Source organism: Thalassotalea coralli (assembly GCF_055786205.1).
This window is the reverse complement of the sequence record NZ_JBVVBK010000006.1, coordinates 288,358-344,802: the sequence shown is the minus strand read 5'-3', so window position 1 is coordinate 344,802 and position 56,445 is coordinate 288,358. Positions and strand designations below refer to the sequence as shown.

Here is a 56,445-nt window from a genome sequence, read left to right as displayed (position 1 = left end):
AGGTTTTGAGAAAAAGTTAATTCTTAACGGTGTTGGTTACCGTGCAAAAGCCGCTGGTAAGAGCTTAAACCTTTCTTTAGGTTTCTCTCATCCAGTAGACCACGCAATTCCTGAAGGAATTACGTGTGAAACTCCTAGCCAAACTGAAGTTGTACTTAAAGGTGCAAACAAGCAGTTGGTTGGTCAAGTTGCTGCGAACATTCGCGCTTACCGTAAGCCTGAGCCATACAAAGGTAAAGGTATTCGTTACAGCGATGAATATGTACGCCGTAAAGAAGCTAAGAAGAAGTAGGGTAATACGATGGATAAGAAAACATCTCGTTTACGCCGTGCAAAGCGTGCACGTGCAAAAATCAGCGAGTTGGGTGCGAATCGTTTAGTTGTATTCCGTACTCCTCGTCACATTTACGCGCAACTTATCGCTCCAACTGGTTCTGAAGTTATCGCTACTGCGTCAACTTTAGACAAAGAAGTTAAAGCACAAGTTGAAAAAACAGGTAACATTGCTGCAGCAGAAGCTGTAGGTAAAGCAATCGCTGAGCGCGCTAAAGCTAAAGGCATTGAGTCTGTAGCATTTGACCGTTCAGGTTTCCGTTACCACGGTCGCGTGAAAGCGTTAGCTGAAGCAGCTCGTGAAGCTGGCCTTCAGTTCTAGGAGTTGATGATGGCTAATGTAGAAAACACACAACAAAGTGATTTAGCTGAAAAGTTAATCGCAGTTAACCGCGTATCTAAAGTGGTTAAAGGTGGTCGTATTTTCAGTTTCACAGCACTAACTGTAGTTGGTGATGGTAATGGCCGCGTTGGCTTTGGTTACGGTAAGGCACGTGAAGTTCCTGCTGCTATCCAAAAGGCAATGGAAAAGGCTCGTCGTAACTTAGTAACTGTTGACTTGAAGGGTACTACTCTTCAACACCCTATCAAGGGTCGTCACTCAGGTTCTAAAGTTTACATGCAACCTGCTTCTGAAGGTACAGGTATCATCGCCGGTGGTGCGATGCGTGCAGTACTTGAAGTTGCTGGCGTTCAGAACGTATTGTCAAAGGCATACGGTTCTACTAACCCAATCAACGTTGTACGTGCAACTGTATCAGCTCTAGCGAACATGAAGTCGCCTGCAGCTGTAGCAGCTAAGCGTGGCAAGAGCGTTGAAGAGATCTTGGGGTAATTTACCATGGCTAAAACAGTTAAAGTAACTCAAGTTAAAAGTTCAATCGGTCGTTTACCTAAGCACCGTGCGACATTAAAAGGTCTTGGTTTACGTAAAATCAACCACACTGTAGAGTTAGAAGATACTCCATCAGTACGTGGTATGATTAACCAAGTTCATTACATGATTAAGGTGGAGGATTAATAATGCATTTAAATACTTTATCTCCTGCACCAGGCGCTAAGAAAGCCAAGAAACGCGTAGGTCGTGGTATTGGTTCTGGCTTAGGCAAAACTGCTGGTCGCGGTCACAAAGGTCAGAAGTCACGTTCTGGCGGTGGTGTTCGTCCAGGTTTCGAAGGTGGTCAAATGCCTTTGAAACAGCGTTTACCTAAGTTTGGTTTTACGTCTCGTAAGTCATTAGTACACGCTGAAGTTCGTTTACACGAATTAAACAACGTTGAAGGTGATGTAGTAGACATCCATGCGCTTAAAAACGCTGGCCTTATCACGCGTAACATCGAAACAGTTAAGATCATGCTTTCTGGCGAGATCACTAAGCCTGTTACAGTTCGTGGTATTGGCGTTACTAAAGGTGCTCGTGCAGCTATTGAAGCTGCTGGCGGCAAGATTGAGGAATAATACAGGTTATGGCTACACCAGGAATGGATAACAAAGGCGCAGGCGGTTTGTCTGAGCTAAAACAAAGATTATGGTTCGTTTTCTTAGCACTTATCGTGTTTAGATTAGGTTCATTTGTGCCAATCCCTGGTATTGATGCTGCTGTATTAGCTCAATTGTTTGAACAACAAAAAGGCACCATCGTTGAAATGTTCAACATGTTCTCTGGTGGTGCTCTTGAGCGTGCTTCTGTATTGGCATTAGGAATAATGCCATACATTTCAGCTTCGATTATTATGCAGTTATTGACGGTTATTAACCCGACAATGGCTGAGCTTAAGAAAGAAGGTGAAGCTGGTCGTCGTAAGATTAGCCAGTACACACGCTACGGTACTTTGGTTCTTGCAACCTTACAGTCTATCGCTATTGCTAAAAGCCTACCGGGTATGATGCCTGGTTTGGTAATGAACGCAGGCTTTGGATTTTACTTTACCGCTGTTGTTTCTTTGGTTACTGGTACCATGTTCTTAATGTGGTTAGGTGAGCAAATTACAGAGCGTGGCATTGGTAATGGTATTTCTATCCTTATCTTTGCTGGTATTGTTGCAGGTATGCCTTCAGCCGTTGGTCAAACAGCTGAGATGGCGCGTCAAGGTGAAATTAACGTATTAGTGCTATTGCTTATCGCAGTAGTTGTGTTCGCAGTTACTTACTTCGTAGTTTTCGTAGAGCGTGGTCAACGTCGTATCGTTGTAAACTATGCTAAGCGTCAACAAGGTCGTAAAGTGTTCGCAGCTCAAAGCACTCACTTACCGTTGAAAGTGAATATGGCGGGTGTTATCCCACCAATTTTCGCTTCAAGTATCTTGCTATTCCCTGGTTCTATTGCGAGCTGGTTTGGTCAAGGTGACGGTACAGTAGCTGATGTATTGCAGGAATTGTCTATTGCAATTTCTCCTGGTCAGCCTCTATACGTTATGTTACTAGCGGCGGCGATAATCTTTTTCTGCTTCTTCTACACGGCGTTGGTATTCAACCCGCGTGAAACTGCAGATAACCTTAAAAAATCTGGAGCGTTTATTCCTGGGATTCGTCCTGGTGAGCAAACCTCAAAATACATTGATAAAGTAATGACGCGTTTAACCTTAACGGGTGCGTTATACATTACTTTTATCTGTTTGGTTCCTGAGTTTATGATGATCGCCTGGGACGTTCAGTTCTATTTCGGTGGTACTTCACTACTGATTATTGTGGTAGTTATCATGGACTTTATGGCTCAAGTACAAACTCATTTGATGTCTCATCAATATGACAGCGTGCTTAAGAAAGCAAACTTGAAAGGCTACGGCCGCTAGTTTGCATCAACTCTCTAATTAGAGAAGCGGAGTATAAAATGAAAGTTCGTGCATCCGTAAAGAAGATTTGCCGTAACTGCAAAGTAGTTAAACGCGCAGGTGTGGTTCGTGTGATTTGTAAAACCGATCCAAAGCACAAGCAACGTCAAGGTTAATTTTTAATCTTACAACGCTAATCTTTTAGAAGTGGCATTATGTAGATATTTCTGTATAATGCCGCTTCGCTTTGCAAAAAAGAGTCAGGTTGAGTATCCTAACGGGCTTTTCAACCTGTGGTTTTTAATTTTAATATAGGAGATGTGTTAGTGGCCCGTATCGCTGGCATTAACATCCCTGATCGTAAGCATGCAGTAATTGCCCTTACTGCGATTTACGGTATCGGTTTAACTCGCTCAAAAGCAATTTTGGCGGCAACTGGTATCGCTGAATCTACTAAGATCAGTGAATTAGACGAAGCTCAAATCGATTTGCTTCGTGCAGAAGTGGATAAGTACACTGTTGAAGGTGACTTACGCCGTGAAGTATCAATGAACATCAAGCGTTTGATGGACCTAGGCTGTTTCCGTGGTATTCGCCACCGTCGTAGTCTTCCTCTACGTGGTCAGCGCACTAAGACTAATGCGCGTACCCGTAAAGGTCCTCGTAAACCTATTAAGAAGTAACGAGGGGATTATACTATGGCTAAAACTCCAGTTCGTTCACGCAAACGTGTGAAAAAACAAGTTGCTGATGGCATGGCTCATATCCATGCTTCTTTCAACAACACAATCGTAACTCTTACTGACCGTCAAGGTAATGCATTATCTTGGGCGACTGCTGGTGGTTCTGGTTTCCGTGGTTCACGTAAATCTACACCATTTGCTGCTCAGGTAGCTGCAGATCGCGCTGGTAAAGCTGCGCAAGAGTTTGGTTTGAAGAATATTGAAGTGTTCGTTAAAGGTCCAGGTCCAGGTCGTGAATCTGCAATCCGTGCCTTAAATGCTGCTGGTTTTAAAATCACCAACATTACTGACGTTACACCTATTCCTCATAATGGTTGTCGTCCTCCTAAGAAACGTCGCGTTTAATAGGATAGTTGGAGAAAGAAAATGGCAAGATATTTAGGTCCTAAGCTAAAACTTAGCCGTCGTGAAGGTACCGACTTATTCCTTAAGTCTGGTGTTCGCGCGATCGATACTAAATGTAAATTCGAAATGATCCCAGGTCAGCACGGCGCGCGTCGCGGTCGTTTATCTGACTATGGTGTTCAGCTTCGTGAGAAGCAAAAAGTACGTCGTATCTACGGTGTATTAGAGAAGCAATTCCGTAACTACTACAAAGAAGCTGCGCGTCTAAAAGGCAACACAGGTGAAAACTTGTTACAACTTTTAGAAAAACGTTTAGACAACGTTGTATACCGCATGGGCTTTGCTAGCACACGTGCTGAAGCACGTCAGTTAGTTAGCCACAAAGCTATTTTAGTTAACGGTAAAGTTGTAAATATTCCATCTTTCACTGTTAAGGCTGAAGACGTTGTGTCTATTCGCGAGAAGTCTAAGACTCAAGCACGTATTATCGCTGCTTTAGAATTAGCTGAACAACGCGAAAAGCCAGTATGGATTGAAGTAGATAACAAGAAAATGGAAGGCGTATTTAAGCGTATTCCTGATCGTTCAGACTTATCTGCTGAAATTAATGAACAGTTGATAGTAGAACTTTACTCTAAGTAAAGCTGAACTTTAAGAGAGGACATAATGCAGGGTTCTGTAACCGAATTTCTAAGACCACGAATGGTAGACATTGATACTGTGAGCGCTACCCGTTCTAAAGTTACTTTAGAACCACTTGAGCGTGGTTTTGGTCACACTTTAGGTAATGCCTTACGCCGAATTTTATTATCTTCAATGCCAGGTAGTGCTGTAACTGAAGTTGAAATTGACGGTGTATTACATGAGTACAGTAGTAAAGAAGGTGTTCAAGAAGACATCATCGAAATACTGTTAAACCTTAAAGGACTAGCGATAGGTTTAGAAGGCAAAACTGAAGCAGTTCTTACCTTGACTAAATCAGGTGAAGGCCCTGTTACGGCAGCTGATATTCAACATGACGGTGATGTGCAAATTGCAAATCCAGAGCATGTGATCTGTCACTTAACCGGTGACGGTTCAATCAGCATGCGCATCAAAGTTGAATCAGGACGTGGTTATGTTCCTGCATCAGCTCGTCGCGAAGCCGAAGATGAAGATCGTGCAATTGGGCGTTTATTAGTAGACGCTTCTTTCAGCCCGGTAGTTCGTATTGCTTATGATGTTGACTCTGCGCGTGTTGAACAACGCACAGACTTAGACAAGTTAATCATCGACATGGAAACTAACGGTACGTTAGATCCAGAAGAAGCAATCCGCCGCGCTTCTACTATTTTAGCGGAGCAGTTAGATGCTTTCGTTGAGTTACGTGATGTAACAGAAGTAGAACCGAAAGAAGAGAAGCCTCTATTCGATCCAATTTTACTTCGTCCAGTTGATGACCTCGAGCTTACTGTTCGTTCTGCGAACTGCTTAAAAGCAGAAGCGATTCAATACATTGGTGATTTAGTACAGCGTGCAGAAGTAGAACTTCTTAAAACCCCTAATTTGGGTAAGAAGTCTCTTACTGAAATCAAAGACGTGTTAGCGTCTCGTGGCTTATCTCTAGGTATGCGCCTAGAAAACTGGCCACCTGAAAGCATCGCTGATAACGACTAAGTCGGTCATCATTTTTAATAGTTGAGAATAAGGATTAACTTATGCGTCATCGTAAAAGCGGTCGCCAGTTAAACCGTAATAGCAGTCATCGCCAGGCGATGTTCCGCAATATGGCAAGTTCTTTAGTTAAGCACGGTGTTATTAAGACTACTGTTGCTAAAGCAAAAGAATTACGTCGCGTTGTTGAGCCACTAATTACATTGGCCAAAACCGACAGTGTAGCAAATCGTCGTTTAGCGTTTGCTCGTACACGCAACCAAGAAGTTGTAGGTTTATTATTTAACGAACTTGGTCCTCGTTACCAAGAACGTCCAGGTGGTTACACTCGCATTCTTAAATGCGGTTACCGTACTGGTGATAAAGCGCCTATGGCTTACGTTGAGCTTGTAGATCGTCCAGCAGTTGAAGAAATTGTTGAAGAGACAGAAGAAGCAAGTGCTGAAGCGTAATCACTTTCTTTAGAAAGTATAAAAAAGCGGAACTTATGTTCCGCTTTTTTTTTGACTAATTTCATACTTAGTTTTTTAATGCTTCACTTAATGCTGACTTCATTTGGTCTTGGACATAAGGTTTTGACAAGTGACAGTTCATGCCTATTTCACTATATAGTGCTGTCTCATCTTCAGTTACATTCGCCGTCAGGGCGATAATTGGTAATTCATCTTTAGTAAAGTGCTCTCTCAATATTTTGGTTGCTTGAACGCCATCTAAGACTGGCATTTGAATATCCATTAGAACAACATCAAATTTAGTCTTTTTAATTTTATCTATTGCTATCTGGCCGTTCTCAGCTACCTCTACGTCGTAGCCAAAGTTATGTACAATGTTTGTTGCAATGGTTTGATTGATGCGATTGTCCTCAACAAGTAGGACTTTTTTCTTTTTGCCTATATTCTTATCATTACCTGATACGGTTTTATCATCGCTTGTCTCTTCTATGTGTTTTTCGCCTTTTTCATTATTTAGGTCGTTAACTTTGTTTGCTTCTTCCTCTTCACTTAATTCCTCGAGAAAAATAGCGTTTTGCAGCCGTTTCCGTGTTAAAGGCTTGGATAGAAATTGCAAAGGCATAGCGATAGTATTTAGTTGTTGTTGTAAAAAAACAGTATCGTAGGCACTAAAAACGATAACACTCTTAATGAGCTGTTTGCTGTCTATTAGCTCTAGTAGAGGAATACAGGTAGTTTTCTCAAGCTTATAGTCAATTAGCGCAACATCAAAAGATTGTGTTTTTAGCAGTAGTGACGATTCTATAATGTTACTTGCATGAGTGACGGATAAATTCATTTCAGAAAGCAAACGACATACAATAGTTGCGGTAATGTCATTATCTTCAACAAATAATATATTCTTGCGGGTAGGTGCCTTACTACTTAGACTACTCTTAATCGAGCTATCAATTGCGTAGGGGAGCAATACGGTAAATTCACTACCCTCGCCGATAGTACTTGTTACAGAAAGTGTGCCTCCCATCATTTCTGTTAAATGTTTAGAGATACTTAAACCTAAACCCGTACCACCGAATTTTCGAGTGATTGAATCATCTGCTTGGCTAAATCGGCTAAATAGCTTTTCAATATGTTCTGGTGAAATGCCAATGCCAGTATCTTTAACGGAATACTTTACAAACGAACTCTCGCTTTGTTGTTCAACGTCAACAGAAAGTATTACATATCCACCTTCTGTAAATTTTACGGCATTGGAGAGTAGGTTCATCAGGATTTGGCTGACTCTGACAGGATCACCAACTAAAAACTGTGGAAGGTTTGGCGATATATCAAAAATCAACTCTAATTGTTTATCCCTAGCCAACTGGCTTACTAAAGCATCTAGGTTCTCAACTAGATTCTCATGATCAAAAGAAATTTTCTCGATGTTTAATTTTCCGGACTCAATTTTAGAAAAGTCCAGTATGTCATTTATGATTGTTAGTAGAGAGTTTGCTGAGAAATAGAGTTTATCCAGGTAGTCTCTTTGGCTTCGAGTAAGCTTAGTCGCTAAACAAAGTTCAGCTAGTCCAATTATGCCTGTCATTGGGGTCCTAATCTCATGGGACATATTGGCCAAAAAAGTAGTCTTTATATCTGCGGCCTTTCTATATCTTTTTGATTCAAGTTCGATTTGATTTTTCTGTCTCACGAGAATAATGATCAGCAACACCAATAGAGCGCCTACTGAGCATGCTGTATATAGAACAAATTTCTGTTGACTGGTAACAAGCTCTAATGCTTTATCATGATATGAATGCGCAAGTGTGTCTAATAAGGTCGAATTTTGAATTTGTCGATTAAGCGTTTGTATATTTGGACTGGCTTCTCTAAGAAAATTAATATGCTGTTCGACTATAGACCAATCGTAGCTATTTTCCTTCGCTAAAGTTTCTTTGGAAAAAGGTGAAACTACTTTTGAATTGCTGTGTACGCCCGGGTCCGCGATTAAACGGACAATAAATGAGAGAAACTCGACACTTTGGCTATCTAATGCTCCTTCGTTTAATAACTTACTGCTTGATATCAGCTTTCGCGACGTATTTGCCATAGTTACTAACTGCATATAGTGTCCAGTTAGTTGTAAGTATGTTGCTATCTCAGAATATAGCGCTAAGTTATGCTCCAAATGACTGGAGGTTTCTTCTATTTGTTGATGAAGTTGCGCATAAGAGTCGTAATGTAAAAGGCTGATTGTGTTACTGCGCATTATTTCATTACTGTATCTGGGTAAAAGTTTTTCTAATGTTTGTAAATGATGCAAGTCTTCAGAAACAACTTCTTTATGTCTTTGTTCGTTAATCGCTTGAATCCCTAGCATAACGAAAAAGACAATTGCCGTTAATTCCGGTAATAATTTATACCTCATTGCGCCGCCACCTCATTTAACGGTGCTGAAAAACTTTTAAACAATGCAACAAGTTCGGCAATATCCTGATCACTAACTTCTCTACCTAATTGTTTTTCTGCCATTAGTGTTATTGCTTCTTCAATTGTTTCGATAGAACCGTCATGAAAGTACGGCGCGGTTTTTAAAATATTTCTTAAACTAGGAACTTTGAAAACATTTTTATCGAGAGGGTTTTTAGTTACTTCAAACCGACCTAGATCCTGCTTTAAACTTGCTGGTAGTTCCTGCAATCTACCTAGCTTTTGATACAGGTTGCCTCCAATATTTACACCTTGATGACAAGTAATGCAGCCAAAACTCTCAAACTTTTTGAGACCCCTAATTTGTTTCGGACTAAGTGCGGCTTTATTACCTAATAAGTATTGGTCGATTGGGCTATTCGGGGTGATCAAAGACTCTTCATAAGTAGTAATAGCTTTAACAATTTGGTTAGCCTCAATGACATCAATGCCTAAGCCGGAAAAAGCTTGCTTAAATAGTTTGTCGTTTGTGAGTTTTTCGATGACTTGAGGCCAATTCGTTGCCATTTCTACTGGGTTGTGAATAGGTCCTTCAATCTGTTCTTCTAGCGTCGCGGAGCGACCATCCCAAAACTGTCGAAAGTTAAATACAGCATTTAATACGGTAGGCGAATTTCTTGTACCTAGATTGTTAGCCACACCAGTAGACAGCGAAAACCCGTCATCGCCACCGAAATCTACCATGTGACATGATGCGCAAGAGACACTATTATCTTTTGATAGTAATGGGCTATGAAAAAGTGCTTTGCCTAATCGGACCCACCTTAGGTCAATATGTTGCAGTTTTGGAATGGGTTGTATGGGGTGTTCAACGTGTTCAAATTGATAACGGGTTTCTTCCGGAATAGTGCTTTGAAGTACTTGATTATCGGTAAGTATAAAGTACAGCCACAGAATCAAAACTCCAGACCCAAGTAACAAACTAACTGTTAAATAATAGTGCTTGCTCACGTTAGCCTCCATGCGCACTTTTATACAGTATAGCCCATTATATTGTATTAGGTTTACCCTTGACCTAGGACTTCTTTACTCGTATAAAATAAAGCCCCTATCGCTATAGTGAATTAAAAATGTCATCAAGAAATCCGATTATTGCTGTAACTGGCTCTTCGGGCGCCGGTACCTCTACTACGTCGGCGGCTTTTGAGCATATATTTAGAAGCCTAGGTATTTCTTCGGCAAAAGTAGAGGGAGACAGCTTTCATCGCTTTTCTAGACAAGAGATGGATTTAGAAAAGAGAAAAGCGAAAGAAGATGGGAGAAGCATTAGTTATTTTGGCGATCAAGCGAATGACTTTGATGCCCTAGAAAAGCTTTTTAAAGATTATGCCGAAACAGGACGCGGTAAAATGCGTCGTTATCTTCACACATTCGATGAGGCAGTTCCCTATAATCAAATGCCGGGTACATTCACGCCATGGGAAGAATTAGGTGAGGGAACAGATCTGCTGTTTTACGAAGGGCTTCATGGTGGTGTTGTCACTGAAAAAAATGACGTGGCTCAGCATGTAGACTTGTTAATTGGCATGGTACCGATTGTAAATTTGGAGTGGATCCAAAAAATTATTAGAGATACAAACCAGCGAGGGCACAGCAGAGAAGCTGTTACCGCTAGTATCGTTCGTAGTATGGAAGATTATATTTCCTTCATTACTCCTCAGTTTTCTCGCACACACGTTAACTTCCAACGGGTACCAACGGTAGATACATCTAACCCTTTTAGTGCGAAAGCGATTCCATCTTTAGATGAAAGCTTCGTTGTTATTCGATTTAGAGAAGCGTCACAAGTCGATTTTCCTTATTACTTGTCGATGATTGATGGCGCGTTCATGTCTCGTGTTAATACATTAGTTGTTCCTGGTGGAAAAATGGGATTAGCAATGGAGTTAATCTTAACGCCTTTGATTCAAGAGTTGATGAATAAAAAGAATGAAGCGAATAAACAGCTAGATTGGATGAGTGATCTATAAAGGATTAAAACTACGCGCACTTTAAGCTCCATACAAAAAGTGCGCTGTTAAACTAAGCTATCTCTTCTATAACAAAGTCGTGGGTGATGTTGACTGCTTTGTTTAACATTAACGCCACTGAACAATATTTATCTGCAGATAAGGCAACAGCTCTTTCAACATGTTTCTCTTTTACGTCCGTCCCTTTGATCACAAAGCGTAGATGTATGTCTGAAAACAGTTTAGGTACAGAGTCAACTCGAGTCCCCGATAATTCGACATGACAAGATGCTATATTCTGTTTGGCTTTTTGTAGAATACTTACAACGTCTACAGACGAACAGCCTCCTAAAGATAAAAGAACGTTTTCAAGAGGGCTAGGAGCTAAGGCTCCACCATTTGCGTCCATTACAATAGTGTGGCCGCTTTCAGAAATGCCAGCGAACATTTCTTCGCCGATCCATTTTACGGTTGCTTTCATAAATCACCTGTATTTTTATATTTTTGGATAGCTTAGAGCTATATAAGATTTAGCTCAATACGCCAGAATGAATTTCGGTATCAAATAAGTTTTTTATAAGAAGTGCGAACTCTTTAAGAAATGTTTCCTGCTGGCTATCCACGGGGTTATTTATTACACCAGACAAGATTTCTTCTAAATCAGATACGATAGCGTCTACCTCTCTGATAATAGTATTTCTTTGATTGAAGCTAAGTTGGTCGTTCTGACTGCAAACTAATATAATTTGTTCACTTAATTCTTGCTCAATAAGTTCCATCACCGTCAAGCTGTCAGTAGCTGGCGTGCCAGATTGTTCAAATAGCGATAAGTGCTCTGTCAGATATTCAATTATATGAACATAACCTTCAGTATCAGTAACCATTTTAGCCGTTTCAATGTGGTTGGTGGATTTATCTTACTCTTGATGTATTTCTCCAATCAAGTGAAAACTTGTGCTAATTTTCCTTATAGTTGCCGTTAACGTAAACATTCAAATTTAAGTGCGGAAACGCAGGTGTATGATGAAATATTATTCACTTTATTTACAAATACACATAATTATATACGGAAGTGTAAATGGGGCGGATCGTACAAAAAACGATACAAAAGTATCAGAAAATTTTATCGTTTAGCAAAATTTTATTTTAAGTGCATGATTTTAAAGGTGTATATTTTGAGGTGTGAATTTGGTCACGTGGTAGGTTTTGATCAAAAAAACAGGTTGAAATAAATTTTAGTTCAGGCAGAATTAAAGTTAGTGTTACTATTTGTAACATTAATTAAAAGAAATGTATAAAAATAATAAAACTGTTATTTTTAGTCCAGAGAGATACACAATATGAGAAATATTAAAAAGTCACTTATTGCAGGTGCTGTTACTGCTGCTTTAGCATTAACTAGCGGTTCAGCTCTTGCAAGTAATAACGAAGGTGCATTAACAGGTACAGTTGTTAATGCTGCAAACCAACAAGTAATTGCTGGTGCAACTATCGTAATTAAAAACGCCAAAACTGGTTTCAAGAAAACGTTAACAACTGATGCAGAAGGTAACTACCGTCTAGGTAAACTTCCTGTAGGTGTTTACAGCATTACTGCTAGCTACGCTGGTTTTGATGAAGTAGATATCGCAACTGTTAATGTAGGTATCGGTGGTTCTCAAAACGTTAACATCGGTATGGTTTCAGAAGATAACACTGAAGTTATCGAAGTTCGTGGTTCTGCAATTGCAACAGTAGATGTTACTTCTTCTGAGTCTGCTCTTAACATCAGCGCTGTTGAACTTGAGCGTATTCCTGTTCCTCGTAGCGTAACATCTGTTGCTTTATTAGCACCAGGTACAACTCGTGGTGATAACCGTTTCGGTGAAGCTGCTTCATTTGGTGGTGCATCAGTAGCTGAGAACCAAATGTACATTAACGGTTTGAACGTAACTAACTTCCGTAACGGTCTTGGTTTCTCAAACGTTCCTTACGAGTTCTACGACCAATTCCAAGTTAAAACTGGTGGTTACTCTGCAGAATTCGGTCGTTCAACTGGTGGTGTTATCAATGCGGTAACTAAATCAGGTACTAACGATTTCGAATTTGGTGCAAGCGTTTTCTGGCAACCAGAAGATCTTCGTGAAAACTCTCCATCAACTCGTGACAACACGGGTAACTGGTTAACATACCGCGATAACGACTCAAGAAGTTCACTAGAAGCTAACTTATGGGCTTCAGGTGCTATCATCGAAGATACATTATTCTACTATGTAATCTACAACCCGAAAGATATCCAAACTGACAGCGACAGAACTAAGTCTGACGGTGATTTAACAGAACAATCACGTGATGACGCTTTCTGGGGTGCTAAAATCGACTGGAATATCACAGAAGATCACCGTTTAGAATTCTTAGCGTTCTCTGATGACAACACGCGTACAACTGACGTATACCGTGGTAACGGCGATGGCAACAACACTTACTGGGCAACAGCTTGGGATGAAGAAGGTGGTGATAACTGGTCTGTTAAGTACACTGGTTACATTACAGACGATCTATCAATCTCAATGTTATACGGTGAGAACAAGTACAACCGTTCTTCAGACTCTACAAGTTCACAAGACTGTCAGTTAGTTCTTGATATTCGTGATTCTTACCCTGGCGACGCTGTTGGTGATGTTCCAATCAACGGTTACAGCATTGGTTGTTCAACAACTTCTGATTACTTCGTTGATAAAGGCGACGACACTCGTGAAGCGTTCCGTGTTGACGTAGAGTGGACTATCCATGACGACCACGTTTTACGTTTTGGTATGGATAACGAGACAAACACTTCTATCAGTGAGCAACGTTACACTGGTCCTAACGGTGCATACTGGTTAATTTACCCAGGTTCATGGTACGGCTTTGATGATCAAGACGTAATTCGTGACCGTGTAAGAACTGTATCAGGTGCATTCGAAACTGAAGCAGGTGCTTTCTACATTGAAGATACTTGGACAATTTCTGATAACCTAACAGCTACTATCGGTTTACGTAACGAAACGTTTGATAACAAAAACGGTGAAGGCGTAACATTCGCTAAAATCGATGACATGTGGGCACCTCGTTTAGGCCTATCATGGGATGTTAACGGCGACGGTGAATCTAAAGTATTCGCTAACTACGGTCGTTACTTCTTACCTGTAGCAAGTAACACTAATATCCGTTTAGCGGGTAACGAATCAGATAACCGTGAGTGGTACATCTTAGAAGACCTAGTAGCTACTGACTACAATGGTTCTACAGTTTACACTCCTGTACTTGGCGAAAACTGGCGTTCACAACCAATTGCTGACGGTTCTGTTCCAGATACTCGTTCAGTAGTTGATTCTGACTTAGACGCGATGTTCCAAGACGAATTCATCGTTGGTTACCAAGCTATGTTAAACGACGACTGGTCTTGGGGTGTTAAATATACACACCGTAAGATGGATGGTGCTATCGATGATATGATTATCGACCACGCTATCGCAGACAAGTTCGGTTGTGACAAGTCTTCTTACCACCCACACCAATATGTACTAGGTAACCCTGGTGAGAGCATGCGTGTATGGACTGATACAGACTGTGACGAAGAGCTAGACGGTTGGGCAGAATTCACAGCTGACCAGTTAGTTTACGACAAAGCGACTCGTAAGTACCACGCTGTTGACTTAAACATTGCTAAGCAATGGGACGGTGTATGGTCAATCGACGCTACTTACACTTGGTCACACAGTTACGGTAACGCAGAAGGTATGGTTAAGTCTGACAACGGTCAAACTGATGCTGGTTTAACAACTGACTGGGATTTCCCTGAGTTAATGGACGGTGCTTACGGTAACCTTCCTAACGATCGTCGCCACATGTTCAAAGTATTCGGTACTTACGCGATTACTGAAGACTTAACAGCTGGTTTCAACTTCAACCTTGAGTCAGGTCGTCCTGTAAACGCTCTAGGTTTAGGTCACCCTAACACTGGTGAAGTTGACTACGGTAACACTTACTACCTAGCAACTTGTACAGACACTTCAAATCTTGAAACTTGTACTTACCAGAAGACTTCTCGTGGCTCTATGGGTCGTTTACCATGGCAAGCACGTTTAGACTTGAACTTAATGTACCGCACAGAAATGTTTGGTGCTGATGCAATGTTCAAAGTAGACGTATTTAACGTATTAGATGCTGATACTTACACTCGTGTTGATGAAACTGCAGAAGTTCAATTTGCTACAACTGACAGCGTAGATTACGGTCGTCCGTTAGCATACCAAACTCCTCGTTACGTGCAGTTTAGTGCTCGTTTCACTTTCTAAGATCTCTTAGAACTGACGTAATAGATAAAAAGCCTCTTTTATAGAGGCTTTTTTTTGTCTGCGATTTCTGTCCCGAAATAAGTTTATTTAATTTAAAAGCTATTTCATTCCTCCTCTAAAGCCGATCTAGAAAAAGAACGGCAATAGAAACTAGCTAAAAAAATCTGTTAATACTTGAAGACTAAGAGGGTGATGGAAAAGCTTTAACTTGGTTTACTACGCGTTAACTTAGGTGTTAGAACTGCTATGACAGTGAAACGAAAAAGCCCAGCGATATATCGCTGGGCTTTTATTGTGAAAATCTTATTTACTTAAGACTATTGAATTTAGTTAGGTTAACTAAAACTTCAAGGTAAACTTGTGACAACATATGTTGAGTCGGTAACATACCTAGTGTTTTTGTATAAGGCTTTGCAATGAACTTTCGTCAAATGCGTAGGTTGTTAGGCAATAGTCACAAGTAATACTAATTTGACCTTGTTCTTCTAAGATTTCTTGAATCTCCTTACTGCCTAACTGACTAATAGCAGTTAAACACTTTTCTTCTGAACAAGAACATTTATAGCTTACTTTTTGAGGTTCAAACAAACGTACCGTTTCTTCATGGTACAGGCGATATAAAATTGTCTGCACGTCTAACGTAAATACTTCTTCAGCTTTTAATGTATTGGTTAATTGACACAAGTGTTCATAATCTTCCAACTGCTGCTCTTTCTCACCGCTATCCGGTAATAACTGAATTAAAGCTCCACCAGCCTTATGATTATCAGTATCTGTGTATAGCCATATTCTCGTAGGAATCTGTTCTGATGTCTCAAAGTAGTGAGCAATACATTCCGCTAGTGTATCATGCTCGAGTTTTACTATGCCTTGATACGGCTCTCCTTTAGAAGGCCTAATGGTAATGATCATATTACCTTCACCTACAATTCCTTTAAGGCCCGTCTCTAAGCACCCGTCTTCAACCTTAGCAACACCTTTTAGGACTTGATCTTGGTTTGCATTAACGGCTAAATATTTAGCTGGGCCATCACCTTGTAATTGAACAGCTATTTCCCCTTCAATTTTTAATGTGGCAGTCAAAAGACTAGTGACAATGACTAGCTCACTTAATAGTTGTTCAACACCTGCTGGGTATTGGTGAGGTTCTACGATGCTAGCTATGGTGTCTGATAGCTGCACTAACTCGCCACGAGCATGTAAATCTTCGAATAAAAAGCGGTGAAGTTGATCTTCTAAAGGTTGCACCTTCTTATATCCTTTCTTTAAATTGACGTATTTGTCGACGTTGTTTTTTATCAGGTTTAGTATCGCTAGCAGGATTTAATAAAAAGCCTTGCTTACGCGCTAACGTATTTTTCTCGCGCCGTTCAATACTTTCTTGAGTTTCTTCGTACAAGGTTTGCGCAAAAGTCGCATCTCTTCGCTTATCGGCTAGTGCGATAACAATAACGTCTTTTTCGTCGAACCCTTGTCTTACTGAGATAGTATCTCCAATTGACACGGACTTTCCTGACTTGGTTCGTTGGTTATTATAAAATACTTTGCCACCATCGATCATCTGTTTTGCGATGGCTCGCGTTTTGTAAAATCTAGCCGCCCAAAGCCATTTATCTAACCTTGTTACATTTGATTGATTATCACTTTTACTTTGTTTCATCATTTTGTCACAATGGGTCTAGAGAATGCGCTAGAAGGTAGCATATTAATATATTTTAGGCTATCGTAGAGTGCTTTGTACGCAAAATGCGGACATTAGATATGTTAAATACTTGTTGCAAAGAGTATGCTCAAGTATAGTCCCCTAGAATTAATCGAAAATAAGTTGTTAATAAATGCCCATGTCTTCCTTTTTATCTGGCTTACAGGACAAAATTTATCAGATACCACAACCTAAGGTGGCTAAGGTTATTTGTTTTATCTGTGTGGTGTTTATAGCCTATCAGTTAGCTGTGCTAACTTGGTTGTTAGTACCGAACAGTAACCCTGTGAGTGCAGGGCCTGCTCAACAAAGAAATGCAACTAATACAGCTAATTCGAACTCATCCTCTGTTGATCTTAGCGAAATTCGTAAGTTAAATTTGTTTGGTGTTTTTACTCAAGCGCTTCCAGTCGAAGTAGTTGAGGTTAAAGATGCACCGGAAACCAAATTAAATCTTGTGCTAGTAGGTACTGTAGCTACTACTGATGAAACCGCTGCGGCAATTATCGCCTATAACGGTAAGCAAGAGACATACGGGGTAGGTGACAAAATAACTGGAACACGAGCCGTGTTAGAGTCAGTATCGACAGACAGAGTACTGATTAAGCAATCAGGCAGGCTAGAGACGTTAATGCTTGATGGCTTTAAATATACCAAAGCATCGAACGCTAGTAATAAGCGAGCTACACCATCTCCGCGTAAGGACATTCGTCAAATCGCAAAGAGTGAGCGAATTGATCAGCGCAATAATCAACGGTTAAGTGAATCTGCGCAAAGATTAAAACAAGAAATCAGCGAAAACCCTGGCAAAATTACCGACTATTTAAGTATTAGACCCGAACGAAGTAACGGCAATATTGTTGGTTATAAATTATCGCCTGGACGGAACCCTGAGTTTTTTAAATTGTCTGGATTAAAAGTAGGAGATGTTGCTGTTCAAATGAATGGGTTGGATTTGACTATTCCAACAGAAGCAGCACAAGCGATGCAGGCTCTAAAACAAGAACAAGAAATCTCACTGTTGGTAAACCGACAGGGAGCGTTAACAGAAATACTATTTAGTATTCGCTAAGAATAATAAGGAATTATCGATGCGCATTTTCTCATCCGCGCCATGGTTAAAGCAACTCGCAGTAGTAAGTGCTACAGTTTGTGCACTAAGTGGTGCTGTAATTGCTGCTGAGCCAACAAGAAATAATACTCAGTATTCCCCTAACTTTAAGGGTACAGAGTTGACTGAATTTATTAATATCGTTGGTAAGAACTTAAAAAAGACGATGATTGTCGACCCTAATGTTCGCGGCAAAATTAATATTCGAAGTTACGATGTTCTTGACGAGCAGCAGTATTATCAATTTTTCTTAAATGTGTTGGAAGTTTACGGCTTCGCTGCTGTTGAGATGGACAACAATATTGTAAAAATTATTAGAGATAAAGATGCTAAATCAGCGTCAATACCTTTGGTTGATAGTAATAGCCCAGGTATTGGCGATGAAATGGTTACTCGCGTTGTTGAAGTTAAAAATGTGACCGTTCGAGAGCTTACTCCACTGTTACGTCAGTTAGTGAAACAAGGTGGTGCAGGTACGGTCGTTCACTATGAACCAGCAAATGTCTTTATCATGACAGGTAGCGCGGCAACCGTTAACCGACTTGCAGAGATTATTAAACGCGTTGATAAAGCAGGTGACCAGTTTGAACAAATTATTCGTTTAAAACATGCCTCTGCAGCAGAGATGGTGAGAATTGTCGAAGCCCTTAACAAAACGTCTCAAGGTAAGGCCACCGCACCTAGCTTTTTAATTCCTAAAATCGTTGCTGATGAAAGAACAAACAGCGTGATTGTTAGTGGAGAATCTAAAGCACGTGAGCGTGTTGCTAAACTGATTTCTCGATTAGACAGTGAACTTGAGTCGAATGGTAATACACGCGTATTCTACCTTAAGTATTCTAAAGCTGAAGATTTAGTAGATGTATTAAAAGGTGTTAGTGAGTCCATCAAAGCTGAAGAAAGTGCTAGTAAAACGACTAATAGAAACAGCAAGTCACAACGAAACATCAGCATTGAAGCACATGAAGATACTAACACACTAGTAATCACAGCTCAGCCAGATATGCTGCGCTCGCTTGAAGCGGTTATTCGTCAGTTAGACGTGCGAAGAGCGCAAGTTCTGGTGGAAGCTATTATTGTTGAAGTTTTTGAATCTGATGGCGTTAATTTAGGTGTTCAGTGGTACCACGAAGAGGCAGGCTTTACCCAGTTTACTAATGGACCTGTGCCTATTAGCTCTGCGGCAGCTGCTGCAGAAGCGGCTCAGGGAGAAAAAGGTACCACTATTATCAAAGAGAATGGCGATACTATCGAAAACCCTGACACCAATGGTGACTACACTTTATTGGCGCAGTTATTAGGCACAGTAAACGGTATGATGACGGGTGTGATCCGTGACGATTGGGGCGCTATTGTTCAAGCGGTTTCTGCTGATACTAATTCTAATATTCTTTCAACGCCAAGTATTACCACGCTAGATAACGAAGAAGCGACATTCCTAGTGGGTCAGGAAGTACCTATTCTAACGGGGTCTACTACGGGAAATAATAACAGTAACCCATTCCAAACGGTTGAGCGTCAAGAAGTCGGTATTAAACTAAAAGTTACGCCACAAGTTAACGAAGGTAGTGGTGTCCAGTTAACGATTGAACAAGAAGTTTCATCGGTAAGTGGTGCTACGGGCGTTGATATTGCGATTAATAAAAGAGAAATTAAAACCTCCATCATGGCAGATAATGGCGCGACGGTTATCCTTGGTGGCTTAATGGATGAAGATGTTCAAGAAAGCATTCAAAAGGTTCCTCTGCTAGGCGATATTCCAATTCTAGGTCATTTGTTTAAGTCTACCAGCAATACCAAACGTAAGCGCAACCTGATGGTATTTTTAAAGCCTACGATCATTCGTGAAGGTCAATTAATGAATGAAATTAGTAAAGAAAAATACAATTTTATTCGTGCTGAAGAGCTGAAAAAGCGTGAAGAAGGCATTGAGCTAATGCGTGATGAAAAATTACCGCTTTTACCAACGTGGGACGATCAATTGACACTGCCGCCTTCTTTCGAAGAGTACATTGAAGAAGGTGCAAAGAAAGAAGAATCAAAAGATGGAAGTCAGTAGGTTATGGAAGATATAACGCCTAAAGAGTCTTCTGATGTAGAAAACTTACAAGCCATGGCAATAGCTGAAGATGAGCAAGTGCTAATTCAGCGTTTGCCGTTTGGCTTTGCCAAACGATTTGGCGTATTGCTGCAAGACGCAAATGATGAACTAATCTTATTCGGTAACCAAACCTTTTCACCTGATGTCGTGCAAGAGGTTAGACGGGTGATTGCCAAACCTTTTTCTTTGGAAAAAGTGTCTGAAGAAAAATTTGAGCTCATGCTCGCCGATGCCTATCAACGTGACTCTTCCGAAGCGAAGCAGATGATGGAAGACATCGGCAACGAAGTCGATTTGTACTCAATCGCTGATGAGATGGTTGAGACAGAAGACTTGCTTGAAAACGAAGACGATGCGCCAATTATCAAAATGATAAACGCAATGTTAAGTGAAGCAATCAAGGAAAATGCCTCAGATATTCATATTGAAACCTTTGAGCAATCGTTACAGATACGTTTTCGTGTTGATGGCGTATTAAGAGAAGTTCTGAAGCCAAACCGAAAACTAGCCTCTTTGCTCGTTTCACGTATCAAGGTTATGGCAAAGTTAGATATAGCGGAAAAACGCATACCGCAAGATGGGCGTATTTCATTGCGTATTGCTGGAAGAGCAGTAGATGTACGTGTATCTACTATGCCTACTGGTCATGGCGAGCGAGTGGTATTACGTTTACTTGATAAAAATGCTGCTCGATTAGACTTACAAGATCTTGGAATGACAGACGCTAATCGCGTTAAATTCTCACAGCTAATTGATAAGCCACATGGCATCATATTAGTGACTGGTCCTACAGGCTCCGGTAAATCTACCACCCTTTATGCTGGTTTAAGTCAAATCGACAATAAACAGCGTAACGTGTTAACAGTTGAAGACCCAATTGAATATGCGATAGAAGGGATTGGTCAAACGCAAGTGAATACTAAAGTTGATATGACTTTTGCGCGTGGTTTAAGAGCTATTCTTCGTCAAGATCCTGATGTGGTCATGGTAGGTGAGATTCGAGATCTAGAAACTGCGCAAATTGGTGTTCAAGCCAGTTTAACAGGTCACCTAGTATTATCGACATTACATACCAATACTGCCGCTGGCGCGATAACGCGTATGGAAGATATGGGCGTAGAGCCGTTTCTTTTGTCTTCAAGCCTTTTAGGCGTATTAGCCCAAAGACTAGTTCGCACTTTATGTGACGACTGTAAAGAACCACACAAAGCGGATGAGGAAGAGTTAAGTATTCTTGGCTTAGACAAGAGTTCAGACGTTGTTATTTACCGTGCCGTTGGTTGTGAAAGCTGTAATAACAAAGGGTATCGTGGCCGAACCGGTATTCATGAATTACTACTTGTCGACGAAAAAACGCGTGAACTTATTCACAATGGTAAAGGTGAGCAAGCGATAGAAAAACATATCCGTACATCTACACCAAGTATTCGAAAAGACGGTTTTGATAAAGTATTAGCAGGCTTAACAACACTTGAAGAAGTACTTCGTGTTACTAGAGAAGATTAACGGTAATGGCTGCATTTGATTATCAAGCGGTTGACGCAAAAGGAAAGACGGTTAAAGGGGTTATCGAAGGCGATACTCCTAGACATGCTCGCGGTTTACTTAAAGAACAAGGGTTGATACCAACCAACATCACACCTAGTCTGCTAAAAAGTAAACAGCAAAATTCTGGTAGCTTTTTAACAAGAAGACAAAGCATTTCTGCCTCTGAGCTCGCGCTTTTTACCCGACAATTGGCCACATTGGTTGAATCGGGACTTCCTCTAGAGGAGTCGTTGCTAGCGGTAGCTGAACAATGTGAGAAAGACTCTCTTAAAAGCATGATCATGGCGGTAAGAACCAAAGTAACCGAAGGTTATGGTTTAGCTGAAAGTATGGCGGAATTTCCTGGCGTGTTTGATCATCTTTATCGTGCGATGGTGGCTGCGGGGGAGAAATCTGGTCATTTAGATAATGTACTTGATCGCTTATCTGATTATACTGAAAAACGTCAACAGCTCAGATCTCAAATGATCCAAGCGTTAGTGTATCCTGCCATTATGACGGTAGTCGCCGTTGGCGTAATCGTCGTTTTGTTAACGTCGGTTGTCCCTCAAATTGTCAGTCAATTTGAACATATGGGAGCGAATTTACCTGGATCGACAAAATTTCTCATCGCAGCTAGTGACTTTCTGCAGGCCTATGGTATGCACCTCGCGCTAGCAGTTTTGTTGTCAATTTTACTGGCTTGGCAGATGATGAAAAAGCCAAATATCAAGCGAAAAGTACATCAGCGACTAATTCGTGTACCGGGTATTGGTAAGGTCGAAAGAGGTATTAACACCGCACGATTTGCGAGAACCCTTAGTATTTTGACTGCCAGTGCTGTTCCTTTGCTAGAAAGTATGCGGATTTCTGGTGAAGTTCTTAATAATGTTTACATTAAAGAAAAAATCGCGGAAGCCGGTGACAAGGTTCGTGAAGGTGCAAGTCTAAGGCGCTCTTTAGAACAGACTAAATTGTTTCCACCAATGATGCTACATATGATCTCTAGTGGTGAAAAAAGTGGTCAGCTAGAACACATGCTTGGTCGCGCCGCTGACAACCAAGATAGAGAGTTTGAAGCATTAGTCAATATTTCGTTAAAGGCTCTTGAGCCTACCATAATGGTGACAATGGCAGGCATAGTGCTATTTATCGTTATGGCCATTTTACAACCAATTTTGAAGTTAAATACGTTAATAGGAATTTAAATTATGAATAGAGCCAAACTAAAAAAAGCTTCCGGTGGCTTTTCATTATTAGAAGTAATGGTAGTTCTGGTGATTATCGGTATTATCGCTAGCATGGTAGTACCTAATATTATGGGTAGCCAAGATACTGCTCGCATGCAGAAAGCGGCGATTGACATCGGCAGTTTAGAGTCTGCTTTAGCGCTTTATCGTTCTCAAAACTATGATTACCCAACAACTGAACAAGGCTTAGAGGCACTTGTTGAGAAAACAGATATCGAGCCAATCCCACCTCGATTCCAAGAAGGCGGTTATTTAAAGCGCTTACCTAAAGATCCATGGGGCAACGATTACCAGCTATTAAATCCAGGTGAGAATGGCAAAATGGATATCTTTTCGATGGGCCCTGATGGTGAGCCATTAACGGATGATGATATCGGCAACTGGAATCTATCAGATTTCCAATAAATAAAGAATATAGCGTAGAGTTACGACAATGAGACTGAAACAAGAACAAGGGTTTACCTTAATTGAGATCTTACTTGTTCTTGTCGTTGTCGGTTTGATGGTCGCGGCAGTATCGCTAAATATTGGCACAGGAAGGCCCGATCAAAAGTTATCGGATGAAGCTCAGCGCTTTGCTGGCGTGATTAATTTGGCCGCTGATTACGGCCTATTAAATAACATAGAACTAGGTGTGTATGTCAAAGATAATACCTACCAAATAGTGGGCTTTGACGGAACGCAATGGTCGCCAATTCCAAACAATTCTCTTTTAGAATCTTACGAGTTACCTTCAGAATTTTCTCTTTCTCTAGTATTTGATGATCTCGCCATTGAAGAACCCGATCTGGTTGATAGGGAATTATTTATGCCCGAAGAAGAAGACTTAGAGGGCATGCGAGAAAATTTAAGTGATGAAGAAGAGCCTATTATTCCACAAATATACCTCTTGTCAGGAGGCGACCTTACACCTTTTAGGGCTGAATTTACCTTCCAAGAAAGGCAGGATGAAGATTATCGATTTGATGTTGTTGGGCATTACACAACACCCGTTACCGTTCAGAACTATAGCGAACAGCAACAGTAACTCGAGATGAATAGTGTGAATAGACAAAGTTTGAGAAAAGCGGTAACGGGCTTTACCTTGATTGAAGTTCTGTTAGCTATGGCCGTGTTTGCGCTTGCGGGGCTTGCTTTATTAAACACTTCCGATAGCCACTTCTCGGCCTTAGATCATGTAGAAAAGCGCATGGTTGCAAACTGGGTAGTTTCCAATCAATTAGTTGAAGTGCACTTAGAAAAACAGTGGCCACCTAGAAATAATCACAAAGGTGAACAAGAGCTGGCAGGAAAAACATGGTTCTGGCAAAGAAAGGTTCTTAAAACTACTGATGCACAAATGCGTGCGGTAGTTATCGAGGTAAGAGCTTCTAAAAAAGACGAAGAGCCAACGGCTAGCATGATGACTTATGTCTCCAAAGGAGGCAGAAAATGAAACAGTTAGCTAAAGGTTTTACCCTTATTGAAGTGCTACTAGCAATCGCAATTTTTGCCATTATTAGCCTAGCAAGCTTTTCATTGCTTGATGGCGTTATCAGAACCAAAGAAGGAATAGAAGATAAACAAAAAGGGTTAGAACAACTGCAGCGTGTGTGGTTGTTAATGGAACGTGATTTTTTACAGTTATCGCGCCGTTCTGTTCGAATAGATGGCGAAAGGCCGCAAGTTCAGTTTTTGTATGATGATATCAGCCCATTTGTCGGTCGAGAAACGCAAATTTCATTCGTTCGCCAAGGGTGGACAAACCCAGGAATGGCATTACCAAGGAGCGAGCTGCAATCTGTTGCTTACCTAGTTGAAGAGGAAACCCTTAAACGGCTCCATTTTAACTTTGTCGACAGTGTAGTTGACCAGGAAGCAAAAGAAAGAGAGTTGCTTGCTGGCGTTGAAGAAATGACATTGCGTTATTACTACGGCGATGATTGGAAAGAGCAATTGCCTAAGGGACAATGGCCTCAAGCCATCGAAGTTACCATTAAAACCAAAATGTTCGGTGATCTAGTGCGCAAATTTTTATTGCCGGGGATACCTAGTGAATAATATTAAGCACCAACTAGGAGTTGCACTAATTACTGTCATGCTGATTGTTGCTTTAGGAGCGATTATCGCTGCACAAATGTTAAAAAGCATTCAATTAGAGTTGCAAAAGGCTGACAATATTGCTTATAACCAACAAGCATTTTGGTATGCAATGGGAGCGGAGTCGCTTGCTAAACGTGTATTAGAAGAAGACTTTAAAGATTCACCTAATGTCGCCCATTTACAACAACTTTGGGCGAATGGCGAAAATACTTATCCAGTTGATTTTGGAGAGATTACCGGTGAAATTGTCGATTTGCACGCATGCTTTAACCTTAATGCACTCAAGCAAGCGAATACTAGTGAAAGTGGTACTACCGAGAAGTCATTTCCGAGAAAGGCGTTTGAAGAATTAGTGATGTCGTTAAATATAGACAACGTAGGTAACTTTGAAGCTGAGTACATGTCTGATGCCTTGGTTGATTGGTTAGATGACGATACAACGTTGATCAGTGCCGGTGGGGCGGAAGATAATGACTATGCGGCAAAAGAGTTTCCTTATTACGCAGCCAATAGTTTTATTGCCGATGTGTCTGAATTAAGGGTCGTAGAACATTTTGAACGCCGTATAATCGAAAAGTTAAAATCATATGTTTGTGTGATACCGCAATCAGATATTCTCAACATTAATATCAATACGCTGTCTGCAGATAAACCAGAATTACTGCAAGCGATGCTATCGATATCTAAAGATGAAGCACAAGATGCCTTATCTGCGAGGGAACAAAAAGGGTTCGAAAATGTTGATGAATTTTTCAATTTACCAGAAGTCAATAAGCATCAAATTACTGATGAACAGAAGAAGCATTTTGTTGTTGATAGTCAGTATTTTAAATTGAAAGCTTCTGCTAAGTTTAACGACAGTTATTTTAATTTGCTGTCGACTTTGTTTGTCGACCAAAGCAATAAAGTGACGGTAATAAGCCGTAAAATAGGACGAGAATAATGTCTGAACAATTATTTATTAGGCTCGGTAGCCAAGTAGCTGACACCATACATTGGTTAGTCTGGTCTACTAGCGACAAAGAAGTGATCGCTAGTGGTGAGATAGATGACGCTACGCAGCTTAGTCTATTAAAGGAAAAGTCGCAGCAAAGAGACACTGTGGTTCTAGTGCCTGGTTATGACGTCTCATTAAAAGGGATTAATATACCTGCGAAATCTAAGAAGGCGATACAGGCAGCAGCGCCCTATGCTTTAGAAGATGAACTAGCCCAAGATGTCGAGCAGCTTTTCTTTGCATATGCTGAAGCCGCGGGAACAGAAGAAAACTGTTTAGTCGCTATAGTTGATAAAGCAAAAATGACAATGTGGTCGCAATGGCTCAATGAAGCAGAAATCCAATGCTTTGTCATGCAACCAGATGTTTTGTCTTTACCTGACGCCTCTGAAAGTTGGCAAGCAATCGCTATAGGCACGGACGTATTATTAAAACAAGGCTATTGGCGAGCAAGTATCATCAATGATGTAATGTGGCAGGAGTTGTCTCATTGTTGGCAGGCATGTGACAGCGAGAGTGGTGAAGATGAGCAACCAGTGGTTATTTCTCACTATAGTGAATTGCCGGAAACAGAAGCAAATATTCAATTAAAGGCTGAGCCAGAAGAGCTGCCATTAGCGTTATTGGCGCAAAACTTTCGCAAGCAATATTGTAATCTCTTTCAAGGAGAATTTGCGGTAAAACGAGAATCATCTCCTTTAGTTAAAACCTGGGGATGGGCGGCTGGATTTGCAGTACTTGCTTTAATAACTAGCTTGCTGACTAAAACGGCAGAATTAATTGAGCTTCAAGATCAGCAACAACAAGTCGAACAGCAAATTATAGAGACATATAAAAAAGCATTCCCTAATGTAAAGAGGGTACGAATTACCACGCTAAAATCTCAGCTAAAACGTAAAATGCAGGAAATTGGTGAATCTTCGAGTGAACAGCACTTCTTAGTCATGTTAAACGAGATGCAAAGTGCCTTTAAACAAGTACCTAAATTAAAGCCTGATTCATTAAAGTATGAAAGTAAACGAAACGAGTTTCGCATACAGGCGCAAGCCAGCGACTATCAAGATTTTGAGTCGTTTAAACAGATATTAGAGAAACAAAATATGACAGTATCTCAAGGCGCTTTGAACAATCAGGGTGAAACAGTGTCTGGTGCATTGAGTATCAGTAAAGCTGGCGGAGGTCGTTCATGAAAGAGTGGTGGCAAGGCTTAAATAATCAGGAACGAAAATTAGTAACGATTGGCGGTATTTTTGTTGCTATTTTTATTTTCTACAAGGCTATCTGGCAACCGTTAAATAACAGTATAGATCAGACGCAAAGTAAGTTAGACAAGCAACAAGAATTATTGGTTTGGGTGACTAACGAAACAGCTCGTTACGCAGCGGCAAGTAGAACATCGGGTGCTAAACGACCAGGCGGCAGTTTGTCGAGCATCATCAACTCAACAGCGCGCCGCAATAATATTAGTATTGCGAGATTGCAGCCGCAAAATCAAGATGTACAAATTTGGATTGATGACGTCGCTTTTAATCAACTATTGTCATGGTTGGAGCAGCTCTCAGCTAACCAGCAGTTAGTGGTAAAGTCTATCGATTTGTCCAAAGGTGATGCTGCAGGTCAAGTTCAAGTTAAAAGATTACAGTTAGGAAGATAACGCGTGAAAAAATTACCTCTAGCCGTATTGGGGTTTGTCGGCCTGTATATATTCTTTACGCTAGCATTAGTTCCGGCTTCTTATATTGTTAGCTTAGCCAAGTTACCCGCAGGGTTAAGCTATCGCTCTGTTGAGGGCAGTGTTTGGCACATTCAACTTAAGCAGGTGGCTTTTCAAGACTTTCAATTTAGCCAAGTAGATATTACTCCAAGCATACTCGGCTCTTTATTTAGTCTAGCACCTTCTGCATCTTTTACTTTGGGTGGAAGAACAGACGCCATTCAAGCAAGCGGCAAGGCATCTCTTGGTAAAGAAAATGTATCGCTCTCTGATTTCGATGCACTGATTCCTGCTAATACCATTGTCGATTACGCAAAATTGCCAATGCCTGTTGAAGCGAAGGGAGACGTTAATGTAGCTATAGCAAACTTTGGCCAAAATGCACAAGGCTGTACCGATCTAGTCGGCACAATAACATGGCCAAAAGCACGCGTTAATGTGATGAATGAAAAATTAGCGGTTGGAGATATACAAGCAAAGTTATCATGTGAGCGTGGCGAAATAGTTATATCGATTGATGACAGTGCCAAATTAGGATTAGTGTTCACCTTGAAAGTAGCTCAATCTGGTACGTATTATGGCGATGGTTATTTCAAACCGACACCTCAAACTCCTGAGCAGATCACTCAATTGTTACCTATGATGGGTAGAGCTGATGATCAAGGCCGGTACCCATTACGATTGTAGTCGATGTCGCCGTTCTATTTTGAGGCTACTGGTGTAGCCTCTATTGCACTGACTAAATCCAGATAATTAGTAACGGATTCATAGTGAGGAATATCTCGTGTCCCCTGTTGACTATCTGGGTTGGCTACAGCAAGTAAATGTTTGATTCCAAATTGCTTTGCCGAGTCTAATATAGGTAAACTATCGTCAACAAATAACGTTTCTTCGCTGTCAAAATGGCATCTCTGTTGTAGCTTGTTCCATAACTGCTGGCTTTCTTTAGTGCAGCCAAAAACGTGCGTTGAATATAGTTCATCGAAATACTTATCTAACTGCGTACGTTCAATTTTTAACGATAAACTATCTGGATGAGCATTCGTCACCAAAATGACACGACGATTCGTTCTTTTTAGCGTGATAAGAAAGTCGTGAGCGTCGTCACGCAACTTTATTAAATGTTGCACTTCCTTTTTTAAATCAGTAATAGGAAGCTCTGTTTGTTCTGCCCAGTAGTCTAAGCAATACCACGAAATTGTTCCTGCTACTTTGTCATAATGGCTATGAAGATCTTGCTTTGCTTCTTCAAACGAAATACCTTTAATTTCGCTTAACCTTTTAGGTAAATGTTCTAGCCAAAAATGATTGTCAAAATGCAGATCTAAGATAGTACCGTCCATATCGAGTAAAACAGTGGAAATTTTTGACCAATCAAGCATAGATTTTTCCTAGCAAAACAACTTATCATAACTAGTATATCGAAACTGCGCAGGCAGTGGTTATAGAAATGTGATGAATCGCTAACATTATGTCGTCGAAAAATAAATTACCTATAATTAATAACAGAAACCAGGTAGCTAAAAGTGGCTTGTTTACTATTGAACAACTGGATCTCACGTTTAGTAATGGTAGCCAAAGGATATATGAACGGATGCAGGGCTCAGGTCGAGGCGCTGTAATGATTATTCCGTTTATTGATGACGATACTATATTGTTGGTTCGAGAATACTGTGCAGGCACACACAGTTATGAATTAGGCTTTCCAAAAGGATTGATAGATCCAGGTGAACAAGCAGTTGAAGCAGCTAATAGAGAATTAAAAGAAGAAATTGGCTACGGGGCTGAGCAACTTGATAGCTTGCAAACAGTGGCAATGGCGCCAGCCTTTTTTTCTGGAAACATGGAAATATTCGTTGCACGCAGCCTTTTTGAAGAAGCATTAGAAGGCGATGAGCCAGAGCCGCTTGAAGTCGTTAAGTGGTCTATTGCTGATTACAAGCAATTACTGGCGTGTGAAGACTTTAATGAAGCGAGAAGCATAGCGGCATTAATGCTAATAGTGGATCAGCTAAGAGGTGACAATGAATCTTGATGCATTATTAACGGTTGCGATTGAAGCATCAAAGAAAGCAGGCAAAGAAGTATTAAAACATTACCGCCGAGGCGATTTTACTTCTGAAATTAAAGACGATAATAGCCCTGTAACCAGTGCTGATATTGCTGCAAACGATGTGCTGATGGCTGAGCTTTCAAGGGGGACGCCTGATATTCCTATCATCTCAGAAGAAGTTGGCCCAGTACCTTTAAAAGAGCGAAAAAACTGGACTCGTTATTGGTTACTTGATCCTATCGATGGCACTGGTGAATTTATCATAGGTAGTGGAGATTTCGCCGTTAACATTGCTTTAGTGGAAAACGGTTGGCCCGCCATTGGTGTTATTCATGCGCCAGATCATAAACTAACCTATTACGCACAAAAGGGCGCAGGTGCATTTAAAGAAAATATTGCTGGCAGTCATAAAATATCGGTAACGCCTTACGAACAAGGCAAACCTATTAAAGTTGCCATTAGCAGGCGCCAAGAACTCAGCCTAATGGGGCAGTATCTATCACCAAATTTTGACTACGAGCATATTGCGTTAGGGAGTTGTTCACTCAAAAATTGTTTAATCGCAGAAGGTGGCGCAGACTGTTATCTACGTATTGGCCCAACCGGAGAATGGGACACTGGCGCGAGCCAATGTATTATTGAAGAAGCTGGTGGGCAAATTTTAGATAGTGAATTTAATCCTCTGTCTTACAATCAAAGAACATCATTATTAAACCCTGACTTTATTTCACTGGGAAGTTCAGCAGTTCCATGGGAAAAAGTCATCAAGCCTCATCGAGCCGTGAGGTAATAGGATATTTACAAGGAAAATCGATGAAAAAATTACTTTTACCTCTACTCGCTGGCCTTTCATTTTCTAGCTATGCGGATTGGTCACTCGTTACTGATGAGTCTAATTTAACTTTCACAACCTTTAAAAAGGAACATGTGGCAGAAAATCATATTTTTGAACGATTTGATGCGAAGGTCACGTCTGCTGGTGATGTATCGTTGACCATCGACTTAGCGAGTGTGAATACAAATATTCCGATTCGTGATGAGCGTATGAAAGAGTATTTATTTGAAGTGTCTACATTCTCAAGTGCTTCATTTAACGCGAAAATTGATCCAAAAGTGTTAACTGAGCTGAAAGTCGGGGCTAGCCAAACAATAGCTTTTTCTGGCACGCTTGATCTTCATGGCCAAAAGCAGCCAGTAACAACTGATGTCAAAGTAACGCATTTAGTGAATGGTAAATTTAGTGTAACGACAACTAAACCCATTTTAGTAAAAGCGGGAAGTCATGCTTTAGTTAAGGGCGTGAAAAAGCTTCAAGAACTTGCTGGTTTACCAGGCATTTCAACCACAGTCCCTGTTTATTTCTCGTTTACTTTTCAAAATAAATAACTAAAGTTAAGGCCGCTTTAAAAGCGGCCTTATACCAATTCCATGGAATTGGCCTTATTCTTCAAACTGATCGGCAGGCATTATATTTACTGTTTCGTGTAATTCGGAATAGACAAGAACGGCTTGGTTACTTATTAGCTGCTGCTTAACATCTGATATTTTCTCAGCGAGCGACATTTCCTCTTCGCCGTAATCTGTGCCTTCTCGTAAAATAAAAGCTTCGATTATATTTTCTAAAGTATCAGCATCTACTGCTTCCAACGGAATTCGCATGAATAAAAAAGGTTAGTTGAATAGTCTTATTATTCTAACTAACCTTTTTAAAATGTTAAGAAGGAATTAAACCAATTGGTTTACCAATAGCCCTTTGCGTTCGTCATCGTCCTTCTTGTTCTGAATGGCGGCTTGGATCAAGACATTCGCTTGTTGCTGAGCTGCTGTAGATTCACCGTAATCGGTATCTTCAATGCGCGAACGAGAAGCTGATAAATTTACAGTGGTTGTTTCGTATGTGTACACTTGGCTTTGTAGGGCGTTGCTATCAGCACCTAGGTCAGATGCTGTTTGTGAAACTGTTTCAAAGGCAGATTCAAGAGCTTGTTGTGTCGCTTGCGGGTCGTTAGCATCTAACCCTGACAAAAAGTTAGGATCACCTAACACTTCGCCCGCGATAGTGTTAATTTGCTCGGTTAGTTGGTCTAATTCACCTTGAATAGCATCTGAATCGCTTAATGGACTTCCGGCTTGAACTGCAAGTTCATTGGCACGCTGCAGGCTTTCATTAATAGAAGACAGTTGACCTGACTGAACATTGTTAATGTTTATTTGATCTTGAGAATTAACACTTAATTGTTGGTTCCCATTTATTTGAGAGGTAAGTCGGCTGGCAATTTGTAGGCCTGCAGCATCGTCAGCAGCAGAGTTGATGCGCTTACCAGAGGCTAGCTTTTCATCTTCTTCTTCCTTGGCTTTATTTGCTCTATCAATATAGCTAAGCGAGGAAGAATTTGAGTTGATGTTTATCATATAACCGCCTTAATTTAACCAACCAGAACTCAGGGTTGTAATTATAGCAAACCCTGAGTACTTATGGCGAATAAATAAACAGTCTAAAAACTAGCAACTTAACTAAGTATAGAGGGTAGCTTAGTTATTTTGCTCAATGTTTTTGATAAAGAAATAAACATAGTACCCACAAATGCCCAATACAGTTAATAAGCCGATTATAGATATATAGACGACAGGATCGTTTAATAGCATGTTGAAAAAGTCCATCTTTTACTCCTAGATAACTTGTTTTGCCTAGGACTATCTTATGAAACTTTATCTATCTCTATTATGATTTGGATCAAATTGCGTTACTAATGTAGAGAAAAGTTTTTTGACTGGAGATTAGGTTGATTTCTCTCCAGTCAATTTGATGGAATAGATTAAAACGCGTTCTTTTGAGCAAGCTTGGCCTTAAGTTCTTGCTTTTCTATCATTTTTTTATACAAGTTTTCTGCTTTTTCTCGGGTATCTTGTATAAGCTTAGTGCCCATATCACGTTCGTCCATCAAAGCACTTTTTTGTGCGGGCGTATAACCACTTTTTGCAGCAATGTAATTCCACAGGTAAGAATTTTCAGTGCTTTTTTCAACGCCTTTTCCTTCATGGTAGAGAAGTGCCAAATTAAATTGGGCCAAAGCATAATTCTGATTCGCCGACTTCTTATACCACTCGGCCGCTTTGTAGTGATCAGTGTAAACACCTTGTCCTGTCGAATACATAACACCGACATTAAACTGAGCACTTGCCAGACCTTTTTTGGCCGCTGTTCGCATATACTCGAAGGCTTTTTTCAAATCTTGCTCGACAATAGCGCCTTCCGAATACATAACAGACAGATCAAATAGAGCATCAGTATAGTTTTGCTCAGCGGCTAACGTAAATAATTCGAAAGCCTTTTGTGGGTCTTTCCTTACTCCCCAGCCATTTAAATATACTTGTGCCATCTGATATTGAGCAGGCGCATAGCCTTGTTCAACTAGCGGGGTAAACTGTTCAATAGCAGCTTTGAATTCGCCACGGTTTAGTTCAAATATGCCCAACTCAACGTCGGCGGCTGTTGTAACAAAACATGGTGAAGCGAATAGCGCTGCAATAATCATGCGATTGATTTTATTCATATCTTTACCTTTTTAAGGGAACGGCTTATGTCTTAGTGTAGCAAGTGAAAGATAGAATAGCGCTAAACTTCTGACATAATTTCTTCTATTTGTTCTTCTAATTCAAACCACACTAGCTCTTGTTCTTCGATATCAGATTCAAGTTGGTGACGCTTTTGCAGTAACTCTGTAAGTTGATGTTTGTTTTCATCTTGATAGATAGCAGGGTCTGCTAAGATTTCTTCTAACTCAGTGAGTTGCTCTTGCCATTGATGAATTTGCTTTTCCAGCTTTTGGGCTTGCTTCTTCAACGGGCTGGCTTTTTGACGAAGCTGAGCTTGTTGTTGGCGCAGTTGTTTTTTATCTTGAACAGTGCCCGTGGCGTTACCATTGTTGTCCGCTTGCGGAGTTTGTTTTTTCTCAGAGGTTAGCCATGCATGATAGTCGTCAATATCACCATCAAACGTCGATACCTTGCCATCTGCAACCAGGTAAAACTCATCTACACACGATTCAAGTAAATATCTGTCATGGGCAATAAGAATAATCGCGCCTTCAAACCCTTGTAAAGCTACAACTAGGGCTTGTCTCATTTCTAAGTCTAGATGGTTGGTTGGTTCGTCGAGCAATAATAGGTGTGGCTTTTGTAAAACGATGAGGGATAGTACCAGTCGAGCTTTTTCGCCTCCGGACATGCCTGCAACTTTATCCAATGCTTGATCGCCATGAAAGCCAAAGCCGCCTAAATGGTTACGCGCTTGTTGCTCAGTCATTTCTGGGTGTGCATGCAAAACGTGTTCTACAGCACTAGAAGGCAAATGTAATTGCTCCAATTGGTGCTGAGAAAAATAACCAATAGTCAGCTCTTGAGCTTGAAAACGCTCCCCACATAGAAGAGGGATATCTCCAGCTAGCGACTTTATCAGCGTAGATTTACCTGCACCATTTCGACCTAACAAGCCTATACGACTTCCTGGCACTAATGATAGCTTGGTTTGCTCTAAAATTTTTGCTTGTTGGTAGCCACAATCTGCTGCATCTAATGAAAGCAAAGGATAGGGCATATAGCCTGGCGGAGGAAAGGCAAAGTGGAATTGTGAATCAACATGAGCTGGCGCTAAATCGGGTAGCTTTTGTAACCGTTTTAGTCGGCTTTGCGCTTGTTTAGCTTTACTTGCCTTGGCTCGGAAGCGATCGACAAATGATGTTAAATGTGCGATTTCTTTTTGCTGTTTCTGAAATTGAGCGTCTTGTTGAGCGAGGTGTTCAGCTCTTTGTCGTTCAAATGCGGTATAGTTTCCTGCGTATAACTTCGCCTTTTGGTGTTCTATATGCAAGATTTGCCCAACAACGTCGTCGAGGAAATCGCGATCATGGGAAATTAACACTAATGTGCCATCGTAGCGTTTTAACCATTTTTGTAACCAAATAACGGCATCTAAATCTAAATGGTTTGTTGGCTCATCCAGTAACATTAAATCAGCACGACTAATCAGCGCTTGAGCAAGGTTGAGACGCATTCGCCAGCCACCTGAAAAGTCTTTTACCGAGTTTGCTAACTGCTCTTGCTCAAAACCTAAACCATGAAGAAGCTCACTTGCTCGCGCTATTAAAGTGTAACCGCCAATGCTTTCGAGTTTACCCAATAGGCTCGCTTCTAAGTTACCGTCTTTGTCCGTTCTCGCCTGTTCTAACTGTTGCTCTATTTCTCGGTATTCAAGGTCGCCATCAATGACATAATCTAAAGCTGATTTATCAAGTGCCGGTGTTTCTTGCTTTACTGCAGCAACTTTCCAGTGTTTAGGCATACTAATAGAGCCAGCGTCTGGGGCAAGTTGTCCTTGAATAGCGGCAAATAACGAAGATTTACCACAACCGTTAGAGCCTACGAGGCCAACTTTATGGTTAGGGTGAATAGTAAAATCTGATTGGGTGACCAAATTTTTTACGCCACGAAACAAACTTAATTCGGTCGCAGTGATCATCAGTTTTCCTTGAAAATATTTAATGCGGCTATTGTCGCTTTTCCTTATAGCTAAGTTCAAGGTAAAATAGTGAATCAGTAGAAGTAATCAAATGAAAGTCTCATGAAAAAGCGATTTATTGCTGGCGCTATTTGCCCAAAATGTAAAGCCATGGATACCATGTGCTTAACCAAAGAAAATGACGTTGAAAAAGTCACTTGTGTTAAATGTGGTTACCTGATGACACAAGCTAATGAAGCGGTAGAAAAGGACGTAAGGCAAGAAGAGCAAGTTATTGGAGTGTTTAAGCCTTAATTATTGCTAAATTAAGGCTAGTGTTTAATTGAGGTTAATAGTGAGGAGGAGGTGGCTCATCCTCTGGTCGCATCAACTGAGATTTACTTTGGTTTTTCATGCGATCAGCGATTAACTTTAACTGTTGTTTCAGTTCGCTAATCTCTTGTTGGTGTATCGCCAGTTCGTTGTTTAATTGCTCAATAACATCATCTTGAAACGCATTTCTTGATTCGAGCGCTTCAATGCTTTGTTGTAAATATGTTAGTTGTTCGTTTATAGGCCCGTTTGCCATAACTCTGCAAATCCTGAAGAAGATTCAGTAATAATGTGGCTATTATCTCTGAAAGCGGCGCTATAAACAACGGCACCGGTAGGGCGATTTGCCTCTTTTGGCGTAACTCGCCAGCTGGTTAGCCTATTACCAGAAGCAATATCCCAAATGCTAACTTTGCGAGATGGCGCACCAGTAAGTAAGTGTTTACCATCAGGGGAAAACTTAACAGAGCTGAATACTTCCTGCCGGACACTGTATTGAAGTTGACTGATCCTTTCTCCTGTTTTTAGATCCCAAATATTGGCAGACTTCTTACTATCAGCAGTAAAGGCATATCTGCCATTTGGATCTAAAGCGACCATAGTGACTCGGCTAGGGTGATTAAATCTATAAATAACTTGGCCCGTTTGGGTATCCCATGCATATGCGACAAAATCATTAGAGCCCGTTAATGCGACTCTGCCATTGGGTAGCATATCAACTGAATTGATTTTTTCTTGGTGGCCTAAAAACTCGATCCGCCTAGCAGATGCTAACGTGATATGGTCAACTTTGCCGTCGCTTCGTCCAATTAGGACATGTTTGCCGTTGTTTGATACAGCAATATCTCGAATACTTGATTGGCTCATTTGCCAATAGCCTTCCGATTGTCCTGTTTGCGCATTCCACAGAGAAAAGTTATGTCGACTTGCTGCAAGTACATGACTATTGTTTGACGCTATATCTATTGCTAGTACTAAGTTATCAGATGATTCTTGTTGCTGAGACCAAGAAAAAAGTAAAGCGTTTTTTTCCAAGTCCCATAGACTGATGCCATGATGTATTGAGCTTACGGCACTAATTTTTGCGTTATCCGCAATATCTGCAGCGTAAGCGCCGTCAACAGCATGTTGCCACCTTTCTAACGGCGCCTTATTACTGGGTTGGCAACTCGCTAATAACAGTGCCGTTATCATTAATCCTAGACAGGTAACAAATGGTCTCAACATTAGGGCTTTTTTCTCTGTTCATTTGTCGTTAGTATATGACCTTTTTACGCACATGTGTATTGCGTATAAAACTACCGAAACGTGTCTAGTAGACATTTATGGAGATTTGAATGAAATTGTTAAAACCATCACTTATCGCAGTGGCGTTAATGTCTGCTGTTGGGTGTCAACAAGAAGCGAAGCAAGCTGAAGAAGTAAAAGCGCCTGTATTAGAAACTGAAGTACAGAAGCAAGCTTATGCGTTAGGTGCGTCTATTGGTATGTATACTGAGCGTAACTTACAAGAACAACAAAAACTAGGTGTTAACTTAGAGCAAAGTTTAATTTTAAAAGGCTTTGAAGATAGCCTTGCAGGTAGTTCATTAATTGAAAAAGAAGAAATTCAAGCTTTAATGATGAACCTAGAAAAGTCTATGCGTGAAAAGCAAGAAGTTGCTACAGCAAAAGCTGCGGAAGAAGCATTAGCTCAAGGCGCAGCCTTTTTAGCTGAAAATGCGAAGAAAGATGGCGTACAAGTGACTGAGTCTGGTATTCAGTATCAAGTACTTCAAGCAGCAGAAGGTGCTAAGCCAGCAGCAGAAGATACAGTAAAAGTGCATTACCGCGGTACTTTAATTGATGGTACTGAGTTCGATAGCTCTTACAAGCGTAATCAACCAACAGTATTCCCACTTAACCGTGTTATTGCTGGTTGGACTGAAGGCGTTCAGTTAATGTCGGTAGGTTCTAAGTACAAATTTACTATCCCTTCAAACTTAGCTTACGGTGAGCGCGGAAATCCACCAGTAATCCCTGGTAACGCTGTTTTAGAATTTGAAATTGAGTTACTTGAAATTGTTGAACCGGAAGGTGGTGAAGACTCACACGCCCACTAAATAGTGTTGTGTTCAAGAAAAAACCGATGTGCTTCACATCGGTTTTTTTATGGTATAAATTTACTGTTGAGCAATGTTAGGTTATACCAAATTAATGTCATTGGTATCATGGGTATTAATAGTGATACAGCATGGCTAATAGTTCATCTTCAAATAAAAAACGCTCTTCAAGCGCTCGGCCAAGCGTTGCTAATTGTAAGTCGAAATTAATAGGCAGTTTATTGGTAGAGTTCTCGGCGAAGTTATCATTGAATTTAAGAGCAAGATCTGTGGACTGATTTAGCTTTGGAAAAATTTCATTTGCCTTGCTTTTGTCGGCAGGGCCTTTGTCTTTGCATTGTTCGACTATATTGTTGAATATCTCGAAATGGCCAGCTGAAATATAATCCATTAGCAACTGACAAAAATGGTTAACTTGTTTTCCTTCGGGGAGTTTAGACTCCGCCGTTCCGTCTGGTTGTAGGCCAATAAGTTCACAATATGCGACGAGTACCTGCTGACGTTCTTGTAACCAGTTATCGATAACTCGGTTCCTTCCGCCCCACTGTTTTTTGCGTTTCTCTAACTGGGTTAACATGACGCCTCCTAAATATCCTTGGCTTAGTATGAATTTTATCTGGTCAAAAAATCAACTGTTTTTTACAGGTGCTTAGCGATCAATTGTGATAATCGCACCGAAGCCTGCTGCATTCTAACGGTGATTATGGCTTGATTTTTGGTGTGATAATTTTCGTCAATTGTTAGTTTATTACGGCGAATATCTTTACATTTACTCCCTGATAATTTGCAGTATTTAGTTGTTTTACTTCTTGTGATAGTTAAAGATTCTGATGCCCAAGAATAAACATCACTTGAGAGCCATTCTGATTTTTTCTCAGCGGTAATGCCTGATGCTAGTTTATTCTGCCAATAACTGTCTAAGCCTTCTTCGACATATTGTTTTGGATACAGCAAACAGTCATCCCAATACCAATGCATGGTTTTACACTTTCCTTTAAAGGGTGAAACTTCTATCTTATTACCACCATAGTCGTTGGCATAGCTCACATGCAAAGGTTGGTGAACATCACCAACCCAGTGGCCGACAAACATTAATGCAACTATTTTTTCTAGAGGCGATTGTGCATCTGTCGCTTGTTGGTCGTGATACAAAATCGCTTGTGTAATACAGCCGCCTTTGCATGAATCTTCGTTTATTTCACTATCTCGGCGAGAAATATTGATGTAGTGCCAAGGCTTTAATGGCTTAAAGTGACTTTCATTTTTAACTGCGTCCGCCCAAGTGCAGGCGGTGGCGTAAGATAGTGGCGTACTCTCTGGCAGGTTGTTGTAACGGTTCACCTTAGTAACTTCAGATTGAGGCACCTGAGCTAATAAATTGAGAAGATTATTTTGTTTTTCTTGATTGAGCTGTTGGAACGCGGTGTGGCAAACAGCTCTATGACCTAGTTTTCCTAAAGCAAAGCTATTTGTAGTTATTAGAAGTGTAACGAGTAAACAAAAAATACGCATATCGTTTTTTCAAGTTACCTGAATTAATACAGATAAGTTGTTAGTTGCTATTGAATGGTAGCTTGAGATAATAACAAAAAATTAAAAAATTGTGTAAATGGATAAATTTGATGTCGTTGTGATTGGAGCCGGTGTAATAGGAATCGCTATTGCAGCTGAATTAAGCCAGTTATACCAGAGCGTCTTGCTTATTGATAAAAATACATTTTTTGGCGAAGAAACGAGTAGTCGCAATAGTGAGGTTATTCATGGCGGCCTTTATTACCCAAACTCTAGCCTTAAAGCTCAACTGTGCGTTACCGGCAAAGAATTGTTATATAAATACTGCCAAGACTTCAATGTACCCGTAAACAATATAGGAAAGATACTGGTTGCAACGGGTGACCAAGAACAAGAAAAGTTAGAGGCTATTGTTGATCAAAGCCAGAATAATGGCGTTGATGACTTAACGTGGCTAACCAACGAACAACTAAAAGGATTAGAGCCAAATGTTAGTGCTGATAGTGCTGTATTATCGCCTAGTACTGGTATTGTCGATAGTCACCAATTGATGTTGTCTCTACTAGGGGTTTTTGAAAAACGCGGGGGAATTTACGTCACACAAACACAATTTCTGTCAGCTCAACCATCTACCAGCGGCTTTACTTTAAAATTAAATTCTCAAGGGCAAGAGCTTTCAATCTTGTCTGAGCGGATAATTAATGCCGCAGGATTAGAAGCGCAAGCAGTTGCGAGTTCAATCACTGGCTTAAAAGAAGACACTATACCGCCCTTGTATTTGTGCAAAGGATGTTACTTTAACTATTCAGGAAAAGCGCCGTTTAGCCGATTGGTGTATCCGATGCCAAATCAGTTTGGTTTGGGTATTCATGCAACTCTGGATTTGGCTGGTCAAGTTAGGTTTGGGCCAGATGTTGAGTATATTGAGCAACAAGACTTTGATGTAAAGCTAAGTAAGAGAGATGGATTTTATCATGCCATAAAGCACTACTTCCCCGGTATTGAAAAAGAAAGACTAACACCCGCATATGCAGGGATTCGGCCTAAATTACAGGCGCCGAATAGTAAGTTTGAAGACTTTTCTATTCAAAGCACTGATGAACATGGCGTGCAAGGACTGATTAATCTCTACGGCATTGAATCTCCTGGCCTTACCGCGAGTCTAGCCATAGCTCAATATGTAAAAAAGCGACTTTAGAATAATTTATAATCAAAAGATCCTAAAATATAACTAAATAATTATTCTAATATTGTGAATAAAGTGTCATTATGGGGTTGCTTGCTTAATATCGTAATGTTGACGGAATAAGTGAGTTGGTCAAGAACAAAGTTGGGGTCTCTTTGGTCATCTAAATTCTTGGCTTGTGAGGATGCAAGTTAACGCTTTTAACTATGCTTTTTTGGGGTAACGAAATGTTACCCCTTTTTTTATGTCTTATTCTTCAATCTTAATTATTAGCGAGTTAATGTAGTAATAGGTTAGACCTTCAAATCCAGAGTCGGTACCTGCCAACATCCAAAAACCGCCTAAGCTATCAGTTTGAACGTCAATTTTCGTCTCAGTTGAGCGCTCAATCTCTTTCCATTGCTCGTCTTCCATACAGTCAACACCATTAGCAATATTGCCAACGGTTTGCCCGTTAGTTCCTGATTGAGATTGATTGCCAATATCGATATTCAAACGGTGCATGTCATCAATTGTTTCATTCTCTGGTTCTTCGGTAGAAGCGGCCAGCTTAACGTATACCGACTCACCTGGTGCTCCACCAATGCCAAAACAATTAGATGGAATGCTAGAGGTAAAAGTGGTTGATAGCGTGACTTGGTATGATGTATCGGCTTTCATACCGTATATGTAGCTTTTCACACCCATGAATAAGTCATCAGAGTGATTATTACCTTTTAACATCCATGCCTTAGTTTCTGTGCCTTCCATTTCTTCGTACTTAGCTGATAACTCGTAGAATTCTTCGTTATCTTGATCGTCAGTGCTGACAGGGTAATCAGAAAAAATCGGTGTAAAGGCGAATTTTGATGTCGCAAAGTCAATCTTAATAGGTTTGCTAATATCGAGCATTGGGGCTTCGTATTCATCAGTATTACACGCGGCTAGTGTTAACGCTGCTAATGGTAAGCAAAGGTGTTTAATAAGTTTCATATGTTGTGTTCCGATTATTATTAATGACTAAAACTTATTACATGTGAAGAGGGGTAACTGTAATCAAATGTTAAAGGGGGTAACTTTTTCTATCTGTTCTGGGTAGGGGAGTAGCTGGTGCTTTTTCTTCTATATTTTCAGTGGTTAGCATATGCAGATCAAAACGGCCTAATAACTTTCATATTTATCTATTCGTTTTTGGAATAAAAAAGCCATTTCTATTCTTTTTACTTTTGACTGACTCAGACTATCCTTGCATCAATATTTTAATGGGCGAGTTGGCGATAGATGTCTGAGCAACAAAATCTAAATCAAACTATGCTGAGTCAAGAGCAATTGACTAGCTTGAAAGAAATTACAGGTGGTTATTCACCATTACAGCTGGCGTGGGCTAGTGGCTATTTAGCGGCAAAAAGTGAAGGCACTTCTATTGCTGCTGTTCCTTCGGCTAGCTTACCTCAAGCGTCTTCTACATTAACAATTCTGTATGGTTCTCAAACAGGTAATGCCAAAGGCGTCGCTAAAAGCTTAGCGGAGCAAGCTCAGGCTCAAGGATTGACGGTTGACTGTAAAAGTATGGGTGAGTTTAAACCTAAGAGCATTAAGAATGTTACTCATTTGTTGATTGTTGCCAGTACAAATGGCGAAGGCGAGCCACCTGATGATGCCATGGGTTTCCATGAGTTCTTATCGTCTAAGAAAGCACCTAAGTTAGAGCACTTGCAGTACAGTGTTTTATCTCTTGGTGATAGTAGTTATGAGTTTTTCTGCCAAACGGGTAAAGACTTTGATGAGTACTTAAGTAAATTGGGTGCTAAGCAAATTACCCCTCGTGTTGACTGTGATGTTGATTATGAAGACGAAGCTCAAGCTTGGTCTTTAGACATTATAGAAAAATCAAAAGATTTATTAGGCGCTGAACAAGTTGCTTCAAACGTTGTTGCTATGCCAACGGCAGGTGCTGTAAGTCAGTATACAAAGCAAAACCCTTATGCTGCAGAGCTAAGTGTAAGTCAAAAACTAACAGGACGGGATTCAAATAAAGATGTACGTCACATTGAAATCGATCTTGGCGAGTCAGGTATTAGTTACCAAGCCGGCGATGCATTAGGCGTTTGGTTTGAAAACGACGGTGCGTTAGTGGATGAGTTACTTGCTGCTTTGTCTTTTTCTGGCGAAGAAACAATTACCCTTGGCGGCGATTCTTTTGCGATAAAAGCTGCGTTAACTGAAAAGCTAGAAATTACTCAAACAGCACCAAATTTCATTGAGTTTTGGGCGCAATTATCAGGCAGTGAAGAATTAACGACTTTAATTGCCGATAAAAATGCAACGCGAGAGTTTGCCGCAAACCATCAAATCGTCGATGTTGTTAAACGTGCTCCAGCAGATGTCGATGAACAGGCATTTGTTGATGCATTACGTAAAATTACGCCACGACTTTACTCTATCGCTTCTAGCCAATCTGAAGTTGATGAAGAGGTTCACTTAACCGTTGGTCTTGTTCGATACGAAAAAGACGGAGCGGTAAGAACCGGCGGCGCTTCTGGATTTTTATCAGAACGACTAGAGGAAGGTGGTCAAGTTAAAGTCTTTATCGAGCATAACGATAACTTTAGATTGCCAGCAGATGGCAATACGCCAGTGATTATGGTTGGTCCTGGTACAGGTATTGCACCATTTAGATCGTTTATGCAAGAACGTGACGCAAGTGAAGCGGAAGGCGATAACTGGTTATTCTTTGGTGATCAAACCTTTACACAAGATTTCTTGTATCAACTTGAATGGCAAGGGTACTTGAAGTCAGGGTTACTTACCCGGATCGATCTTGCCTTTTCTCGTGATCAGGCAGAGAAAATCTACGTTCAAGACCGTTTAAAAGAGCAAGCTGAAGAAGTTTATGCATGGTTGGAGCGTGGCGCTCACTTTTATATTTGTGGTGATATGAGCCGCATGGCAAAAGATGTAGAAACAACTTTACTGCAAATCATTGCTGAGCAAGGCAATAAGTCGGCAGAAGAAGCCGAGCAGTACTTAAAAGATTTACGTAACGCTAAGCGTTACCAGAAGGATGTTTACTAATGACTGATGTAACTCAAGAAAACGGCCCTTTGATTGTTGAAGGTAAGTTAGCCGACAACGAGCGTTTAAAGCGTGAAAGTAATTTCTTGCGCGGCACGATTACACAAGATTTAAAAGATCCCGTCACTGGTGGCTTCACTGCGGATAACTTCCAGTTAATTCGTTTCCATGGTATGTACCAGCAAGATGACCGCGATATTCGTGCAGAGCGCACCAAGCAAAAGCTTGAACCTTTACACAATGTGATGCTGCGTGCACGTATGCCGGGCGGTATTATTACGCCTGACCAATGGTTAGCGATCGATAAGTTTGCCACCGATAAAACTATGTATGGCAGCATTCGTCTAACGACCCGCCAAACTTTCCAGTTTCACGGCGTGTTAAAGCCTAACATTAAGTTGATGCACCAAACGTTGAATAGCATAGGTATTGATTCAATTGCTACCGCTGGTGATGTTAACCGTAATGTCCTGTGTACTACTAATCCGGTTGAATCAGAACTTCACCAAGAAGCTTATGAGTGGGCGAAGAAAATCAGTGAGCATTTACTCCCTAAAACTCGCGCTTATGCAGAAATTTGGTTAGATGGTGAGAAATTAGAGGGTACTCAAGGTGAGAAAACCGAAGAGCCGATTTTAGGCAGTAACTATTTACCGCGCAAATTTAAAACCACGGTTGTTGTACCTCCACAAAACGACGTTGATGTACATGCTAACGACCTAAACTTTGTTGCTATTGCAGAAAATGGCAAATTGATTGGTTTTAACGTGTTAGTTGGTGGTGGCTTAGCCATGACTCATGGCGATAAGTCGACTTACCCACGTCGTGCAGATGACTTTGGTTTTGTTCCTCTAGCCAACACGTTAGATGTTGCTGCGGCGGTAGTAATGGTTCAGCGTGACTGGGGTAACCGAGTTAATCGTAAAAATGCAAAAACTAAATATACATTAGATCGCGTTGGCGTAGACACCTTCAAAGCTGAAGTTGAAAAGCGTGCTGGCATTATTTTCGAAGACAGCAAACCATATGAGTTTACCGATCGCGGTGATCGTATTGGCTGGGTTGAAGGCGTAGATGGAAAGCACCACTTAACTTTGTTTATCGAGAACGGTCGTTTATTAGATTATCCAGGTAAACCACTAAAAACTGGTGCTGCTGAAATTGCGAAAATCCACAAAGGCGATTTTCGTATGACGGCTAATCAAAACCTTATTGTTGCTGGCGTAGCCGAAGAAGATAAAGCGCAAATAGAACAGTTGGCGGTATCGCATGGTTTAATGGATTCGACAGTATCTAATCAGCGTAAAAACTCAATGGCCTGTGTTGCGTTTCCAACTTGTCCTTTAGCAATGGCTGAAGCAGAGCGTTACCTACCGGGTTTAATTGATGATGTAGATGGCATATTGGCTAAGCATGGTATAGCTGATGAGCATATTATTCTTCGTGTTACAGGTTGTCCAAATGGCTGTGGCAGAGCGATGCTGGCCGAGCTTGGTTTAGTGGGTAAAGGGCCTGGTAAATATAACATGCATCTTGGTGGCAATATCGCTGGCACACGAGTGCCAAAAATGTACAAAGAGAACTTGGGTGAACAAGATATTCTGACGGAAATAGACACTTTAGTAGCACGTTGGGTAAAAGAACGTGAAAGTAATGAAGCGTTTGGTGACTTTGTTATACGTGCTGGCATTGTAGAAGAAGTGTTTATCAGTAAGCGAGACTTTCATGACTAACACGTCAAGCCAACCGGCAAACAATTTAGTAAGTAAATTTCCAGCTTCATTACCTGAACCTTGGTTAAAGCAATGGAATGAAACTTTAGAAAATATGCAGGCCACAGAGCGAGTTGAATGGGCAATGGAAAACTTGCCTGGAAGCTTCGTACTGTCCTCTAGTTTTGGTATTCAGTCTGCGGTGATGTTGCACATGATGACGCAGGTGGATGCGAATATTCCGGTGATTCTTACAGACACGGGCCACTTGTTTCCAGAAACTTACCAGTTTGTGGAGCAATTGACAGAACGTTTAAATCTTAACTTACAGGTGTTTAGTGCTAAAGAGAGTGCCGCTTGGCAGCTAGCTAAATACGGAGAAGAGTGGGCAAAAGATGAAGCGTCGTTGAAAGCTTATAACCGTAGAAATAAGGTTGAACCACTAGAGCGTGGGTTAAGCGAGCTTGGTGCTGGCACTTGGTTTTCAGGCATTAGACGTCAACAGTCTAATCATAGAGAGCAACTGTCAGTGGTAAGCATATTGCGCGGACGTTTCAAAGTACATCCAATTATTGATTGGCATAATCGCGATGTTCACCAGTACTTAACCAAGCACAACTTGCCTTATCACCCACTTTGGGATCAAGGGTATATATCTGTTGGTGATACTCACAGTACTAGACCACTTACATTAGGTATGGATGAAAGTGAAGTACGTTTTTCGGGTATGCAGCGCGAATGTGGACTCCATACAGATGGAGATGGCATTTAATTTCGTCATCTAAATTGGTCAGTTAACTTAGCTGCGTACTTTTTACCTGCGCAGTTACGAAAGTTTTACGTTAAAGAACTGAGAAAGTTCTTGAGTTAACTGACTAACATACTTTTCTTGGGGCTTATCGACAATTAGTCGAGCTAATTCGTTGCCAATAGGTGAGAACTTATAGTAAGACAAAATACAGTCAGACTTAGCTGCCTTTAATATCAGCCCTTTGCCTTGATAGTGTAAATTAATCACTTCGTCTTTCTTTAATGGTGTTATTTCGGTTTCTTGGACGAAAAGCAGGTGATTATCTGCAAGCGCTAATAGCTCACCGTAGCCCAACCCGATACTCGCTAAGTTTGTCTTTACTTGTTGATTTCCCGTAAAAAAATTGAATAACCCTGGTGATTGACTGGCGCCCGAAATAAGTCTACGGTTCTGTCCATGAGAATCGGCAACAGCATATTGACACAGCTTTCCAAATAATTTTGCATCATGAATACTCATGGTATTAAATGCTTTTAATGCCTTATAAGAAAAGCTGCCTGGGCTATTAATTTCTCCAGCCAATATTTTGGCCCAAAGCTCTTGCATGGTTTTATTGCTCACCTGTTCGGCAAATTCAATAAAATGATTAAACCAGTCTTTATCGGCTCGATCGGTCACTTGGCTGTCAGAGCAATATTGAATCGCCTTATGAATAATGGCTTCTAAATTTTCTTGTTTTCTGACTTGTGATGCCTTTGCTCGTTTGAATACTCTGTCTTCTATTGGCATGACCTTGTCTTGCGCAATGAGCGCACCATCAATGGCAAACTGTCGGGCCAAGCCAAGCAACTGCCGTTGAGAAGATAGCTGAGAACTATGAGAGTTGTCAGTTGTCGATGAGGTAGTGTTTGATGTTAACGGATGTTCTTGCTTGACTTCATTGTCTGGTGAGTTAGGTTTTTCGTTAACTACTATTTCTTTACTCATCATATTCCTCTAGTGAAAAGTTGATCACAATTTTGCAATACGTCCTGCTTTACTTACATAACTTATTAGTGATAACTTCAGTATTAATGGCAAAAAGATAAATGTCTATCGTTATTTAGCATAGCATTTCACAATATTTAACCTAAAATTTACTAGATGGGTACTAGGATAGGAAATTCTCCATAATATGAGTTAGATTTGTTGAATAATCCCGTAGTGACTTTTATTATGTATTATGAAAAGTAATAAAATTAGCAACCTAACCTAGCTTACGAAAGATTACCGGTAACTATTAAGTGACCGATTTTGAGGAAAATATGCAGGCTTCCGAAGAGACTAACGACGATTTTTTATTTATCGATGATAGTGACGAAGATGAGATTCTAGAAGATTCGAGTACAGATACTTGGAAGGTTCTGATAGTTGATGATGATCCTGAGATACATTCTGTCACGCAATTAGCTTTATCTGATTTGGTCGTTTTGGGAAAACGATTAGAGTACATACATGCATACTCTGGACGTGATGCATGTCAGTTGATTGAACAACATCATGATATTGTCTTAGTTTTGCTTGATGTTGTTATGGAAACGGATGACGCGGGCCTTAACGTTGTAAAGCATATTAGAGAAACTCTTCAACGCCAAGATATACGTATTGTTCTTCGAACAGGGCAACCGGGATACGCTCCTGAAGAAAGCGTCATTAAAGACTACGATATTAACGATTATAAAACTAAAACCGAACTCACCAGAAGAAAGCTTGTTACTACCGTATATGCCGCGATACGCTCATACCAACAAATCGATACGGTCTCTCAAAATCGCGAAGGCTTGGAAAAAATAATTAACGCCGCAGCCGACTTACTCGAATTACATTCTGTGCATGATTACGCTGATGGTGTCTTAGAACAATTAGGTTGTTTGAGTGATTGTAAAGCGAGTGTTTTTTGTGCCCGAGGGCAGGGTATTGTTGATGGTGCTGACGATCTAGGCTTATACATGCTAGCTCAACACGGCTTTGTTGATAATTACAAAAATCAAAAACTCGACACATTTGAGAATGTCGAGATGCAACAGCAAATTATTAGTAGCTTTCAGCAAAAAAATCATTTTATCGACGAATATCATGTCTGTTTGTATTTAGTCAGCGGTGGCTACCGAGCCGTTGTTTATTTAGAGCTTAACTCGCCTTTAACGGAAATTGATAAACAGTTAATTGAAGTGTTTTTAACGAACGTTGCGATTGGCTATGAAAATGTTCATTTATTTCAAAAGTTAAGAGATGCCGCTTATAAAGATTGGTTGACAGAACTCCCTAATAGACTGCAATTTGTGAATCTATTAGATGATTTTGCCCAAAATACCGATAGTAATATGGTGGCAGGCCTAATTGATATTAATCATTTTAGTGATATTAACGATGGCTTGGGACAAGATTTGGGTAATCAGCTGTTAATGGCTGTATCTACTCGCATGAAGTCACTGTTATCAACCTGTCAATTAGCTCGAATTGGTGCCGATGTGTTTGGCATTATTGGACCCAAAGAGCAAGTGTGTCCTGAAGTTCTTGACGGTTTGTTTTCAAAAGCCTTTTCGGCTGGCGAACAAAATTTACCTATTAGTGCTACCTTTGGCCTGTGTGCGAAAGAAGATGCAGGCCCAAGAGGCGTTAAAGTTCTAAACCAAATTAATATTGCCCTTAATTTAGCTAAGAAAAGTAACCAAGAGCATTTTGTTTACTATAAGCAAGAGATGGAAGAAACAACGCTTTGGCGCTTAAGTATGATAAGGCAATTACGTACTGATTTTGCTGAAGACCGTTTAGAATTGTGGTATCAACCTCAGTTAAATTTGCAAACGGGGAAGGTCATAGGTGCTGAAGCATTACTGCGTTGGCGAACAGCCGATGGTCAGTTTATTTCACCGGCGATTTTTATCCCGTTAGCCGAATATTCTGGTCTTATCATTGATATAGGTGACTGGGTTATTAACCAAGCCTGCTTACAAATTAAAGAGCTAGAAAAAGCCTCTTTTGATGATGTAGGTATTTCCGTAAACGTTTCAATTCCACAGTTTAAACGTGATAATTTTGTTCAAAATATCATTGATGCAACGCAGCGACACGACGTGCACCCACATAAGTTAGAGCTAGAAATAACAGAAAATATTTTAATGGATGAGCCGCAGGTCGTGGTAGATGCTTTAGTAAAATTAAAATCTAAAGGCATTAGTATTGCACTTGACGACTTTGGTACTGGATATTCTTCACTTAGTTATTTGCAACAGTTACCTTTAGATAGGTTAAAAGTTGATCGCTCTTTTGTTAATAATATCGCTGAACCTGGGAAGTCGATTATTGCGGATACTATCATCAACTTAGGTAAGCAGATGAACTTGAAGGTTATTGCGGAAGGGATTGAAGATAAATCGCAAGAAGCACATTTAAAGCAACAGCAATGTGACGAAGTTCAAGGTTTTTATTACGCGAAGCCGATGCCCGCAGAGGAGTTCTTACAATTTCTTCAGGAAAAAAACGACTCTTAATTGCGATAGTAGAAGGTTATTTATAAAAAAGCGCTCGTCATTATAACGAGCGCTTTTTTTATTCGTCCATCTAGAAAACTTTAATGACTAAGCCTTTTGCTCTTGATTGAATTTTTCTTTAAATCTCACTTCTACACCGGGCTGAGGAGTGTATGGTATTAACCTAGACAGAATAAGTGAACAAGCCGCAAAGCCTGCACCGACATAAAATACCCATGAAGAATTTACTAGCCAGACTAAACCTAATAGCGCAGGAATAACCACGGCAGCGATATGGTTAATTGAAAAACTAACACCAGCTGTAGCAGCAATGTCTTCAGGTTTGGCTATTTTTTGAAAATAGGTTTTAATCGCAATGGCTAAGGCAAAGAATAAATGATCGACAACATAAAGTACCGCAGCGACAGTCGAGTTGTCTGTTAACCCGTATGAAACAAATACTAAGATTAAACCAACATATTCAAAGGTTAGTACTTTGCGCTCACCAATTTTTCCAATGAGCTTGCCAATTTTGGCGGCAAATAACCAGTTAAATATATAGTTAATTAAGAACAGTGCACTAATGTCTGCGACACTGTAGCCGAACTTTTCAACCATCAAAAAACCAGCGAATACCACAAAAATTTGTCTCCTCGCGCCACTAAAAAACGTTAATGCATAGAACAACCAGTAGCGTTTTCTAAGTATTAGACGTTTTTCTTGTTCTGCATGAATAGGAAATTGTTTAAATGCAAAAAATAAAAATAGTGTGAGGCAAAGCGCTAAAGAGCCAAAAAGAGTGTAGGTTGCTTGGTAGCTCCAGTTAAAATATTCCATTAATAACCAAATACTACTAAAAGCGAGTAATGAGGCTGCGCTTTTCATCGCCAGGGCTCTGCCCATAAAGTGTGGTGTTTCTTTTTTGTTTATCCACTGCAACGTTAGGGATTGGTTAACTGTTTCAAAATAATGAAAGCCGACAGACATAATTATGGTGGTTATATATAGACCATAAGCAGAAGGAAAATACCCTGTAAGCAAGACTCCAACTGCGGTTAGTGCTAGGGCGAGCAGTGCAAAGGTCTGTTCTTTTAGGTATATCATGACGTAAATCGCAGTAAAGGCTAAAAAGCCAGGCACTTCTCTTAGGCTTTGCAAGATACCAATTTCTTTACCGGTAAATGCTGCCTTTTCAACGACAAAGTTATTTAATAGTGCCATCCAGACAGAAAATACTAGCGGCATAATAAAAGCCATGGCTAGCAATAGGTGTTCAGGGCGAGAAAATGTTTTTAACGGCATCAAGATCAAAAAGAACAACAATAGGTTTATCGACTATATCATGCTTGCTTATAAACGTATTTTTTTTGTCTACTAGATAAGTATGTTTAACGATAAAAGTTTATATTTTTGCGTTAAAGTTAAAGCGCTAATGCTTGAAGTAAGGTTATAGTTACTAAAATTCTAGTGTATACATTATTATGTAAACTATGCTTAAATGATTTGTTACAAATTTGAGTATGCTGCAGGCGATTAGTGGATACAATAGAATATTGTGTTCAAACGTTACGCTAACGACAATATGTTCAAGGCCAGTCGAAAGGACACGTAGACTGAGCAAATAAAACAACCTAACTAAATAGAATTGCTCGTTGTTTATAAGGGAATTAAAGTGATTGTAATCGAAAATATTTCTCGAATTTATGGGGAAGGGGAATCGCAAGTAAAAGCGATTAATGACGTTTCTCTATTTATTGAAGAAAATGAATTTGTAGCTGTGATGGGGCAGTCTGGCTCTGGAAAATCAAGCTTGATGAATATACTTGGCTGTTTGGACTCCCCTACCTCTGGGCAATATTTGTTAGCTGGTCAAGCCGTCCAAAAAATGGAAGATGAAGCGCTTTCCAAAATGCGTAATGAAAAAATAGGCTTTATCTTTCAAACCTTTCACTTATTGCCCCGCTTATCTGCACTGGATAACGTAACGCTTCCTTTAAGGTACACTGATTGCACTCCTCAAGAAGCTGAACAAAGAGGAATGGCATTATTACAGCGAGTTGGCTTAGAAACTAGAGCACATCATAAGCCCTTTGAGATGTCTGGTGGACAACGCCAGCGTGTTGCCATTGCGCGAGCCCTGATAAATAACCCTGAAGTGATTTTTGCCGATGAGCCGACTGGAAACCTAGATACTGCTACTTCATATGAGATCATGGACCTGCTGGTAGATCTTCATAAGCAAGGACAAACTATCGTTTTAGTGACTCATGAAGAAGATATTGCTGAATACGCGCAGCGTGTTATTCGCATGCAAGATGGAAAAGTGATCGAGGACAAACGATGCGCGGCATAATTCTCACGTTAATTATATTGGTCGCTCATACTTTTAATGCGGCTAATGCCAAAGTCCCTATGCTTCTAACGGGGCAAGTCAAGGCGAAAGAAAGTCAAATGTTTTATGCGCCACGCTCTGACAACTGGCGTGTTCAGGTGCAATGGATGCTGCCAGAAGGTGATGTTGCTCAGGCGGGAGACTTAGTTGTTGTCTATGACAGCGGAACAATTTTATCGACGATAGAGCAAGAAGAGAACAGCTTAATACTCGCTGAAGATGAGCTACATCGCGTTGAATCAGAAACTAAACAAACACTTATAGAAGCTGAGCATTACGTAAATAAAACAAAGCTTTTGCTCGAAAAAGCGAGGATTGATGCAGAAATTGGTGAGGAATATTTAAGTAAGTACGAATATCAGGAGCATCAACTTGATTACGAAAAAGCGGTAGTTGAACACGCCAAAGCAATGGAAAATCTAAAACAGGTTAAAGTAACCAACCAAGTGTCCATTAGAAAAAAACAACTGACCATTGAAAAGCATAAAGCCGAGCTTGCCTATAATCGCGATAAACTAAAAAACATGAGTGGGCGCGCCACAAGTACCGGCCCCGTTATCTATGCAAAACATCCGTGGAACGGTGAAAAAGTCTTTGTTGGTATGACAGCTCAGCCTTCTTGGAAAATTGCTGAAATCCCTGCGGACAGTGGTAAATTTGTTGAAGCCTGGTTGCACGAAGTGGATTACAGCAAAGTGAAAAAGGGCGACAAAGCGACAATGACATTTGATGCTTTTCCGAAACAACAATTTTCAACGCAAGTGATTGACGTATCCTCTCAGCCTGAGGAGCGCACTGACTGGGGCGAAGATGTCTATTATCGTTTGTTATTTGCTTTAAAAGATATATCGGATTTTGACGTGTTGTCTGGCATGAGTGTGCAAATAGAGTTAGCGGAGGCAAGCCAATGAAATCACAAGTAATGATTAGTTTACTGCTTGTTAGTTTACTTATTGCCTGTTCTGAAGACGTTAAACAAACTAGTGCTAGCAAAAATACTCAAGAGTCATTAGCAGCAATCGGAGAGCTAGAATCGAAAACTGAAGCCACCATTGCTCCACCTTCTGTTTCTCGTATGTGGCAGTATCAGGTGAAAACAATCGTACCTGAAAATTCGAAAGTGAAAAAAGGGCAAGTCGTTGTTTCTTTTGATGATAAGAAAATTTCAGAACGATTAGTCGATAAACAAGGAAAAATGAATCAAGCGCAGAAAGAGCTAGAAAACAAAATTCTTAAGGAACAAGAAGATGAGCAACAGCTCATTTTAAGCTTAGCAGAAGCGCAAATGAATTATGAAAAAGCTGAGCGAAAAGCAGAAATAGTTGATGAAAGTCAGTCAGATATAGACCGTCGAAAAGCTGAGATTGATTTCACCATAGCACAAGCAGATCTCAAGGTAGCAAAGCTTAAACTTAAATTCCATCGCTCTAATACTGAGTTAAATGTAAAACGTTTAAAAGGGAAGGTTGCGCGCTTACAAGGCGAAGTTAATGTGTTGATGAAGGAAAAGGAGCAACTGAAAGTTAAAGCACCAATCAGCGGCGTTGTGTTGTACAGAGCTAACTGGGATGGTGAAAAGCCTGCAGTTGGTGAGAGTATTCAGTTTGGGCAGCCTGTCATGGATCTTGCCGTCGTCGAAGAAATGCAGGTGAAGATACAAATAACAGAGCCAGATAGTGGAAAAGTGAAGATTGGCCAGCCTATTAATATTTTCTTAGATAGTGCAAAAGATACGGTATTTAAAGGCACACTGGTTTCATTAGGGCAGGTTTTTAGAGATCGCTCTCACCAAGATAAAACCAGAGTAATAGACGCTATTGTTGAATTGGAGAAGATAGATCTTGAGGTAATGCGCCCAGGCATGACTGCTAGGGTTGAAATTAATCAACAAGCTAATTCTGCTTTGAATACGCAACAGGCTATCGCCTCTGCTAATACAAAGGAAGGTAACTAATGAAGCGATTAACGATAAGTTTGCTGTTATCGGTGGCAGTACTTTCTTGTTCAGAAAGCGGCCAAAAACCTTTACTTTACACTGTTGAGCAGCAGCCGTTTAGTATTGAAGTTCCGGCTAAAGGCGAACTCTTTGCAGCGAAAGCGACGGTCATTAGTGCGCCGATGAGTCGCAATGGCGCTCAAGTTTTATCTTGGCTAGCGCCTGAGTTCACTTATGTTGAAGAAGGGCAAGTAATAGCGAAGTTTGATGGTGAGATCATGTCGAAATCTCGTCAATCGAAAGAAAATGACTTAAACATGACCCAGCAAGATATTGCTGATAAGTCGAGCCAGTTAAATAAAGAATTGAACAACATTAATAAAGATATTCAGCTTGTTGGAGAAGAGAAGGCTTTTGCTGATAAATTTGCCATAAACGACGAACGAATTCTGTCACGCTTAGAAATCCTCGAATCGGCTCAAGATAGTGAGTACTTAGCCTCAAAACGCGATTACCTGCAGTGGAAAGAAGGTAGCTTTAGTACAAGCGCTGAAGGTGAAATGAGCTTGCTAGAAATGAAGAGAAATCTTCATCAAGATAAGTTAAATATTTTAAACGAAAGTCTAGAACGTCTTGAGATTAAAGCGCCTCACACAGGTATGTTAGTGTATGCCTCGAATTGGCGCGGAGAGAAGTCCCGTTCTGGTCAGTCGTTCTGGTCGGGACAAAAAATAGCTGAGTTACCTGACATTAGTAACATGAAGGCTAAAATTTATGTTGCTGAAAATGAAGCCATTTCTCTTGCTGAAGGGCAAACCGTTTCTTTTCACTTAAATGCCTTAGCCGAAAAGTCATTTCAAGGTAAGGTAGACTCTGTTGCTGCTTTCCCTTCTTCGATCAAACGTGGCGACCCACAGAAGTTTTTTGAAGTTATTATTAGCTTAGATACCCAGCAAACAGAGTTATTTGTGCCTGGTAGAAAGCTTAATGCCGTGATTCAAGTGAAGAGCGCTCAAGAAAAGCTAGTCGTTCCATCGCAAGCAGTATTTGCAAAGAATAATCAGTTTTATGTTTATCTCTACCAAAATGGTGAATTTATTAAGCAAGCCGTTGAAATTGGCGAGTCTAGTTTAAGTCATACCGTTATCACTTCAGGCTTGGAGTCAGGACAACAATTGGCCTTAACCGAGCAAGGAGCATAATGATGAAGTATTTAGTTATTTTTAAAGATACTTTTGCTGAACTTGCTCAGCATAAACTGCGTACCTTGTTAACCTTGTTAGGTATGATTTTTGGTGTTGGTGCCGTTATCGCCATGCTTAATATTGGTGAAGGTGCCGAACGCGAAGCCTTAAAAATGATCAATACCATGGGGCTTCATAACCTCATCATTGAAGCAAAAGAATTTGATGAAAAGGAATTAAAGGAACAGAGAAAGCATTCTGCGGGTTTGTCGATTCGAGATGGCGAAGTTGCGTTGCAATCTTTACCTTTTATAGAAACCTACAGTGCAGAAAAAAAGTTAGATAGCTACATTATTTTTAGTGCTGAAGGTAAAAGTGATGGCGATGCTATTGGCGTTAGCCCTGGCTTTTTCGATTTATCTAGCTTACTCGTTGAGAATGGACGATTGTTAACCGAAGAAGACAATGCTAACTATCGTCAAGTGGTGGTTTTAGGTAGCAATGCCGCAAAAGCGCTTTTTCCAGATTCAGATGCTTTGGGCCAGAACATCAAAGTGAATCATTTGTGGTTTAAAGTTGTAGGCGTTATTGCCAATCCGCTATTAAAGAAATCTGAGTTTCAAGGTGTTCAATTAGGCGGTGAGCAAAACCAAGTATTCTTGCCGTTAAATACAGCTATTCGCAAATTTGCACGTGAGCCATTAACAAGCGAGCTAACTAAGCTTAAATTACGCTTAAATGGCGAAGTAGATGCTTTACAGGCTGCTGAAGCTGTTAAGCACTTACTAACGCGTAGACACAACAATATTGATGACTTTTCGTTAACTGTTCCTGCCCAGTTACTTGCTCAACAAAAGCAAACACAGCAAATTTTTAATATCGTGATGTCCTGTGTAGCAGGTATATCTTTGTTAGTAGGTGGTATAGGCATTATGAACATAATGCTGGCGACGGTATTAGAAAGAACGAAAGAAATTGGTCTCTTACGAGCCGTTGGCGCTACCCAGAAAGACATTCAGCTGCAGTTTGTCGCTGAGAGTTTTACTATTTCAATATTAGGTGGTGTTGTCGGAGTATTGTTTGGTATCACCTTATCTGAACTTATCGCATTTTATTCAGAATGGGCGGTATCTTGGTCGCTATCAGCCATCATACTGTCTTTTACTATCTGTGCCGGTATTGGTTTGGTGTTTGGTGTATATCCTGCGATTAAAGCGTCAAAGCTTGACCCAATTGATGCCTTACAAAGCGATTAATAAGTGATTAAAACTACTAGCAATTATTTCGTTTCTAGATCATGGCTGTTATTTATCGTAGCGGCCATGCTGATTTATTTGGCGACATTGCCACTGTCTCCTTATCTGGCAAAGCCTTTAGTTAAAGCATTGCCTATTTGGTGTTTAATTGTCATGGCATGTAAATACTGTCATGGCAAAGCAAGATTACTGCTAATTCTAGCCTTGGCTTTTTCTTCGATTGGTGACGTCTTTTTAGCAACGTCTTACCAACTGAGCTTTTTGTTGGGACTCGGCTCATTTTTTATTGCCCATGTTTTTTATTGCATCGTTTTTTATCGCGATTTAACTCAAACAGCCCCGTTTTCTTTGAGATCAATTAATAAGCCTTTTTCAGTCTTGCTTATCGTTTATGCAACCATCATCGGGACTATCATATTGCCTCATACGGGCGAGCTATTTGTTGCG

60 protein-coding genes (2 of these 60 cut by a window edge) are annotated in these 56,445 nt (G+C 40.4%); 42 read left to right on the top strand and 18 right to left on the bottom strand.

Going from position 1 to position 56,445, the window contains the following annotated elements:
* The 12 genes from rplF to rplQ all read left to right on the top strand — a co-directional run.
* Positions 1 to 292, top strand: partial view of a 50S ribosomal protein L6 gene (rplF, locus tag ACOB80_RS16475; protein WP_473166946.1) — the 3' portion only. Its footprint begins 242 nt before the window's first position; 292 of the gene's 534 nt are visible here — the last part of the coding sequence; its start codon lies beyond the left edge, outside the window; its stop codon occupies positions 290 to 292.
* Positions 293 to 301: 9 nt separating this feature from the next.
* Positions 302 to 655 (top strand): 50S ribosomal protein L18, encoded by a 354-nt coding sequence (gene rplR / locus ACOB80_RS16470; RefSeq protein ID WP_473166945.1) that lies wholly within the window; start codon positions 302 to 304, stop codon positions 653 to 655.
* Between the two features lie 9 nt (positions 656 to 664).
* The gene (gene rpsE, locus ACOB80_RS16465) at positions 665 to 1,168 is read left to right on the top strand and encodes a 30S ribosomal protein S5 (RefSeq protein ID WP_473166944.1); all 504 of its coding nucleotides are present in this window, start codon (positions 665 to 667) and stop codon (positions 1,166 to 1,168) included.
* Between the two features lie 6 nt (positions 1,169 to 1,174).
* Positions 1,175 to 1,354 (top strand): 50S ribosomal protein L30, encoded by a 180-nt coding sequence (rpmD, locus tag ACOB80_RS16460; RefSeq protein ID WP_473166943.1) that lies wholly within the window; start codon positions 1,175 to 1,177, stop codon positions 1,352 to 1,354.
* 2 nt (positions 1,355 to 1,356) lie between these two features.
* The gene (gene rplO / locus ACOB80_RS16455) at positions 1,357 to 1,791 is read left to right on the top strand and encodes a 50S ribosomal protein L15 (RefSeq protein ID WP_473166942.1); all 435 of its coding nucleotides are present in this window, start codon (positions 1,357 to 1,359) and stop codon (positions 1,789 to 1,791) included.
* A gap of 8 nt (positions 1,792 to 1,799) precedes the next feature.
* Positions 1,800 to 3,125 carry a preprotein translocase subunit SecY gene (gene secY / locus ACOB80_RS16450; protein ID WP_473166941.1) on the top strand — a complete coding sequence of 442 codons (1,326 nt, stop codon included), beginning with the start codon at positions 1,800 to 1,802 and terminating at the stop codon, positions 3,123 to 3,125.
* Between the two features lie 38 nt (positions 3,126 to 3,163).
* Complete coding sequence (gene rpmJ / locus ACOB80_RS16445; protein ID WP_074496180.1) at positions 3,164 to 3,280, top strand: 50S ribosomal protein L36; 117 nt, start codon at positions 3,164 to 3,166, stop codon at positions 3,278 to 3,280.
* 150 nt (positions 3,281 to 3,430) lie between these two features.
* On the top strand, positions 3,431 to 3,787 hold the full coding sequence (gene rpsM, locus ACOB80_RS16440) for a 30S ribosomal protein S13 (RefSeq protein ID WP_115998826.1): 357 nt from the start codon (positions 3,431 to 3,433) through the stop codon (positions 3,785 to 3,787).
* Between the two features lie 15 nt (positions 3,788 to 3,802).
* A complete protein-coding gene (gene rpsK / locus ACOB80_RS16435; RefSeq protein WP_074496178.1) occupies positions 3,803 to 4,192 on the top strand; it encodes a 30S ribosomal protein S11 in 390 nt (129 codons plus the stop codon).
* A gap of 21 nt (positions 4,193 to 4,213) precedes the next feature.
* Entirely contained in the window at positions 4,214 to 4,834 is a 621-nt protein-coding gene (rpsD, locus tag ACOB80_RS16430; protein ID WP_473166940.1) for a 30S ribosomal protein S4, read from the top strand.
* A 24-nt stretch (positions 4,835 to 4,858) separates the two neighbouring features.
* Entirely contained in the window at positions 4,859 to 5,848 is a 990-nt protein-coding gene (locus ACOB80_RS16425) for a DNA-directed RNA polymerase subunit alpha (protein ID WP_473166939.1), read from the top strand.
* A gap of 41 nt (positions 5,849 to 5,889) precedes the next feature.
* Positions 5,890 to 6,297 carry a 50S ribosomal protein L17 gene (gene rplQ, locus ACOB80_RS16420; protein ID WP_473166938.1) on the top strand — a complete coding sequence of 136 codons (408 nt, stop codon included), beginning with the start codon at positions 5,890 to 5,892 and terminating at the stop codon, positions 6,295 to 6,297.
* Positions 6,298 to 6,364: 67 nt separating this feature from the next.
* On the opposite strand, the gene ACOB80_RS16415 is transcribed toward rplQ, so the two are convergent.
* Complete coding sequence (locus tag ACOB80_RS16415; RefSeq protein WP_473166937.1) at positions 6,365 to 8,704, bottom strand: response regulator; 2,340 nt, start codon at positions 8,702 to 8,704, stop codon at positions 6,365 to 6,367.
* Entirely contained in the window at positions 8,701 to 9,717 is a 1,017-nt protein-coding gene (locus ACOB80_RS16410) for a cytochrome-c peroxidase (RefSeq protein WP_473166936.1), read from the bottom strand. The genes ACOB80_RS16415 and ACOB80_RS16410 overlap by 4 nt, the downstream gene beginning before the upstream one ends.
* 119 nt (positions 9,718 to 9,836) lie before the next feature.
* Here ACOB80_RS16410 and ACOB80_RS16405 point away from each other — a divergent pair, with 119 nt between their 5' ends.
* Entirely contained in the window at positions 9,837 to 10,736 is a 900-nt protein-coding gene (locus ACOB80_RS16405; RefSeq protein WP_473166935.1) for a phosphoribulokinase, read from the top strand.
* A gap of 52 nt (positions 10,737 to 10,788) precedes the next feature.
* On the opposite strand, the gene ACOB80_RS16400 is transcribed toward ACOB80_RS16405, so the two are convergent.
* Together ACOB80_RS16400 and ACOB80_RS16395 are read right to left on the bottom strand one after the other, a co-directional pair.
* Complete coding sequence (locus ACOB80_RS16400; RefSeq protein ID WP_473166934.1) at positions 10,789 to 11,196, bottom strand: OsmC family protein; 408 nt, start codon at positions 11,194 to 11,196, stop codon at positions 10,789 to 10,791.
* Positions 11,197 to 11,245: 49 nt separating this feature from the next.
* Complete coding sequence (locus ACOB80_RS16395; protein WP_473166933.1) at positions 11,246 to 11,599, bottom strand: DUF3802 family protein; 354 nt, start codon at positions 11,597 to 11,599, stop codon at positions 11,246 to 11,248.
* Between the two features lie 456 nt (positions 11,600 to 12,055).
* Here ACOB80_RS16395 and ACOB80_RS16390 point away from each other — a divergent pair, with 456 nt between their 5' ends.
* Entirely contained in the window at positions 12,056 to 15,034 is a 2,979-nt protein-coding gene (locus tag ACOB80_RS16390) for a TonB-dependent receptor (protein ID WP_473166932.1), read from the top strand.
* Between the two features lie 390 nt (positions 15,035 to 15,424).
* Here ACOB80_RS16390 and hslO read toward each other — a convergent pair whose 3' ends face one another.
* Entirely contained in the window at positions 15,425 to 16,282 is an 858-nt protein-coding gene (gene hslO, locus ACOB80_RS16385; protein ID WP_473166931.1) for an Hsp33 family molecular chaperone HslO, read from the bottom strand.
* 4 nt (positions 16,283 to 16,286) lie between these two features.
* Complete coding sequence (hslR, locus tag ACOB80_RS16380; RefSeq protein WP_473166982.1) at positions 16,287 to 16,694, bottom strand: ribosome-associated heat shock protein Hsp15; 408 nt, start codon at positions 16,692 to 16,694, stop codon at positions 16,287 to 16,289.
* 175 nt (positions 16,695 to 16,869) lie between these two features.
* Here hslR and gspC point away from each other — a divergent pair, with 175 nt between their 5' ends.
* The 12 genes from gspC to ACOB80_RS16320 are packed head-to-tail and all read left to right on the top strand — an operon-like array spanning position 16,870 to position 28,205.
* On the top strand, positions 16,870 to 17,808 hold the full coding sequence (gene gspC / locus ACOB80_RS16375; RefSeq protein ID WP_473166930.1) for a type II secretion system protein GspC: 939 nt from the start codon (positions 16,870 to 16,872) through the stop codon (positions 17,806 to 17,808).
* 19 nt (positions 17,809 to 17,827) lie between these two features.
* Positions 17,828 to 19,906: a type II secretion system secretin GspD gene (gene gspD / locus ACOB80_RS16370; RefSeq protein ID WP_473166929.1), complete on the top strand. Its 2,079-nt coding sequence runs from the start codon at positions 17,828 to 17,830 to the stop codon at positions 19,904 to 19,906.
* A 54-nt stretch (positions 19,907 to 19,960) separates the two neighbouring features.
* A complete protein-coding gene (gspE, locus tag ACOB80_RS16365; protein ID WP_473166981.1) occupies positions 19,961 to 21,454 on the top strand; it encodes a type II secretion system ATPase GspE in 1,494 nt (497 codons plus the stop codon).
* A gap of 5 nt (positions 21,455 to 21,459) precedes the next feature.
* A complete protein-coding gene (gene gspF, locus ACOB80_RS16360) occupies positions 21,460 to 22,683 on the top strand; it encodes a type II secretion system inner membrane protein GspF (RefSeq protein WP_473166928.1) in 1,224 nt (407 codons plus the stop codon).
* 3 nt (positions 22,684 to 22,686) lie between these two features.
* Positions 22,687 to 23,130, top strand: coding sequence for a type II secretion system major pseudopilin GspG (gspG, locus tag ACOB80_RS16355; RefSeq protein ID WP_473166927.1), 444 nt, complete (start codon positions 22,687 to 22,689; stop codon positions 23,128 to 23,130).
* Between the two features lie 28 nt (positions 23,131 to 23,158).
* The gene (gspH, locus tag ACOB80_RS16350; RefSeq protein WP_473166926.1) at positions 23,159 to 23,752 is read left to right on the top strand and encodes a type II secretion system minor pseudopilin GspH; all 594 of its coding nucleotides are present in this window, start codon (positions 23,159 to 23,161) and stop codon (positions 23,750 to 23,752) included.
* 15 nt (positions 23,753 to 23,767) lie between these two features.
* Positions 23,768 to 24,160, top strand: a complete 393-nt coding sequence (gene gspI / locus ACOB80_RS16345; RefSeq protein ID WP_473166925.1) for a type II secretion system minor pseudopilin GspI — start codon at positions 23,768 to 23,770, stop codon at positions 24,158 to 24,160.
* Complete coding sequence (gene gspJ / locus ACOB80_RS16340; protein ID WP_473166924.1) at positions 24,157 to 24,765, top strand: type II secretion system minor pseudopilin GspJ; 609 nt, start codon at positions 24,157 to 24,159, stop codon at positions 24,763 to 24,765. Before gspI ends, gspJ begins: the two co-directional genes overlap by 4 nt.
* Entirely contained in the window at positions 24,758 to 25,750 is a 993-nt protein-coding gene (gene gspK, locus ACOB80_RS16335) for a type II secretion system minor pseudopilin GspK (RefSeq protein ID WP_473166923.1), read from the top strand. The genes gspJ and gspK overlap by 8 nt, the downstream gene beginning before the upstream one ends.
* Positions 25,750 to 26,994: a type II secretion system protein GspL gene (gene gspL, locus ACOB80_RS16330; RefSeq protein ID WP_473166922.1), complete on the top strand. Its 1,245-nt coding sequence runs from the start codon at positions 25,750 to 25,752 to the stop codon at positions 26,992 to 26,994. The genes gspK and gspL overlap by 1 nt, the downstream gene beginning before the upstream one ends.
* The gene (locus ACOB80_RS16325; protein WP_473166921.1) at positions 26,991 to 27,458 is read left to right on the top strand and encodes a type II secretion system protein M; all 468 of its coding nucleotides are present in this window, start codon (positions 26,991 to 26,993) and stop codon (positions 27,456 to 27,458) included. Before gspL ends, ACOB80_RS16325 begins: the two co-directional genes overlap by 4 nt.
* A gap of 3 nt (positions 27,459 to 27,461) precedes the next feature.
* Entirely contained in the window at positions 27,462 to 28,205 is a 744-nt protein-coding gene (locus ACOB80_RS16320; RefSeq protein ID WP_473166920.1) for a type II secretion system protein N, read from the top strand.
* A gap of 14 nt (positions 28,206 to 28,219) precedes the next feature.
* Here the strand turns inward: ACOB80_RS16320 and yrfG are convergent, their stop codons facing one another.
* Complete coding sequence (gene yrfG / locus ACOB80_RS16315) at positions 28,220 to 28,900, bottom strand: GMP/IMP nucleotidase (protein WP_473166919.1); 681 nt, start codon at positions 28,898 to 28,900, stop codon at positions 28,220 to 28,222.
* A gap of 89 nt (positions 28,901 to 28,989) precedes the next feature.
* Here yrfG and nudE point away from each other — a divergent pair, with 89 nt between their 5' ends.
* From nudE to ACOB80_RS16300, 3 genes are read left to right on the top strand one after another with little or no spacing between them, the layout of a single operon-like run.
* Complete coding sequence (nudE, locus tag ACOB80_RS16310; RefSeq protein WP_473166918.1) at positions 28,990 to 29,553, top strand: ADP compounds hydrolase NudE; 564 nt, start codon at positions 28,990 to 28,992, stop codon at positions 29,551 to 29,553.
* Positions 29,543 to 30,361, top strand: a complete 819-nt coding sequence (gene cysQ, locus ACOB80_RS16305) for a 3'(2'),5'-bisphosphate nucleotidase CysQ (protein WP_473166917.1) — start codon at positions 29,543 to 29,545, stop codon at positions 30,359 to 30,361. Before nudE ends, cysQ begins: the two co-directional genes overlap by 11 nt.
* Positions 30,362 to 30,384: 23 nt before the next feature.
* Complete coding sequence (locus ACOB80_RS16300; RefSeq protein ID WP_473166916.1) at positions 30,385 to 30,957, top strand: YceI family protein; 573 nt, start codon at positions 30,385 to 30,387, stop codon at positions 30,955 to 30,957.
* Positions 30,958 to 31,011: 54 nt separating this feature from the next.
* Here the strand turns inward: ACOB80_RS16300 and ACOB80_RS16295 are convergent, their stop codons facing one another.
* From ACOB80_RS16295 to ACOB80_RS16280, 4 genes are all read right to left on the bottom strand, one after another.
* Entirely contained in the window at positions 31,012 to 31,230 is a 219-nt protein-coding gene (locus ACOB80_RS16295; protein WP_473166915.1) for a YheU family protein, read from the bottom strand.
* A 66-nt stretch (positions 31,231 to 31,296) separates the two neighbouring features.
* A complete protein-coding gene (locus ACOB80_RS16290) occupies positions 31,297 to 31,983 on the bottom strand; it encodes a flagellin (protein ID WP_473166914.1) in 687 nt (228 codons plus the stop codon).
* Between the two features lie 404 nt (positions 31,984 to 32,387).
* Positions 32,388 to 33,125, bottom strand: a complete 738-nt coding sequence (locus ACOB80_RS16285; protein ID WP_473166913.1) for a tetratricopeptide repeat protein — start codon at positions 33,123 to 33,125, stop codon at positions 32,388 to 32,390.
* A 62-nt stretch (positions 33,126 to 33,187) separates the two neighbouring features.
* The gene (locus ACOB80_RS16280) at positions 33,188 to 35,089 is read right to left on the bottom strand and encodes an ATP-binding cassette domain-containing protein (RefSeq protein ID WP_473166912.1); all 1,902 of its coding nucleotides are present in this window, start codon (positions 35,087 to 35,089) and stop codon (positions 33,188 to 33,190) included.
* Positions 35,090 to 35,191: 102 nt separating this feature from the next.
* On the opposite strand from ACOB80_RS16280, the gene ACOB80_RS16275 reads away from it, so the two are divergent.
* Positions 35,192 to 35,383: a YheV family putative zinc ribbon protein gene (locus ACOB80_RS16275; protein WP_473166911.1), complete on the top strand. Its 192-nt coding sequence runs from the start codon at positions 35,192 to 35,194 to the stop codon at positions 35,381 to 35,383.
* A gap of 34 nt (positions 35,384 to 35,417) precedes the next feature.
* Here the strand turns inward: ACOB80_RS16275 and ACOB80_RS16270 are convergent, their stop codons facing one another.
* Both ACOB80_RS16270 and ACOB80_RS16265 read right to left on the bottom strand, forming a co-directional pair.
* Positions 35,418 to 35,657 (bottom strand): SlyX family protein, encoded by a 240-nt coding sequence (locus tag ACOB80_RS16270; RefSeq protein WP_473166910.1) that lies wholly within the window; start codon positions 35,655 to 35,657, stop codon positions 35,418 to 35,420.
* Positions 35,639 to 36,628, bottom strand: a complete 990-nt coding sequence (locus ACOB80_RS16265; RefSeq protein ID WP_473166909.1) for a WD40 repeat domain-containing protein — start codon at positions 36,626 to 36,628, stop codon at positions 35,639 to 35,641. The genes ACOB80_RS16270 and ACOB80_RS16265 overlap by 19 nt, the downstream gene beginning before the upstream one ends.
* Before the next feature lie 110 nt (positions 36,629 to 36,738).
* Between ACOB80_RS16265 and fkpA the strand changes: the two genes are divergently transcribed.
* On the top strand, positions 36,739 to 37,503 hold the full coding sequence (gene fkpA, locus ACOB80_RS16260) for an FKBP-type peptidyl-prolyl cis-trans isomerase (RefSeq protein WP_473166908.1): 765 nt from the start codon (positions 36,739 to 36,741) through the stop codon (positions 37,501 to 37,503).
* Between the two features lie 115 nt (positions 37,504 to 37,618).
* Here fkpA and rsd read toward each other — a convergent pair whose 3' ends face one another.
* Together rsd and ACOB80_RS16250 are read right to left on the bottom strand one after the other, a co-directional pair.
* The gene (gene rsd / locus ACOB80_RS16255) at positions 37,619 to 38,080 is read right to left on the bottom strand and encodes a sigma D regulator (RefSeq protein ID WP_473166907.1); all 462 of its coding nucleotides are present in this window, start codon (positions 38,078 to 38,080) and stop codon (positions 37,619 to 37,621) included.
* Between the two features lie 62 nt (positions 38,081 to 38,142).
* A complete protein-coding gene (locus tag ACOB80_RS16250; RefSeq protein ID WP_473166906.1) occupies positions 38,143 to 39,015 on the bottom strand; it encodes a S1/P1 nuclease in 873 nt (290 codons plus the stop codon).
* Between the two features lie 97 nt (positions 39,016 to 39,112).
* On the opposite strand from ACOB80_RS16250, the gene ACOB80_RS16245 reads away from it, so the two are divergent.
* On the top strand, positions 39,113 to 40,213 hold the full coding sequence (locus ACOB80_RS16245) for an NAD(P)/FAD-dependent oxidoreductase (protein WP_473166905.1): 1,101 nt from the start codon (positions 39,113 to 39,115) through the stop codon (positions 40,211 to 40,213).
* A gap of 237 nt (positions 40,214 to 40,450) precedes the next feature.
* Here the strand turns inward: ACOB80_RS16245 and ACOB80_RS16240 are convergent, their stop codons facing one another.
* The gene (locus ACOB80_RS16240; RefSeq protein ID WP_473166904.1) at positions 40,451 to 41,173 is read right to left on the bottom strand and encodes a hypothetical protein; all 723 of its coding nucleotides are present in this window, start codon (positions 41,171 to 41,173) and stop codon (positions 40,451 to 40,453) included.
* Between the two features lie 288 nt (positions 41,174 to 41,461).
* Here ACOB80_RS16240 and ACOB80_RS16235 point away from each other — a divergent pair, with 288 nt between their 5' ends.
* The 3 genes from ACOB80_RS16235 to ACOB80_RS16225 are packed head-to-tail and all read left to right on the top strand — an operon-like array spanning position 41,462 to position 45,739.
* Positions 41,462 to 43,255, top strand: a complete 1,794-nt coding sequence (locus ACOB80_RS16235) for an assimilatory sulfite reductase (NADPH) flavoprotein subunit (RefSeq protein ID WP_473166903.1) — start codon at positions 41,462 to 41,464, stop codon at positions 43,253 to 43,255.
* A complete protein-coding gene (gene cysI / locus ACOB80_RS16230; protein ID WP_473166902.1) occupies positions 43,255 to 44,988 on the top strand; it encodes an assimilatory sulfite reductase (NADPH) hemoprotein subunit in 1,734 nt (577 codons plus the stop codon). The genes ACOB80_RS16235 and cysI overlap by 1 nt, the downstream gene beginning before the upstream one ends.
* Complete coding sequence (locus ACOB80_RS16225) at positions 44,981 to 45,739, top strand: phosphoadenylyl-sulfate reductase (RefSeq protein WP_473166901.1); 759 nt, start codon at positions 44,981 to 44,983, stop codon at positions 45,737 to 45,739. Before cysI ends, ACOB80_RS16225 begins: the two co-directional genes overlap by 8 nt.
* A 54-nt stretch (positions 45,740 to 45,793) precedes the next feature.
* Here ACOB80_RS16225 and ACOB80_RS16220 read toward each other — a convergent pair whose 3' ends face one another.
* Positions 45,794 to 46,705, bottom strand: coding sequence for a TIGR03899 family protein (locus tag ACOB80_RS16220; RefSeq protein WP_473166900.1), 912 nt, complete (start codon positions 46,703 to 46,705; stop codon positions 45,794 to 45,796).
* A 317-nt stretch (positions 46,706 to 47,022) separates the two neighbouring features.
* Between ACOB80_RS16220 and ACOB80_RS16215 the strand changes: the two genes are divergently transcribed.
* Positions 47,023 to 49,251 carry a bifunctional diguanylate cyclase/phosphodiesterase gene (locus ACOB80_RS16215; RefSeq protein ID WP_473166899.1) on the top strand — a complete coding sequence of 743 codons (2,229 nt, stop codon included), beginning with the start codon at positions 47,023 to 47,025 and terminating at the stop codon, positions 49,249 to 49,251.
* Between the two features lie 87 nt (positions 49,252 to 49,338).
* Here the strand turns inward: ACOB80_RS16215 and ACOB80_RS16210 are convergent, their stop codons facing one another.
* Positions 49,339 to 50,532 carry an MFS transporter gene (locus ACOB80_RS16210; RefSeq protein ID WP_473166898.1) on the bottom strand — a complete coding sequence of 398 codons (1,194 nt, stop codon included), beginning with the start codon at positions 50,530 to 50,532 and terminating at the stop codon, positions 49,339 to 49,341.
* Positions 50,533 to 50,902: 370 nt separating this feature from the next.
* Here ACOB80_RS16210 and ACOB80_RS16205 point away from each other — a divergent pair, with 370 nt between their 5' ends.
* The 6 genes in view from ACOB80_RS16205 to ACOB80_RS16180 are tightly spaced (at most 3 nt apart) and all read left to right on the top strand, a layout consistent with a single transcriptional unit that may run on beyond the window.
* Entirely contained in the window at positions 50,903 to 51,583 is a 681-nt protein-coding gene (locus ACOB80_RS16205) for an ABC transporter ATP-binding protein (protein WP_473166897.1), read from the top strand.
* Entirely contained in the window at positions 51,571 to 52,533 is a 963-nt protein-coding gene (locus ACOB80_RS16200) for an HlyD family secretion protein (protein ID WP_473166896.1), read from the top strand. Before ACOB80_RS16205 ends, ACOB80_RS16200 begins: the two co-directional genes overlap by 13 nt.
* Complete coding sequence (locus tag ACOB80_RS16195; protein ID WP_473166895.1) at positions 52,530 to 53,576, top strand: HlyD family secretion protein; 1,047 nt, start codon at positions 52,530 to 52,532, stop codon at positions 53,574 to 53,576. Before ACOB80_RS16200 ends, ACOB80_RS16195 begins: the two co-directional genes overlap by 4 nt.
* A complete protein-coding gene (locus ACOB80_RS16190) occupies positions 53,576 to 54,760 on the top strand; it encodes an efflux RND transporter periplasmic adaptor subunit (protein WP_473166894.1) in 1,185 nt (394 codons plus the stop codon). Before ACOB80_RS16195 ends, ACOB80_RS16190 begins: the two co-directional genes overlap by 1 nt.
* Before the next feature lie 2 nt (positions 54,761 to 54,762).
* Positions 54,763 to 55,998, top strand: coding sequence for an ABC transporter permease (locus ACOB80_RS16185; protein ID WP_473166980.1), 1,236 nt, complete (start codon positions 54,763 to 54,765; stop codon positions 55,996 to 55,998).
* Between the two features lie 3 nt (positions 55,999 to 56,001).
* A protein-coding gene (locus tag ACOB80_RS16180; RefSeq protein ID WP_473166893.1) for a lysoplasmalogenase crosses the window boundary here: on the top strand, positions 56,002 to 56,445 show its 5' portion. Its footprint extends 237 nt past the window's final position; 444 of the gene's 681 nt are visible here — the first part of the coding sequence; it begins with the start codon at positions 56,002 to 56,004; its stop codon lies beyond the right edge, outside the window.

Excerpts from the sequence above, each read along its gene's own strand:
- rpsK (WP_074496178.1), top strand. The coding sequence starts at position 3,803 with ATGGCTAAAACTCCAGTTCGTTCACGCAAACGTGTGAAAAAACAAGTT.
- ACOB80_RS16270 (WP_473166910.1), bottom strand. The coding sequence starts at position 35,657 with ATGGCAAACGGGCCTATAAACGAACAACTAACATATTTACAACAAAGC.
- ACOB80_RS16275 (WP_473166911.1), top strand. The coding sequence starts at position 35,192 with ATGAAAAAGCGATTTATTGCTGGCGCTATTTGCCCAAAATGTAAAGCC.
- ACOB80_RS16210 (WP_473166898.1), bottom strand. The coding sequence starts at position 50,532 with ATGCCGTTAAAAACATTTTCTCGCCCTGAACACCTATTGCTAGCCATG.
- ACOB80_RS16395 (WP_473166933.1), bottom strand. The coding sequence starts at position 11,599 with ATGGTTACTGATACTGAAGGTTATGTTCATATAATTGAATATCTGACA.
- ACOB80_RS16220 (WP_473166900.1), bottom strand. The coding sequence starts at position 46,705 with ATGAGTAAAGAAATAGTAGTTAACGAAAAACCTAACTCACCAGACAAT.
- ACOB80_RS16265 (WP_473166909.1), bottom strand. The coding sequence starts at position 36,628 with ATGTTGAGACCATTTGTTACCTGTCTAGGATTAATGATAACGGCACTG.
- cysI (WP_473166902.1), top strand. The coding sequence starts at position 43,255 with ATGACTGATGTAACTCAAGAAAACGGCCCTTTGATTGTTGAAGGTAAG.
- ACOB80_RS16405 (WP_473166935.1), top strand. The coding sequence starts at position 9,837 with ATGTCATCAAGAAATCCGATTATTGCTGTAACTGGCTCTTCGGGCGCC.
- rpmJ (WP_074496180.1), top strand. The coding sequence starts at position 3,164 with ATGAAAGTTCGTGCATCCGTAAAGAAGATTTGCCGTAACTGCAAAGTA.
- secY (WP_473166941.1), top strand. The coding sequence starts at position 1,800 with ATGGCTACACCAGGAATGGATAACAAAGGCGCAGGCGGTTTGTCTGAG.
- hslR (WP_473166982.1), bottom strand. The coding sequence starts at position 16,694 with ATGAAACAAAGTAAAAGTGATAATCAATCAAATGTAACAAGGTTAGAT.
- gspF (WP_473166928.1), top strand. The coding sequence starts at position 21,460 with ATGGCTGCATTTGATTATCAAGCGGTTGACGCAAAAGGAAAGACGGTT.
- ACOB80_RS16285 (WP_473166913.1), bottom strand. The coding sequence starts at position 33,125 with ATGAATAAAATCAATCGCATGATTATTGCAGCGCTATTCGCTTCACCA.
- ACOB80_RS16425 (WP_473166939.1), top strand. The coding sequence starts at position 4,859 with ATGCAGGGTTCTGTAACCGAATTTCTAAGACCACGAATGGTAGACATT.
- ACOB80_RS16415 (WP_473166937.1), bottom strand. The coding sequence starts at position 8,704 with ATGAGGTATAAATTATTACCGGAATTAACGGCAATTGTCTTTTTCGTT.
- ACOB80_RS16400 (WP_473166934.1), bottom strand. The coding sequence starts at position 11,196 with ATGAAAGCAACCGTAAAATGGATCGGCGAAGAAATGTTCGCTGGCATT.
- yrfG (WP_473166919.1), bottom strand. The coding sequence starts at position 28,900 with ATGCTTGATTGGTCAAAAATTTCCACTGTTTTACTCGATATGGACGGT.
- ACOB80_RS16245 (WP_473166905.1), top strand. The coding sequence starts at position 39,113 with ATGGATAAATTTGATGTCGTTGTGATTGGAGCCGGTGTAATAGGAATC.
- gspL (WP_473166922.1), top strand. The coding sequence starts at position 25,750 with ATGTCTGAACAATTATTTATTAGGCTCGGTAGCCAAGTAGCTGACACC.
- ACOB80_RS16295 (WP_473166915.1), bottom strand. The coding sequence starts at position 31,230 with ATGCGAATTCCGTTGGAAGCAGTAGATGCTGATACTTTAGAAAATATA.
- gspC (WP_473166930.1), top strand. The coding sequence starts at position 16,870 with ATGCCCATGTCTTCCTTTTTATCTGGCTTACAGGACAAAATTTATCAG.
- gspH (WP_473166926.1), top strand. The coding sequence starts at position 23,159 with ATGAGACTGAAACAAGAACAAGGGTTTACCTTAATTGAGATCTTACTT.
- ACOB80_RS16225 (WP_473166901.1), top strand. The coding sequence starts at position 44,981 with ATGACTAACACGTCAAGCCAACCGGCAAACAATTTAGTAAGTAAATTT.
- rpsE (WP_473166944.1), top strand. The coding sequence starts at position 665 with ATGGCTAATGTAGAAAACACACAACAAAGTGATTTAGCTGAAAAGTTA.
- gspG (WP_473166927.1), top strand. The coding sequence starts at position 22,687 with ATGAATAGAGCCAAACTAAAAAAAGCTTCCGGTGGCTTTTCATTATTA.
- ACOB80_RS16300 (WP_473166916.1), top strand. The coding sequence starts at position 30,385 with ATGAAAAAATTACTTTTACCTCTACTCGCTGGCCTTTCATTTTCTAGC.
- ACOB80_RS16185 (WP_473166980.1), top strand. The coding sequence starts at position 54,763 with ATGAAGTATTTAGTTATTTTTAAAGATACTTTTGCTGAACTTGCTCAG.
- ACOB80_RS16195 (WP_473166895.1), top strand. The coding sequence starts at position 52,530 with ATGAAATCACAAGTAATGATTAGTTTACTGCTTGTTAGTTTACTTATT.
- ACOB80_RS16200 (WP_473166896.1), top strand. The coding sequence starts at position 51,571 with ATGCGCGGCATAATTCTCACGTTAATTATATTGGTCGCTCATACTTTT.
- ACOB80_RS16215 (WP_473166899.1), top strand. The coding sequence starts at position 47,023 with ATGCAGGCTTCCGAAGAGACTAACGACGATTTTTTATTTATCGATGAT.
- gspD (WP_473166929.1), top strand. The coding sequence starts at position 17,828 with ATGCGCATTTTCTCATCCGCGCCATGGTTAAAGCAACTCGCAGTAGTA.
- rsd (WP_473166907.1), bottom strand. The coding sequence starts at position 38,080 with ATGTTAACCCAGTTAGAGAAACGCAAAAAACAGTGGGGCGGAAGGAAC.
- fkpA (WP_473166908.1), top strand. The coding sequence starts at position 36,739 with ATGAAATTGTTAAAACCATCACTTATCGCAGTGGCGTTAATGTCTGCT.
- rplQ (WP_473166938.1), top strand. The coding sequence starts at position 5,890 with ATGCGTCATCGTAAAAGCGGTCGCCAGTTAAACCGTAATAGCAGTCAT.
- ACOB80_RS16280 (WP_473166912.1), bottom strand. The coding sequence starts at position 35,089 with ATGATCACTGCGACCGAATTAAGTTTGTTTCGTGGCGTAAAAAATTTG.
- rplO (WP_473166942.1), top strand. The coding sequence starts at position 1,357 with ATGCATTTAAATACTTTATCTCCTGCACCAGGCGCTAAGAAAGCCAAG.
- ACOB80_RS16240 (WP_473166904.1), bottom strand. The coding sequence starts at position 41,173 with ATGAAACTTATTAAACACCTTTGCTTACCATTAGCAGCGTTAACACTA.
- nudE (WP_473166918.1), top strand. The coding sequence starts at position 28,990 with ATGTCGTCGAAAAATAAATTACCTATAATTAATAACAGAAACCAGGTA.
- ACOB80_RS16190 (WP_473166894.1), top strand. The coding sequence starts at position 53,576 with ATGAAGCGATTAACGATAAGTTTGCTGTTATCGGTGGCAGTACTTTCT.
- ACOB80_RS16390 (WP_473166932.1), top strand. The coding sequence starts at position 12,056 with ATGAGAAATATTAAAAAGTCACTTATTGCAGGTGCTGTTACTGCTGCT.
- gspE (WP_473166981.1), top strand. The coding sequence starts at position 19,961 with ATGGCAATAGCTGAAGATGAGCAAGTGCTAATTCAGCGTTTGCCGTTT.
- ACOB80_RS16235 (WP_473166903.1), top strand. The coding sequence starts at position 41,462 with ATGTCTGAGCAACAAAATCTAAATCAAACTATGCTGAGTCAAGAGCAA.
- rpsD (WP_473166940.1), top strand. The coding sequence starts at position 4,214 with ATGGCAAGATATTTAGGTCCTAAGCTAAAACTTAGCCGTCGTGAAGGT.
- rpmD (WP_473166943.1), top strand. The coding sequence starts at position 1,175 with ATGGCTAAAACAGTTAAAGTAACTCAAGTTAAAAGTTCAATCGGTCGT.
- cysQ (WP_473166917.1), top strand. The coding sequence starts at position 29,543 with ATGAATCTTGATGCATTATTAACGGTTGCGATTGAAGCATCAAAGAAA.
- rplR (WP_473166945.1), top strand. The coding sequence starts at position 302 with ATGGATAAGAAAACATCTCGTTTACGCCGTGCAAAGCGTGCACGTGCA.
- gspJ (WP_473166924.1), top strand. The coding sequence starts at position 24,157 with ATGAAACAGTTAGCTAAAGGTTTTACCCTTATTGAAGTGCTACTAGCA.
- ACOB80_RS16325 (WP_473166921.1), top strand. The coding sequence starts at position 26,991 with ATGAAAGAGTGGTGGCAAGGCTTAAATAATCAGGAACGAAAATTAGTA.
- ACOB80_RS16290 (WP_473166914.1), bottom strand. The coding sequence starts at position 31,983 with ATGATAAACATCAACTCAAATTCTTCCTCGCTTAGCTATATTGATAGA.
- ACOB80_RS16250 (WP_473166906.1), bottom strand. The coding sequence starts at position 39,015 with ATGCGTATTTTTTGTTTACTCGTTACACTTCTAATAACTACAAATAGC.